At 59.3% G+C, this 55,933-nt stretch carries 52 protein-coding genes and 5 pseudogenes (1 of these 57 cut by a window edge); 26 read left to right on the forward strand and 31 right to left on the reverse strand.

The window, feature by feature from the left end; all coding sequences use genetic code 11:
- Nucleotides 1-760, reverse strand: a 760-nt coding sequence (locus PY650_RS22850) for a cache domain-containing protein (protein WP_285881853.1), incomplete at its 3' end; no start/stop codon positions are given.
- A 340-nt stretch (nucleotides 761-1,100) separates the two neighbouring features.
- On the opposite strand from PY650_RS22850, the gene PY650_RS22855 reads away from it, so the two are divergent.
- The 3 genes and pseudogenes from PY650_RS22855 to PY650_RS22865 all read left to right on the forward strand — a co-directional run bounded on the left by PY650_RS22855 (nucleotide 1,101) and on the right by PY650_RS22865 (nucleotide 2,685).
- Nucleotides 1,101-1,415, forward strand: a complete 315-nt coding sequence (locus tag PY650_RS22855) for a BufA1 family periplasmic bufferin-type metallophore (protein ID WP_285881854.1) — start codon at nucleotides 1,101-1,103, stop codon at nucleotides 1,413-1,415.
- 33 nt (nucleotides 1,416-1,448) lie between these two features.
- Nucleotides 1,449-2,003, forward strand: a pseudogene (locus tag PY650_RS22860) (MbnB/TglH/ChrH family RiPP precursor modification enzyme); the annotation flags it as partial.
- Nucleotides 2,004-2,127: 124 nt separating this feature from the next.
- The gene (locus PY650_RS22865; RefSeq protein ID WP_285881856.1) at nucleotides 2,128-2,685 is read left to right on the forward strand and encodes a DoxX family protein; all 558 of its coding nucleotides are present in this window, start codon (nucleotides 2,128-2,130) and stop codon (nucleotides 2,683-2,685) included.
- Nucleotides 2,686-2,736: 51 nt separating this feature from the next.
- Here PY650_RS22865 and PY650_RS22870 read toward each other — a convergent pair whose 3' ends face one another.
- Nucleotides 2,737-3,126, reverse strand: a complete 390-nt coding sequence (locus tag PY650_RS22870) for a hypothetical protein (RefSeq protein ID WP_285881857.1) — start codon at nucleotides 3,124-3,126, stop codon at nucleotides 2,737-2,739.
- Between the two features lie 448 nt (nucleotides 3,127-3,574).
- Here PY650_RS22870 and PY650_RS22875 point away from each other — a divergent pair, with 448 nt between their 5' ends.
- Nucleotides 3,575-4,144, forward strand: coding sequence for a hypothetical protein (locus PY650_RS22875; RefSeq protein WP_285881858.1), 570 nt, complete (start codon nucleotides 3,575-3,577; stop codon nucleotides 4,142-4,144).
- A gap of 50 nt (nucleotides 4,145-4,194) precedes the next feature.
- Here PY650_RS22875 and PY650_RS22880 read toward each other — a convergent pair whose 3' ends face one another.
- Together PY650_RS22880 and PY650_RS22885 are read right to left on the reverse strand one after the other, a co-directional pair.
- Entirely contained in the window at nucleotides 4,195-4,842 is a 648-nt protein-coding gene (locus PY650_RS22880) for a response regulator (RefSeq protein ID WP_285881859.1), read from the reverse strand.
- On the reverse strand, nucleotides 4,839-6,263 hold the full coding sequence (locus PY650_RS22885) for a sensor histidine kinase (RefSeq protein ID WP_285881860.1): 1,425 nt from the start codon (nucleotides 6,261-6,263) through the stop codon (nucleotides 4,839-4,841). The genes PY650_RS22880 and PY650_RS22885 overlap by 4 nt, the downstream gene beginning before the upstream one ends.
- A 357-nt stretch (nucleotides 6,264-6,620) precedes the next feature.
- Here PY650_RS22885 and PY650_RS22890 point away from each other — a divergent pair, with 357 nt between their 5' ends.
- The gene (locus PY650_RS22890) at nucleotides 6,621-7,409 is read left to right on the forward strand and encodes a hypothetical protein (protein ID WP_285881861.1); all 789 of its coding nucleotides are present in this window, start codon (nucleotides 6,621-6,623) and stop codon (nucleotides 7,407-7,409) included.
- 246 nt (nucleotides 7,410-7,655) lie between these two features.
- Here PY650_RS22890 and PY650_RS22895 read toward each other — a convergent pair whose 3' ends face one another.
- Nucleotides 7,656-7,892, reverse strand: a complete 237-nt coding sequence (locus PY650_RS22895; protein ID WP_285881862.1) for a type II toxin-antitoxin system RelE/ParE family toxin — start codon at nucleotides 7,890-7,892, stop codon at nucleotides 7,656-7,658.
- A 365-nt stretch (nucleotides 7,893-8,257) separates the two neighbouring features.
- Nucleotides 8,258-8,461, reverse strand: a complete 204-nt coding sequence (locus tag PY650_RS22900; protein WP_285881863.1) for a hypothetical protein — start codon at nucleotides 8,459-8,461, stop codon at nucleotides 8,258-8,260.
- A gap of 551 nt (nucleotides 8,462-9,012) precedes the next feature.
- Between PY650_RS22900 and PY650_RS22905 the strand changes: the two genes are divergently transcribed.
- Nucleotides 9,013-9,603 (forward strand): sterol desaturase family protein, encoded by a 591-nt coding sequence (locus PY650_RS22905; protein ID WP_285881864.1) that lies wholly within the window; start codon nucleotides 9,013-9,015, stop codon nucleotides 9,601-9,603.
- 68 nt (nucleotides 9,604-9,671) lie between these two features.
- Here PY650_RS22905 and hutC read toward each other — a convergent pair whose 3' ends face one another.
- A complete protein-coding gene (hutC, locus tag PY650_RS22910; protein ID WP_285881865.1) occupies nucleotides 9,672-10,427 on the reverse strand; it encodes a histidine utilization transcriptional repressor HutC in 756 nt (251 codons plus the stop codon).
- Nucleotides 10,428-10,621: 194 nt separating this feature from the next.
- Between hutC and PY650_RS22915 the strand changes: the two genes are divergently transcribed.
- The 6 genes from PY650_RS22915 (at nucleotide 10,622) to solA (ending at nucleotide 16,501) form a co-directional block, all read left to right on the forward strand.
- Nucleotides 10,622-11,467, forward strand: coding sequence for a transporter substrate-binding domain-containing protein (locus tag PY650_RS22915; RefSeq protein WP_285881866.1), 846 nt, complete (start codon nucleotides 10,622-10,624; stop codon nucleotides 11,465-11,467).
- 119 nt (nucleotides 11,468-11,586) lie between these two features.
- A complete protein-coding gene (locus PY650_RS22920) occupies nucleotides 11,587-12,309 on the forward strand; it encodes an ABC transporter permease (RefSeq protein ID WP_285881867.1) in 723 nt (240 codons plus the stop codon).
- Nucleotides 12,310-12,318: 9 nt separating this feature from the next.
- Entirely contained in the window at nucleotides 12,319-13,023 is a 705-nt protein-coding gene (locus PY650_RS22925; RefSeq protein WP_285881868.1) for an ABC transporter permease, read from the forward strand.
- A gap of 29 nt (nucleotides 13,024-13,052) precedes the next feature.
- Nucleotides 13,053-13,829, forward strand: a complete 777-nt coding sequence (locus PY650_RS22930; protein ID WP_285881870.1) for an ABC transporter ATP-binding protein — start codon at nucleotides 13,053-13,055, stop codon at nucleotides 13,827-13,829.
- Entirely contained in the window at nucleotides 13,826-15,322 is a 1,497-nt protein-coding gene (locus tag PY650_RS22935; protein ID WP_285881871.1) for an HAL/PAL/TAL family ammonia-lyase, read from the forward strand. Before PY650_RS22930 ends, PY650_RS22935 begins: the two co-directional genes overlap by 4 nt.
- Nucleotides 15,323-15,331: 9 nt before the next feature.
- Nucleotides 15,332-16,501, forward strand: coding sequence for an N-methyl-L-tryptophan oxidase (gene solA, locus PY650_RS22940; protein ID WP_285881872.1), 1,170 nt, complete (start codon nucleotides 15,332-15,334; stop codon nucleotides 16,499-16,501).
- A 26-nt stretch (nucleotides 16,502-16,527) separates the two neighbouring features.
- On the opposite strand, the gene PY650_RS22945 is transcribed toward solA, so the two are convergent.
- The 6 genes from PY650_RS22945 to PY650_RS22975 form a co-directional block, all read right to left on the reverse strand.
- A complete protein-coding gene (locus PY650_RS22945; protein ID WP_285881873.1) occupies nucleotides 16,528-17,301 on the reverse strand; it encodes a slipin family protein in 774 nt (257 codons plus the stop codon).
- A gap of 34 nt (nucleotides 17,302-17,335) precedes the next feature.
- Nucleotides 17,336-18,703, reverse strand: a complete 1,368-nt coding sequence (locus PY650_RS22950) for an NfeD family protein (protein WP_285881874.1) — start codon at nucleotides 18,701-18,703, stop codon at nucleotides 17,336-17,338.
- A 257-nt stretch (nucleotides 18,704-18,960) separates the two neighbouring features.
- Complete coding sequence (locus PY650_RS22955) at nucleotides 18,961-20,277, reverse strand: MFS transporter (protein ID WP_285881875.1); 1,317 nt, start codon at nucleotides 20,275-20,277, stop codon at nucleotides 18,961-18,963.
- Between the two features lie 464 nt (nucleotides 20,278-20,741).
- Nucleotides 20,742-21,782 carry a glycoside hydrolase family 25 protein gene (locus PY650_RS22965; protein ID WP_285881876.1) on the reverse strand — a complete coding sequence of 347 codons (1,041 nt, stop codon included), beginning with the start codon at nucleotides 21,780-21,782 and terminating at the stop codon, nucleotides 20,742-20,744.
- A gap of 184 nt (nucleotides 21,783-21,966) precedes the next feature.
- Nucleotides 21,967-22,272 carry a hypothetical protein gene (locus PY650_RS22970; protein ID WP_285881877.1) on the reverse strand — a complete coding sequence of 102 codons (306 nt, stop codon included), beginning with the start codon at nucleotides 22,270-22,272 and terminating at the stop codon, nucleotides 21,967-21,969.
- Nucleotides 22,273-22,278: 6 nt separating this feature from the next.
- Nucleotides 22,279-23,049: a DUF899 domain-containing protein gene (locus PY650_RS22975; protein WP_285881878.1), complete on the reverse strand. Its 771-nt coding sequence runs from the start codon at nucleotides 23,047-23,049 to the stop codon at nucleotides 22,279-22,281.
- Between the two features lie 121 nt (nucleotides 23,050-23,170).
- Here PY650_RS22975 and PY650_RS22980 point away from each other — a divergent pair, with 121 nt between their 5' ends.
- The 5 genes and pseudogenes from PY650_RS22980 to PY650_RS23000 form a co-directional block, all read left to right on the forward strand.
- Complete coding sequence (locus PY650_RS22980) at nucleotides 23,171-24,391, forward strand: helix-turn-helix domain-containing protein (RefSeq protein WP_285881879.1); 1,221 nt, start codon at nucleotides 23,171-23,173, stop codon at nucleotides 24,389-24,391.
- A 9-nt stretch (nucleotides 24,392-24,400) separates the two neighbouring features.
- A pseudogene (locus PY650_RS22985) lies at nucleotides 24,401-25,005 on the forward strand (NHL repeat-containing protein).
- On the forward strand, nucleotides 24,924-25,166 hold the full coding sequence (locus PY650_RS22990) for a zinc-binding dehydrogenase (protein ID WP_285881918.1): 243 nt from the start codon (nucleotides 24,924-24,926) through the stop codon (nucleotides 25,164-25,166). The pseudogene PY650_RS22985 and the gene PY650_RS22990 overlap by 82 nt, the downstream one beginning before the upstream one ends.
- Before the next feature lie 479 nt (nucleotides 25,167-25,645).
- Nucleotides 25,646-25,891, forward strand: coding sequence for a helix-turn-helix domain-containing protein (locus tag PY650_RS22995; RefSeq protein WP_285881880.1), 246 nt, complete (start codon nucleotides 25,646-25,648; stop codon nucleotides 25,889-25,891).
- A 246-nt stretch (nucleotides 25,892-26,137) separates the two neighbouring features.
- A pseudogene (locus PY650_RS23000) lies at nucleotides 26,138-26,554 on the forward strand (ISAzo13-like element transposase-related protein); the annotation flags it as partial.
- A 26-nt stretch (nucleotides 26,555-26,580) separates the two neighbouring features.
- Here the strand turns inward: PY650_RS23000 and PY650_RS37685 are convergent.
- Nucleotides 26,581-26,784 (reverse strand): annotated as a pseudogene (locus PY650_RS37685) (hypothetical protein); the annotation flags it as partial.
- Between the two features lie 220 nt (nucleotides 26,785-27,004).
- On the reverse strand, nucleotides 27,005-28,288 hold the full coding sequence (locus PY650_RS23010) for a cystathionine gamma-synthase family protein (RefSeq protein ID WP_285881881.1): 1,284 nt from the start codon (nucleotides 28,286-28,288) through the stop codon (nucleotides 27,005-27,007).
- 451 nt (nucleotides 28,289-28,739) lie between these two features.
- Between PY650_RS23010 and PY650_RS23015 the strand changes: the two are divergent.
- Nucleotides 28,740-29,380 (forward strand): annotated as a pseudogene (locus tag PY650_RS23015) (oligopeptide/dipeptide ABC transporter ATP-binding protein); the annotation flags it as partial.
- A gap of 117 nt (nucleotides 29,381-29,497) precedes the next feature.
- Nucleotides 29,498-30,418, forward strand: a complete 921-nt coding sequence (locus PY650_RS23020) for an alpha/beta hydrolase (RefSeq protein ID WP_285881882.1) — start codon at nucleotides 29,498-29,500, stop codon at nucleotides 30,416-30,418.
- Here the strand turns inward: PY650_RS23020 and PY650_RS23025 are convergent, their stop codons facing one another.
- The 10 genes from PY650_RS23025 to bcoG all read right to left on the reverse strand — a co-directional run bounded on the left by PY650_RS23025 (nucleotide 30,419) and on the right by bcoG (nucleotide 44,198).
- Nucleotides 30,419-32,422 (reverse strand): CocE/NonD family hydrolase, encoded by a 2,004-nt coding sequence (locus PY650_RS23025; protein WP_285881883.1) that lies wholly within the window; start codon nucleotides 32,420-32,422, stop codon nucleotides 30,419-30,421.
- An 81-nt stretch (nucleotides 32,423-32,503) separates the two neighbouring features.
- The gene (locus PY650_RS23030) at nucleotides 32,504-34,135 is read right to left on the reverse strand and encodes an ABC transporter ATP-binding protein (RefSeq protein WP_285881884.1); all 1,632 of its coding nucleotides are present in this window, start codon (nucleotides 34,133-34,135) and stop codon (nucleotides 32,504-32,506) included.
- The gene (locus tag PY650_RS23035) at nucleotides 34,128-34,955 is read right to left on the reverse strand and encodes an ABC transporter permease (protein ID WP_285881885.1); all 828 of its coding nucleotides are present in this window, start codon (nucleotides 34,953-34,955) and stop codon (nucleotides 34,128-34,130) included. The genes PY650_RS23030 and PY650_RS23035 overlap by 8 nt, the downstream gene beginning before the upstream one ends.
- Nucleotides 34,952-35,959, reverse strand: a complete 1,008-nt coding sequence (locus PY650_RS23040; RefSeq protein WP_285881886.1) for an ABC transporter permease — start codon at nucleotides 35,957-35,959, stop codon at nucleotides 34,952-34,954. The genes PY650_RS23035 and PY650_RS23040 overlap by 4 nt, the downstream gene beginning before the upstream one ends.
- 97 nt (nucleotides 35,960-36,056) lie before the next feature.
- Entirely contained in the window at nucleotides 36,057-37,646 is a 1,590-nt protein-coding gene (locus PY650_RS23045; RefSeq protein WP_285881887.1) for an ABC transporter substrate-binding protein, read from the reverse strand.
- A gap of 127 nt (nucleotides 37,647-37,773) precedes the next feature.
- A complete protein-coding gene (locus PY650_RS23050) occupies nucleotides 37,774-38,556 on the reverse strand; it encodes a carnitinyl-CoA dehydratase (RefSeq protein WP_285881888.1) in 783 nt (260 codons plus the stop codon).
- A 6-nt stretch (nucleotides 38,557-38,562) separates the two neighbouring features.
- Complete coding sequence (locus PY650_RS23055) at nucleotides 38,563-40,620, reverse strand: acetate--CoA ligase family protein (protein WP_285881889.1); 2,058 nt, start codon at nucleotides 40,618-40,620, stop codon at nucleotides 38,563-38,565.
- 5 nt (nucleotides 40,621-40,625) lie between these two features.
- Nucleotides 40,626-41,786: an acyl-CoA dehydrogenase family protein gene (locus tag PY650_RS23060; protein ID WP_285881890.1), complete on the reverse strand. Its 1,161-nt coding sequence runs from the start codon at nucleotides 41,784-41,786 to the stop codon at nucleotides 40,626-40,628.
- Between the two features lie 11 nt (nucleotides 41,787-41,797).
- Nucleotides 41,798-43,288, reverse strand: coding sequence for a carnitine 3-dehydrogenase (locus tag PY650_RS23065; protein ID WP_285881891.1), 1,491 nt, complete (start codon nucleotides 43,286-43,288; stop codon nucleotides 41,798-41,800).
- A 7-nt stretch (nucleotides 43,289-43,295) separates the two neighbouring features.
- Entirely contained in the window at nucleotides 43,296-44,198 is a 903-nt protein-coding gene (gene bcoG, locus PY650_RS23070) for a 3-dehydrocarnitine:acetyl-CoA trimethylamine transferase BcoG (RefSeq protein WP_285881892.1), read from the reverse strand.
- 98 nt (nucleotides 44,199-44,296) lie between these two features.
- Here bcoG and PY650_RS23075 point away from each other — a divergent pair, with 98 nt between their 5' ends.
- Nucleotides 44,297-45,295, forward strand: coding sequence for a GlxA family transcriptional regulator (locus tag PY650_RS23075; protein ID WP_285881893.1), 999 nt, complete (start codon nucleotides 44,297-44,299; stop codon nucleotides 45,293-45,295).
- Here PY650_RS23075 and PY650_RS23080 read toward each other — a convergent pair.
- Nucleotides 45,276-46,145: a LysR substrate-binding domain-containing protein gene (locus tag PY650_RS23080; protein ID WP_285881894.1), complete on the reverse strand. Its 870-nt coding sequence runs from the start codon at nucleotides 46,143-46,145 to the stop codon at nucleotides 45,276-45,278. The genes PY650_RS23075 and PY650_RS23080 overlap by 20 nt on opposite strands.
- Nucleotides 46,146-46,258: 113 nt before the next feature.
- Between PY650_RS23080 and PY650_RS23085 the strand changes: the two genes are divergently transcribed.
- Together PY650_RS23085 and PY650_RS23090 are read left to right on the forward strand one after the other, a co-directional pair.
- Nucleotides 46,259-47,176, forward strand: coding sequence for a DMT family transporter (locus PY650_RS23085; RefSeq protein WP_285881895.1), 918 nt, complete (start codon nucleotides 46,259-46,261; stop codon nucleotides 47,174-47,176).
- A gap of 208 nt (nucleotides 47,177-47,384) precedes the next feature.
- The gene (locus PY650_RS23090; RefSeq protein ID WP_285881897.1) at nucleotides 47,385-48,464 is read left to right on the forward strand and encodes a nucleotidyltransferase family protein; all 1,080 of its coding nucleotides are present in this window, start codon (nucleotides 47,385-47,387) and stop codon (nucleotides 48,462-48,464) included.
- Nucleotides 48,465-48,706: 242 nt separating this feature from the next.
- On the opposite strand, the gene PY650_RS23095 is transcribed toward PY650_RS23090, so the two are convergent.
- The gene (locus PY650_RS23095; RefSeq protein WP_285881899.1) at nucleotides 48,707-48,907 is read right to left on the reverse strand and encodes a hypothetical protein; all 201 of its coding nucleotides are present in this window, start codon (nucleotides 48,905-48,907) and stop codon (nucleotides 48,707-48,709) included.
- Between the two features lie 165 nt (nucleotides 48,908-49,072).
- On the opposite strand from PY650_RS23095, the gene PY650_RS23100 reads away from it, so the two are divergent.
- Nucleotides 49,073-49,213: a hypothetical protein gene (locus tag PY650_RS23100; protein WP_285881900.1), complete on the forward strand. Its 141-nt coding sequence runs from the start codon at nucleotides 49,073-49,075 to the stop codon at nucleotides 49,211-49,213.
- A gap of 24 nt (nucleotides 49,214-49,237) precedes the next feature.
- Here PY650_RS23100 and PY650_RS23105 read toward each other — a convergent pair whose 3' ends face one another.
- From PY650_RS23105 to paoA, 3 genes are read right to left on the reverse strand one after another with little or no spacing between them, the layout of a single operon-like run.
- Entirely contained in the window at nucleotides 49,238-51,427 is a 2,190-nt protein-coding gene (locus PY650_RS23105; RefSeq protein ID WP_285881902.1) for a xanthine dehydrogenase family protein molybdopterin-binding subunit, read from the reverse strand.
- 9 nt (nucleotides 51,428-51,436) lie between these two features.
- Nucleotides 51,437-52,387: an FAD binding domain-containing protein gene (locus tag PY650_RS23110; protein WP_285881903.1), complete on the reverse strand. Its 951-nt coding sequence runs from the start codon at nucleotides 52,385-52,387 to the stop codon at nucleotides 51,437-51,439.
- Nucleotides 52,384-53,046, reverse strand: a complete 663-nt coding sequence (gene paoA, locus PY650_RS23115) for an aldehyde dehydrogenase iron-sulfur subunit PaoA (RefSeq protein WP_285881904.1) — start codon at nucleotides 53,044-53,046, stop codon at nucleotides 52,384-52,386. Before paoA ends, PY650_RS23110 begins: the two co-directional genes overlap by 4 nt.
- Before the next feature lie 271 nt (nucleotides 53,047-53,317).
- Here paoA and PY650_RS23120 point away from each other — a divergent pair, with 271 nt between their 5' ends.
- From PY650_RS23120 to PY650_RS23130, 3 genes are read left to right on the forward strand one after another with little or no spacing between them, the layout of a single operon-like run.
- Nucleotides 53,318-53,623: a putative quinol monooxygenase gene (locus tag PY650_RS23120; protein WP_285881905.1), complete on the forward strand. Its 306-nt coding sequence runs from the start codon at nucleotides 53,318-53,320 to the stop codon at nucleotides 53,621-53,623.
- A 50-nt stretch (nucleotides 53,624-53,673) separates the two neighbouring features.
- Nucleotides 53,674-53,988, forward strand: coding sequence for an EthD family reductase (locus PY650_RS23125; RefSeq protein ID WP_285881906.1), 315 nt, complete (start codon nucleotides 53,674-53,676; stop codon nucleotides 53,986-53,988).
- A 32-nt stretch (nucleotides 53,989-54,020) separates the two neighbouring features.
- On the forward strand, nucleotides 54,021-54,878 hold the full coding sequence (locus PY650_RS23130) for a sigma-70 family RNA polymerase sigma factor (RefSeq protein ID WP_285881907.1): 858 nt from the start codon (nucleotides 54,021-54,023) through the stop codon (nucleotides 54,876-54,878).
- A gap of 32 nt (nucleotides 54,879-54,910) precedes the next feature.
- Here PY650_RS23130 and PY650_RS23135 read toward each other — a convergent pair whose 3' ends face one another.
- Nucleotides 54,911-55,933 carry the 3' portion of a type 2 periplasmic-binding domain-containing protein gene (locus PY650_RS23135; protein ID WP_285881908.1) on the reverse strand. The gene runs 105 nt beyond the window's last position, so 1,023 of the gene's 1,128 nt are visible here — the last part of the coding sequence; the start codon falls outside the window, past its right edge; it ends in the stop codon at nucleotides 54,911-54,913.

The raw sequence follows: 55,933 nt of genomic DNA on the forward strand, positions 1-55,933 counted from the left end.
GCGCCAGGGTAGCCTTGGCCATCAGGCCGATTTCATTGCCCATGCCGACATGCGGGATTGCCACCTTCACGTCTTCGTCGGCAACGGCCTTCAATGCGGCGTGAACGTCGGTCAGGGGTTTCGAGATGCCACGGATCACAACGAAGGCGCCGGCGAGTGCGACGACGAAGAGGACGAGGCTCGACCACAAGGCCGTCCAAATCTTCGCATGGACCTGAGCATCGAGGTCGTCCATATAGACGCCGGTCACGACGACGACCTTCCAAGGGTCGAAGGCGCGGGCATAGGCGGTCTTGCGGAACGTGGCGTCCGCCGGTTCGCCTGGCTTGTTGGCGTAATAGTCGATGAGGCCGCCGCCCTGTTGGCCGAGCTTGATGAATTCCTCGCGATAGTAGTGGCCCGTCTGGTCGGGCTGTCCCTTTTGGTTCTTGCCGACCTTCGACGCGTCGTAATGGAAGACCAGGTTGATGTCGTAGTCGTAACCGAAAAGGTAGCCGTCCGGCGTATATCTGATGTTGGTGACGGCGGCATAGGCTTGGGCCTTCGCCTGTTCTTCGGTCAGTTTGCCGGCCTGTTCCTGGTCATAGTAGAATTTCAGAACGGACATGCCGGACTCGACCTGCGTGCGAAGCATCTCGTATCGCTCGTTGTAGATGGAGTCGACCGACGAGCGGATTTGCAAATAGGTAGCCGCCGCGAAGGCGATCATAAGCCCGGTAACGAGCAATATAAGCTGGCTTGAAATCTTCAGATTTTTCATTGCGCCCCGCAACAGGATGGATCAGTGAACCCCGGTGCGGTTTGATCCCGCCTGTGCGATCGCCAGGTGAAACCCGACGGATCTACTGCTGCTGAAAATGACATGCGGCTACCGGTAGAATTAAAAATGACTTTATTTCTCTAAAAAAACTTTAATTGATCAATCTTATTCAGCAACGGTCCTGCGATTGCGCTCGGCGGCGGCTGCGACGCCAGATTTGGCCGACGCGTCGGCGATCACGCCTTCGTGACAATCTCCACTGTAACGAAACTCGCTTTGGAAACGAGTACTTGACGCGCCCCGCTGACAGGGGTGTCAACGAACCCAAGGGAGATAGTTCATGTTGAAAACTACTGTGAGTTCTGTCCTGCTCGCCGGCGCGGTGACGACCGCGCTTGCGTCCATCGCCGCCGCAGCGCCGCTGACGAAGGCTGAAGTCAGTGCAGCGACCGCGGCCCACAAGGAGAAGTGCTACGGTGTTGCTCTGAAGGGCCAGAACGATTGCGCCGCCGGTCCGGGAACCACCTGCCAAGGTACGTCGACTGTCGATTTCCAGGGCAATTCCTGGAAGTTCGTTCAGGGCGGCACCTGTGCCTCGCTCGACATCCCGGGTGGCCGTCATGGCTCGCTGACGCCGCTTAAGCGCGACCTCTAATCCAGGCAGCCACTGGAAAGCGGAGAAGACAAGATGAACGCCCACAATCGAGCCGTCGCTCCTGTCGTAAAAGCGGGTGCTGAGCTCCGCTTTCCTTTTTATCCTGTTTGCGGCTTGGCCGGCACGAGCTTCAAGCCGGAACATCTGCCGGCCATTCTTAGTGAGACCGGCCCGCAAGGATTTTTCGAAATCCATGCGGAAAACTACATGGGCGCGGGCGGCCCTCCTCATCATGCGCTCGAGCTTGTGCGTCGTGACCACCCGATCTCGCTTCAGGGCGTTTGCATGTCGCTCGGCGGGCCGCAGCCCCTGAACAAGGACCACCTTCGCCGGTTTCGCGAACTGGTCAACAGATACGAACCGGCGCTTGTGTCGGAGCACCTGGCGTGGTCGACCCATGAAAACACCTTTCTGAATGATCTGCTGCCTTTGCCGTATACGAGCACCACGCTCGCCCAAGTCTGCGATCACATAGACGAAATGCAGACGACGATTGGACGTCCCATCTTGCTGGAGAATCCATCAACCTATGTGCTCTTCGCCGAATCCTGCATGAGCGAAGCCGCATTCCTCCTCTGTCTTGCCGAAGGCGATACTCTCGGGGCAGCCGCGGCTGCGGCGCTTTACGTCAATCCGGCGTTCGATCTTGCGGACATGGTCGCGCAGATGGTCGAAGCTGGCGCTTTTGCCGAGATCTACATGGAGAATTGTGATGTCGAAAACGCTTGAAGCGCTGGCTGTGACCAGGCCCGTCGCGCCACTTGTTCTATTGGTCGAGAAAGCAAGCTGGCTGGTCCAGATGGTCGCTCAGCCGTCCTTTGCGCAACTCGTTTTGCGTGTCGGGCTGGCCGTGCCCTTTTGGCGCTCCGGCATTCTCAAATGGGACGGGTTCCTGCAGTTGAGCGACACGGCCGTCGAGCTCTTTACCGATGAGTTCATGCTGCATCTTCCGGGTGGCCCATATGCCTATCCGGCGCCTGCGGTGATGGCATTCCTTTCGGGCTCCGCTGAGGTTGTGTTTTCGACGCTGCTGGTGTTCGGCCTTGCCACGCGCTTTGCCGCGGCAGGTCTTCTCGCCATGACGGGCATCGTCGAACTGACCGTTCCCGACGGATGGCCCGTTCATATCACCTGGGCGGCGATGGCACTCGGCATTATGGCTTGGGGGCCGGGACGTTTGTCGTTGGATTATCTCGCTCGGCGGGTTCTCGGGATGGACACGCCGTTCAGAAGCCCTTCGCCCGTAACGCCAGCAGAAGATCAAGCCTAGGGTCCAAAGACTGCCGTGAACGAGCGGCAGTCTTCCTCCGCGCAATGGTCTTTACAAGGAGGCGTTTCCGAAATGGCCTTCATTGATCTTTGTCGGCTGAGACGCTGCAGTTGGACGCCTTCTGGCCAACCACACATCGCCTGCTCGCGGCGCCGGCGGACATTGTTGCAACTCGATTACAAAAAGCGTTACGGTTTCCGCTAGCACCTTCTCCGCGTCGCTAAAGGGCAGTGCCGAACCTGCCTCTCTTGCATGGCCGTATATTTCAGCGCAGGCGATAACGCGGTCCGCGTAATAACTGCATTCAGCTGTCGGGTCGACAAAGTCCAGCAACACCCGGATATTCATCGCTACCTGAAGGACGAAAGCGGCGGCTGAGAAATCGACGACCGCACCCGGTGGTCTCGTTTGATCCAGATATTTTTTCCACTGCGTTTGCATTTTGACGTCTTTCGCGTTCGGCTGTCTCGAGATGAAACGGAAGGGATGGTGGCAGTCTCCACGGCACCTATGACCGATTGTCCCTTTGCCGCAGGCAATCGAACCACCAATAACCGAGTGCGACGAAAGACATTCATCTGCACTCCTCCGTCCGGCGAATCCATTGCTCCCCAAGCAGTACTACGCGCAGGACGAACGTACTTTCAATCTTGCCGTTCGCAATTGGGCTTCAGTCCGCTCGCCCTTGCGACCTTTGTCCGATAGAGACGCTGGACCAACGTCTTAGCCAGTATTGCAAAGGTCCAAGATTTGCGTTTTAGCCAAGACAAAGGTTGACGGTTCGGTTGCAAAAGCGATCTGATATCGTCGCGGAGTAGCTGTTTCGAATACCGTGAAGGAACGGTTCTTCTGCAATCTGGTGTATTTATGGGCGTGTAGGAAGCCAGCCATGTCTTTACGCGAAAAGTCGATCGCCGTTCTTCTCGGTGCCTCCTTTGCGCTGGTGCTTGTGGCGACGCCTTATACCGTTGAGATTCGCGGGTCCTCTGTCGGAATTGTTGCGCAAACTGCCGATGCAAAAGGCGGCGGCAACGGTAACGGCGGGGGCAACGGTGGCGGCAACGGTAACGGCGGAGGTAATGGCAACGGCGGGGGCAACGGTAACGGCGGAGGTAATGGCAACGGCGGTGGCAACGGTAACGGTGGCAGTAACGGCAACGGCAGTGGCAATAGCGGCAACGGCAGTGGCAATAGCGGCAACGGCAACGGCAATAGCGGAAATGGCAGCGGCAACGGCAACGGCAAAGGAGCCAACGGAAAAAGCGCCACACAGTCGCAAACCGACTCTAACGGCTCGACCGATACGCATGACGGGTCGATGGAAGTACACCACGACGACGGCATCAGTGAAGCAATACAAAATGGTCGCTATGTCATGAAGGATTCGAAGGGTCGCACCATCATCAATCGGGGCGCGACCAGCGCCGATCACCTGCGGCTGCAGTCCCTCCTTCACTAGGTTCAATAGATTAGTGTGACCTTCGTGCGCTTAAATAATCGTCCCGCGCTCTAACCACGATTTTCAAGCGCATCGCGAAAAGCCATTGCGGCCTCTGTTCGGTTTGCAACACCCAGTTTCGTGAAGATCTGGGTCATATGATGCTTGATGGTCTTCTCGTGGAGATCAAGCTTCAGACCGATCTGCTTATTGCTCAGTCCGGCTGCAACGAACTGAAGCACCTCGCTTTCCCTGTCTGTCAGGTCGCGAAGAAGGTCGGCTTTTTGCACGGAGCCGTTGCCGTCGCCAGAGATCAAGCGGGCGGAAAGAGTGGGGGCGACATAGCTTTCTCCCGAGGCCACCGTGCGCAGGATGTCGGCCAACGCTCTCGAGCCTACGCCCTTAAGAACATAGCCCTTTGCTCCGTTTTTGAGAGCTGTCGTCACATCGTCGCTTGCTTCGGAGACCGTCAGCATGACGATTTTCTGACCGGGCACGCGCTCGAGGATCAGTGGAAGTGCATTCAGCCCCCCACCGGGCATGGAGATATCCAGCAATAAAACGTCCGGACGCGCTTCCTCGGATATGCGGACCGCATCTTCCTTCGTGCTGCCTTGGCCAACGATTGCAAAGCCATCGATCTCGGCGAGGCTGCGAACGACCCCCTCCCGGAACAAGGGATGGTCGTCGATCACCGCTAGACTGATTGCTGTCGTCATGTCTGCTCCATTTCCATTGCGTTCAGCGACATTTGAACGATCGTTCCCTCGTTGGAAGATTTTAAGTCGAAAGTGCCGCCAAGACTTTCCACCCTCTCTCTGAGGCCTGCCAAACCAAGGCTGCTCGCAGGTATATATGCCGGATCGAAGCCGGGCCCTTTGTCCGATACCGCGATCGTGATCTGCCCGTCTTCGATGGTCTGCCTCACTTGCTGTGCCGCGCCTTCACCATGACGATAACCGTTATTCAGCGCTTCCTGCACGAAGCGGTATACACAAATCTTGGCGGATGTCGAAAGCTCTTGCGTCGTGCCGCAATAGGATAGGCCGACCTTGACACCGGTTCGTTGCTCATGGGCGCGGACCGCGCGTTCTAACAATTCGGAGAGGTTTGCGGCCTCGATGTGCGGCAGCACCAGCCCGCTGCAGATGCTTCTGATGTCTGCCATTGCATCCTCCAGGCTTGCTTTGATTGCGGCAAGCGACTGCTCGCGGTCATGCGCCGGTGTCGCTGGGTTCACCAAAGCCGGACTGTCCAATCTTAAGGACGCATAGGCTACGAGCTGGGCTGGTCCGTCATGCAAATCGGCGCCAATTCGCCTAAGATAGCTCTCGTTGAGGGCGGTGGCGCGTTGTGAAGCGCGTTGTACGCGAGCGTGCAGAATATCGTTCTGCCGCAAAAGCGCCGACAGCTCGCCGATGCGGGCTTTGAGCGCGCTGCGCTGGCTCTCAATCGTCCTGCTTCCGCGAAGGACGATAAGGGACAGAAGGAGAAAGAATGTCAGGGTGAACAGCGCGACGGCCACCCAGCTTCTGAAACGCGCCTCGTTCAGGCTGCGTTCGAAGTCATACGCCACTTCGTAGAATTCAGAAACGGCCACCACCTTTCCCGACCAGGGCTGGAGGACCGGATTGTAGATCTCCAGGAGCGGTTTGCCGCTATTGCGCTCAGCGACGCTTTCCACATCGTCGAGCTGATTGAATTGCGCCACCATCGTGCCGGCAAATGCCGTCTTCAGGTCATTGTTGAGCGGAAACTTCTTCCCCATGAGGTTCTTGTCGTTGGAATAAAGAATGGTGCCGTCGCTGCGCCAGAGCCGAAAGGACATGAGGCGGCTGCCGAGCGCACCCTCCCCAAGTGTCTCGTCGAGCGCGCGCGTCACGGTATCGTCCAGAAATTCGGTCGTTTGCATGTCCGGAAGCAGAGGCGCAATGACGCTGTCGACATAAAGCGCGGTGCTGGCTGCAGAGTTGCGCGTGACAGTCTCCTCGATGAGGTCGGTGACGAAGGCGCCGACGAGGAGCATCGCGCAAGCGGAAACGAAGCCGCCGAACAGCAGAAATTGTTTCGCCAGAGATTGGGAATTCCAGCTGGCGATCAAACGGGCAGGCGACAGCATTGATTTGAGGTTCGACTGCATCTGTTGCTACTTTCAGCGATGACCACCTTCGGCATACCTATTGCAGCCGGGCAGCACGTCAAATGACGGGAGGTTCGCCTTGCCGGCAAGTTGCGGCATCGACGCCCCCGAGCGCCTGTGAAAACTATCGGACTTTTGGCCATCGGCAATAAGCCTAAGGTCCCATCACAGGCAGCATTGGTCCCGCACCGGTAGAAACTTTTATTTCCGGCAATATTGTGGAGATCAGCGCGGTTGCTCGTTGCTTGTCCCGCGTCGCAGTTGCGTGGGACGAGCGACGTGGTTGTTGTTGCTCGTCCCGCGTCAAGGTGGCGTGGCAGCGGAAGAGCACGACCAGAAATGAAAGGAAAGAAGCGCATGAAATTCGGTTCAGTCTTCGGAACGACCATGGTCGCCTTGACGCTTGCTGTAGTCCCGGCGGGTGGTCCTGCGATCGGTCTCGCAAGCATCGCATATGCCAAGGGCGGCAATGGCAATGGCGGCGGCGGCGGCAATGGCGGCGGCAATGGACATGGCGACGGCAATGGCGGAAGCCATGGCAGCGAAAGTTCCAGCCATGACAAGTCCGACGACGGACAATCAAATGATCGGGCAAGTGATCGGGCAAGTGATCGAGCGAGTGATCGGGCAAGCGATCGGGCGAGTGCGCGGGCAACCGACGCGGCAAGCGATGATGATGGAGATGCGGGGGACGCCAAGCACGCGGTTCATTCCCTTCATTCTCATTCCTTGAAGTCTTCGATTGCACACGAGAAGCTTGAAAAGCACGCTTCAACCAAGGTCAAATCGGAGACTGCGGAGCTTGGTAGCCTCAATTCGCTCAAGCGCAATTATCACGCCTATATGAATTCGAATGATCCGAAGATGGCGGCCATCAGAGCCTATGTCATGGATTACGCCGAGTTCGAACTCAAGAATGGGGTCAATGCTGTTCCGACGGACCCGGCCCTTAGCGACGAAGCCTTGCGCTCGGCCCTGGCTCAGGCGTCGAAGACCGGTGTCGTAACCGACAAAATGCTGGCCGAAGCCAAAGATATCCTGGGCGTCGGTCCGGCCGTCGGAAAGATAGATCAGGTTCGCGATGCTCTGGAAAGATCCGCCGTTCAAACCAAACCATCGGACGAAGCAACAGAGCCAGCTGATTGATGGGTCGTTAGACATTAACCCGCAATTATCTAGGGGCCGCCCAAGCTCCGAATGCGGAATTGAGATTGGGTCTCTTGAAGCGAAAATGCCCGCACAAGGCGGGCAAATCCGTCCCTAGGGTCGGCATGCTGCTATCGCAGCACTTCCACTCCCTTGCGTTCGACAATATCCAGAATCTTGATGGCGGTGACGCTTTGCCTCTTCGTTGCCTGTTCCCATGCGGCAATCGGGGTCATCGGCAAGCATTTAGACATCACATAGCTTTCGAAGGGCTTCCTTCTCTTTCTTCCTGACATTCTCAGTTTCGTTCGTCGCGAAGCCGTTAACGAAAATCAGCCTGTCTGCGTGGCGATGGCCAACGACAGTCCGATCGCTTCCACGCTTACCGCGCCCTGGGCCTGCCACTCGCTTCTTGAAAGCCGCCCAATCTGGCGTCGACCAATCCAGCTTCGATCTCCTTGGCGGCGTCGCACAACATGGCATTCGTCACACTGTATTGCGCGGCTCAATCTTCGAACTCCAAATGCGTCCACATCGACGGCAGGTATACGGGCGGCACCTGATGCAGAAAACAGACGTGAGGATCGGACTGATCGACGTAAGAATAAGCATCAGAATCTCAAGCGGATAACGATCCTCTCCATGCACGAGAAGACACTCTTTAGCCGCGGGCGACAGAGCAACCCTCATTCGGGTCAATCGAACCGAGGACAAGCAACGAGGCATGGGAGTTCGCAAGGAGGCACGTCCAGAAGGGTTCGACGAACCATGCCGACGATGATTTCAGCTACGACGGCCTTAAGGGCTTGCAGGAGCTCAAGCGTGTCATTCGGGGGACGGCAAGCCAATTACTCCGCTGCCGTCAAAGCCTCGTAATCGCGCGCGGCACTTTCGATCGCGTTGAGTGAATTCAATATCGAAATCATATCGCAGGCCTCCGCCCACTGCATTTGCCTTAAAGCAGCACCGCCCAATTCAGCCGTGCACATGGTGAGGCGATCGACAATCTTCCACTTCGCCTCGCCATCCAATCGCAAATTATACCTTCGCATAAACAGCCCCTCCGATCGGGGGTGACCCTAAACATAAGAAACTAATTTTGAAAGCACTAAATCAGTAATTTTGAAGGCGCTAAATCAGGCGGTGGAAATGCGACCATACCCGCGCGGCTTGACATCATGACGAACCCTGTTCGGATCGCCGGTCGCTTCTGTGGATTGCGGCGATCCAGCCAGCGACAACGCGTCCTATCGTTTTAATCGGCGGGCTGGCTTAACCTCCTTCAATTCTCCTGGTTTAGGCGGCGCGGCGTGTTGCCCGGATTGCCGACATCGCACGACTTGGTGGCATGTTCACTTGCATGTCATTTTCTTGAGAGACATCTTATCCGGCATGCTTCTATGCCGCCTCGCAATTAGCCGGCTTTGAGCAGGTTATCTCGCAACAGAAATGGAGCGGGATGCGGTTTTCATGATGTGAATATTAACGTGCTTTGGCTTCTTTGCGTTTTCTCAAGCGACGATGATAGAGGGCATATGATTGGTTTGCGCCTATACAAGAATTTCATTACGAATCTTCACAGCGAATGCAGCGAGCAAGCTATATGAGGCGGCCATTCTCGCGAAAACCAAATGCAATCGCTTATTATACTGATTTTGTCGTCTACCCGATCACCGTTGTCGGGCTGAGCGCGGCCTATTTCACTTGGGGCTATGATCGCGAACCATTGGTCTGGCTCGGTGCGATCGTGATCGGCGCAGCCGCATGGACATTGGTCGAGTACCTGATCCACCGCTTCGTGCTGCACCATGTCGCCTATGTGCGCGACATGCATGTCCAACATCACCACGCGCCAACCGAACTGATCGACACGCCGATCTGGCTCAGCCTGTTTTTCATGGTCGCGGGCGTATTATTGCCATCATGGTGGGCCTTTGGCTTCGGTGTGGCGTCAGGCTTTACTGTCGGTATGACGTTTGGCTATCTCACTTATGGCACGATGCATCACGCCATGCATCACTGGCGCATTCCCCATGATACCTATCTCTACCGCGCCAAGCGCTGGCACGCGCAGCATCATGCGTCCACCGACGAGGGAAATTATGGCGTTTCGTCGCTTTTCTGGGACCATGTGTTTGGAACGGTGCTGCCGGATCCGGCTGCAAAGGGCAGGCAAAGGCGGGGTGGCGGCTGAGTGCGTTTGCCTCAAAACACTCATCGCTTAAGCGCATGATCTTCCATATACAAGTTAATGGATTATTTTCACTCCTCGAACATCTTTCCGCTGCGCGCTTCAAGCCTGTAGCGGTGTCCGGGATAGACGAGACGGGCGATGGAAACCACCTGCCGCGCCGACCAGGTGCGCCGGCGGATCGTCAGGCACGGCTCGGTCTTCAGGACGGTCAGCAGCTTGCATTCCCAAGGCTGCGGCATCGCCGCCTCGACGATGTGCTCGGAGCCGCTGAGTGGGGCTGCTGCCGTCAGATAGGCGTTTGGCGTCAGCGTCGTGAAGTCCTGATCGAGATATTCAGGTGCCGCTTCCGGATGAACGAAGCGGTCCTCGATCTGCACCGGAACGCCGTTTTCACTATGGACGATCAGCGAGTGGAAAACCGCCCCGCCGATTTCTAGCTCCAGCGCGTCGGCAACCTCTGGAGAGGCCGTTTCCCGGGCCAGAACGACGACAGAGGCCTCGTGAACATGGCCACGTTCGGCAATCTCGTCGGCGATGTTGCGAACTTCGAACAGCGCCGAATAGCCCTTGCGTTCGGCGACGAAGGAGCCAACGCCCTGGATACGCACGAGTTCCCCTTCGTTGGCGAGTTCTCGCAGCGCGCGGTTGGCGGTCATCTTGCTGACGCCAAGTTCGACGACCAGCTCGTTTTCCGAGGGGACGCGATGCTTCGGCGGCCATTCGCCGCTATGGATCCGATCCAGAATCATCTGCTTCACGCCGGCGTATAGTGGGCCGGTGTCGCTTTCGGCCAGCTCCCGTTTCCGATCGGTACCGCGTTTCATTGCCTAATCCTTGTGCAGCCAGGAATTTCGCCTGTAATTCGACTTGGGACTTGCATATCACAAAATATCACATATGGTACCCTATACAACTACCCAATTGACCTGACCAGCATATGCCGGTCGGTGACGGGCAAGCCGGCGGAGACTGGCATCAAACAAAGATTGGCTATTTCGATCTCAAGAGGAGAACTTCGATGAAGATTAGGCATGCGCTTCTTTCCAGCGCCCTGGCGCTTTGCGTTCTTACCGGTCCCGCAGCTCAGGCGAAGGACTGGAAGACGGTTACCATTACGCTCGAAGGCGCCTATGCGCCATGGAATCTGACCAATTCCGACGGCACGCTCGGCGGCTTCGAACCGGAGCTGGCCAAGGTTCTGTGCGAGCGGGCAAAGGTCGACTGCAAGCTCGTGGCGTCCGACTGGGACGGCATGATTCCCGCTCTGAACGCAGGCAAGTTCGACGTGATCATGGATGCGTTGTCGATCACCGACGAGCGCAAGCAGGTCATCGACTTCACCGTTCCCTATGCCGCGACCCCGGCCGCCTTCGCGACTGCAAAGGATAGCCCGCTGGCCAAGGCGGCCGGCACCGGCGCGACTATCAAGATGACACCCGGTCAGACCGGCGTTAAGGAGATCGACGCGCTGAAGGAAGCCTTCAAGGGCAAGACGATCGGCATCCAGGCCGCTACCGTCTACGCGAAGTTCATCTACGACAACTTCGGCGACGTCGCCACGATCCGCGAATACAAGACCGGCGCCGACCGCGACCTCGATCTGCAGAACGGCCGTATCGATCTCGGCTTCGACGATGCCGTCTATTTCCAGACGGCCTTCGATGCTGCCAACGGTGCGCTCACCTTTACCGGCCCGCAAATTGCCGGCCCGATCTGGGGCGTCGGCGAAGGGCTTGGTGTGCGCAAGTCCGATACGGATCTGCGCGATATGTTCAGCACGGCCATCAAATCGGCACTGGCCGACGGCACCGTGAAGAACCTCTCCATGAAGTGGTTCAAGACGGACGTCTCCCCGCAGGAATAATTCTTGGCCGGCGCCTCCCTATCGCGGAGGCGCCGGCTCTCGGCTTCAATGCCGCTTCCTGCATGTTATGATTTTGAGCAATCAGAAAGACTGACCGCTCGATACGGGGAACGAAGGTGATGGCCACATTGCAATTGATCGGTTTCGGCTCGACCGGCTGGGGCACGCTGCTTTTGCTCGGGGCGCTGATGACGCTATGCGTCACGGCTGTCGCACTGGCAATCGGCGCCGTCTTCGGCGCCATTGTCGCGGCCGCGAAGCTTTCCGGCAATCTCATTCTGAAGACGCTTGGAAACGTCTATACAACCGTTTTCCGCGGCGTGCCGGAGCTGCTTATCATTTATCTTATCTATTTCGGCGGGTCGAGCGCGATCACCAGCATCGGCAAGTCCTTTGGCTATGAGGGTTTTTTGGGCATGCCGTCCTTTGCGGCTGGCGCGCTTGCGGTTGGCATCATCTCGGGCGCCTATCAGGCCGAAGTGTTCCGCGGCGCTTATCTTGCGATCTCCAAGGGCGAGCTCGAAGCTGCCTTGGCGATTGGAATGCACGGGGCCTTGAGATTTCGGCGCATCATCATGCCGCAGGTGCTGCGCTTCGCCATTCCCGGCATGGGCAATGTCTGGCAGTTGAGCCTCAAGGATTCGGCTCTGATCTCGATCACCGGCCTTGTAGAGCTGATGCGGGCCAGCCAGGTCGCCGCCGGCTCGACACGGCAATATTTTTTATTCTTCGTCGTCGGTGGCGCGCTCTATCTTATCCTGACGAGCCTATCGGATCGCGTCTTCAACGGCGCCGAGCGGCGCGCCAATCGCAGCATGCCCTCCGCGATGGGCCAGGCCTGAGGATCGATCATGGATTTCGCTTTTCTCGCACAGACCATGGCCACGCTGCTTGAAGCTCTGCCGACGACACTCGCGCTGTTCTTCCTGTCGATCGCCATCGGCGGCCTGCTCGCAGTCCTGATCGTCTGGATGCGGGTGGGCGGCAATCCGATCCTTTCCGCCTTCGCCAAGGGCTACATCTTCGTCTTCCGCGGATCGCCACTGCTCATCCAGATGTTCCTCATCTTCTACGGGCTCGCCCAATTCGGGTTCATCCGCTATGGGCCTCTTTGGCCGCTCTTGCGCGAACCTTTCGTTTGTGCGGTGCTGTCGTTGGCGCTCTGCACCGGAGGTTATACTGCCGAGATCTTCCGCGGTGGCATTCGCGCGGTCTCGCCACGCGAAATCGAAGCGGCGCGGTCGATTGGCATGTCCGGTTTCCTGCTGGTGCGCCGCGTCCTGGCGCCGATCGCCTTTCGCCATGCACTCCCTGCCTATTCGACCGAAATCGTGTTGATGATGAAGTCGACGGCGCTTGCAAGTCTTGTCACCGTCTGGGAGGTGACCGGTGTCGCCCAGCGGCTGATCTCGCATACCTACCGCACGATGGAAGTCTTCCTCTGCGCGGCCGCCATCTATCTCATCTTGAATTTCATCATTCTGCAGGCGCTCGGCTTGCTGGAATATCATCTGTCCCGCCATCGTCGCGCCGTTCCGGCGGCGCTGAAGGCGTAAAACTGGCCTAGATCTGGATTGGAGCGAACATGCCCGGCGTCACCCGACTTTCGGTCCGCAATATCCGCAAGAGCTTCGGCACGCACGAGGTTCTGCGCGGCATTTCCCTGGAGGCGCAGGACGGCGACGTCATTTCGCTGCTTGGCGCCTCGGGCTCGGGAAAATCGACCTTTCTGCGCTGCATCAATCTGCTGGAGATTGCCAATGAAGGCGAAATCTGGGTCGACGGCGAGCAGATCCGGATGGTGCATAAGGGCGGCAAAGCCAAGCCAGCGAGCCAGAAGCAGGTGGATCATATCCGCGCCGAGCTCGGCATGGTGTTCCAGTCCTTCAATCTCTGGTCTCACATGACGATCCTGCAGAACGTTATCGAGGGGCCGGTGCACGTGCTGAAGCGGCCGCGGGCCGAATGCATCGCCGAAGCTGAAGCTTTGCTGGAAAAGGTCGGCATTGTCGACAAGCGCCATGCCTATCCGGCGCTCCTGTCCGGCGGTCAGCAGCAGCGCGCGGCGATCGCGCGATCACTTGCCATGAAGCCGAAAGTCATGCTCTTCGACGAGCCGACTTCGGCGCTCGATCCCGAGCTTGTCGGCGAAGTGCTGCGCGTCATGCGTTCGCTGGCGGAAGAAGGCATGACCATGCTCGTCGTCACCCATGAGATGAGTTTTGCCCGCAATGTCTCCAACCGCGTCGTCTTCATGCGCGAGGGCCTCATCGAAAGCAGCGGCCCGCCGCAGGAGATGTTTGGCGGCGGCGCCTCGCCGGCCTTCCGCCAGTTCATCGGACATTTCGGAAACCCGACATGACAATTACGCTTCGAACGGTGCTTGGCTGGCGGGATATCGCGAGCGTAGCGGACGGCGCGCCTCTGTCGCTTGCACCTCCCGTCCGGGAACGCATCGCCTATGCGAGCCGTATCGTCGAACGCATCGTCGAAACCGGCGTGCGGGCCTATGGCGTCAATACCGGCGTCGGCGCGCTGTCGGATACCGTGGTCGACCGTCAGTCCCAGAGCCGCTTGTCGCGCAATATCATCCTCAGCCATGCCTGCGGCGTCGGATTGCTGCTGGCGCCGCGTGAGGTGCGCGCCATTATCGCAGCTGAGATTGCCAATTTCGCCCATGGCCATTCCGGCGTGCGGCTGGAGATCGTCAATCATCTCGCGGCCTTTCTCGACAAGGATTGCATTCCCGACGTGCCTTCGAGAGGTTCGGCAGGTTATCTGACACATAACGCCCATATCGCGCTGGTGCTGATCGGTGAGGGGAGCGCCAGGGTTGCCGGCAAAGCCATGTCCGGTCGCGAGGCGCTCGCAGCGATTGGCCTTGAACCAGTGGTGCTCGGCGCCAAGGAAGGATTGAGCCTCGTCAACGGCACGGCCTGCGCCACCGGTCTTTCCAGCGTGGCGTTGGGCCGCGCCGAGCGCTTGCTTGCGTGGGCCGATGCGATCGCGGCGCTGACTTTGGAGGCGGCCGGTTGCCAAGTTTCGGCATTCGACGAGCCCGTGCTGGCGCTGCGCCCTTCCAAGGGCATCGCCTTAGTCGGCGCATCGCTCCGCTCCCGGCTCAAGGGTAGCGGCCTTGTTGCCGCGGCTTTGGGCCGACGCACGCAGGACGCCCTCAGCCTGCGCGCCATTCCGCATGCCCATGGCGCTGCCCGGGATGTCTTCGATACTTCCGCTGCTGTTGTCGATCGGGAGCTTGCCTCCGTCACCGACAATCCGGTCGTTTCCGGTACGCCGGAGAACCCGGTGGTCTCGTCTGAAGCCCATGCGGTTGCCCCGGCGCTCGGCCAAGCCGCCGACAGCCTTGCGATCGCGATTGCTCAGATCGCGGCGATGAGCGAAAGGCGCATGGATCGGCTGGTCAATCCGCTCGTCAGCGGTCTGCCGCCCTTTCTCGCCAGCGACGCCGGCAGCAATTCCGGTTTCATGATCGCGCAATATACGGCCGCGGCACTTGCCAACGAGAACCGTCGCCTGGCGGCGCCCGCCAGCACGGACGGCGGACTGACCTCCGGCCTGCAAGAGGACTTCCTGGCGCATCCGACGGCGGCAGCAAACAAGCTGCTCGCGCTGATCGACAATGCTGAATATATCCTGGCGATCGAATTGATGGCGGCGGCGCAGGCGCATGATTTCCTCGGTGCTTCCGGAACCCGTGCAGAGGGCACGGATGCCATCTACAGGATGGTGCGCAACCGTATTGGCCACTATGGCGACGACCGGCCCTTAAGCGGCGACATGGAAGCCCTGCGCAACCTGATCCGCGAGACGCTACCTCCCGAGCTTACAAAATAGGATATCTTCATGACCGCTCAGTTCGATGTTGCCGTCATTGGCCTCGGCGCCATGGGGAGTGCGGCAATTTCCTTTCTTGCGGCGCGTGGCGTCAAGGCGATCGGCATCGAGGCTCACTTTCCCGCCCATGCCTTGAGTTCGTCGCATGGCGACAGCCGGCTGATCCGCCTCGGCTACTTCGAGGACCCGTCCTATGTGCCGCTGCTGCACCGCGCCTATGAAAACTGGCGGGCGCTGGAAGGGCGGCTGCGCGCCGACGTCCTGATGATCACCGGTGTCCTGCAGATCGGCAAGCCCGACAGCAAGATCGTCAGCGGCACCAGGGCCTCCTGCGAACTGCATCGTCTGCCCTATGAGGAGCTGGATCGGAAGGCGATGGCGGCGCGTTATCCAGCTTTCGCACTGGACGAGGGCGAGATCGCGCTACTTGATCCGCAAGGCGGCTACCTCCGCCCGGAAACAGCGGTCATGGGCTATCTGAAGCTGGCGGCGGCAGATGGCGCGGTCCTCTATTTCGGCGAGAAGGTGACGGCAATCGAGCCCGATGATGCCGGCGTGACGATTTCGTCTGACCTCGGCCGCTATCGTGCCAGGAAAGTGATTGTCTCGACCGGCTCGTGGATCGCCGAATTGGTGCCGCAGTTGAAGGAGCATGCCAATCCGATCCGGCAGGTCGTCGCCTGGTATCAACCGCGTGACGGCTTTGCGACGCAGCCACATCGCATGCCCGCTTTTCTCCGTGACGAAGGCGAGGACGGCTCCTATTTCGGTTTTCCTGCGATCGGTGTCGACGGCGTCAAGATCGGCCGCCACGCACATTTCATGGAACCGATCGATCCGAACTGGCCGAATCCGCCCGTCAACGACAGGGATACGGCATTGTTGGACGGCTTCATCGCAAAGCGCCTTCCAGCCGCCGCGGGCGTTCGCGTCAATGCTATTACCTGTCGTTATACGATGTTGCCGAGTGAGGATTTCCTGATCGATCGCATGCCCGGCGAGCCGCGTGTCGTCGTCGCCTCTCCGTGTTCCGGCCATGGTTTCAAGTTCACGAGCGTCATCGGAGAAATTCTTGCCGATCTCGCGATGGAGGGCGGCACACGGCTGCCGATTTCGGCCTTTTCCTTCGAGGCGATGGGGAATTTCCTTGCGTCGCGAAAGATCCAGGCTCGCGGTTAATCATTGCGGGTCGGATCGCCGCACGGCTATTGCGATGGTTTGTCCGTCTTGGCGAGCAGGAGATTGGCAAATTCTATCGGGAAGGGGAACAGGATCGTCGAGGTCTTTTCACTGGCGATGACGTTCAACGTGCCCAAATAGCGAAGTTGCATCGCCTCCGGTTGCTTGGCCAGGATTTCGGCCGCTTCGACCAGCTTCGCCGCCGCCTGCTGCTCGCCGTCGGCATTGATGATTTTGGCGCGCCGCTCGCGTTCCGCCTCCGCCTGCCGGGCAATCGCCCGGATCATGGATTCATTGATATCGACATGCTTGATCTCGACATTGGCGACCTTGATGCCCCAGGCATCGGTCTGGGAATCGAGGATTTCCTGAATGTCGTTGTTGAGTTTGTCGCGCTCCGCCAGCATTTCGTCGAGGTCGTGCTTGCCGAGTACCGAACGCAGCGTCGTCTGGGCGAGCTGGCTTGTCGCCATCATGAAGTCCTCGACCTGGATCGTCGATTTTTCGGGCTCGATGACCCGGAAATAGATGACTGCGCTGACGCGGACCGAGACGTTGTCATGGGAAATAACGTCCTGGCCGGGCACATCGAGCACCCGCGTGCGCAGGTCGACGCGTATCATCTGCTGCACATAGGGGAGGAGCAGGAACAAGCCTGGGCCCTTTACGCCGGTGAAGCGGCCAAGCGTGAACACCACGCCGCGCTCGTATTCCCGCAGGATCTTGATGGCAGATGCGATGACGAGCAGCAAAATAAGGACGATCACCAGGTAGAAGGCGAGATCTGCAAATATGCCCATGACTTTCCTCCTGCTTTCCAAAGTCGCCAGTTTGCTAAGCGCTGCGCTTCACCTCGAGCGTCAGACCGTTGCGGGCGATCACTTTGACGGCGTCACCGGCGGCAAGCGGTTCGGGCGAGACTGCCTTCCAGCGTTCGCCACGCGCAAAGATGTAACCCGAACCACCTGCCCAGCTTTCGACCTTGCCTGAAATGCCGATCATCTGTTCGGTGCCGGTGCTGACTTTGTGCCAGCGCGACAGGATCGCGAGCCGGGCGACGATGAGACTGAATGCGAGGGCTGCGATGGCGATACCGGCGAGGACACCCCACGATACCTCGAAACCGGGGACGTCGGTGTTGAAGAGAATGGCCGCGCCAAGCACCAGCGCAATCCCACCACCGACGCCGAGGACGCCAGAGGTTGGCGAATGGGCCTCGACGACGGTCAGCCCCACGCCGAGGGCAATCAATCCGACGCCGGTATAACTCACCGGCAGCAATGCCAGAGCGTAGAGACCGAGCAGCAGGCAGATGGCGCCGATCGTGCCTGGGACAAAAGTGCCCGGAGTGAGAAATTCGAAGATTATTCCGTAGATGCCGACCATCATGAGGATGAGCGCGATGTTCGGATCGGTGATCACCGAAAGCAGGCGCGTTCGCCAGTCCGGCTCGAATTCTTGAATGGATAGGCCGGTGGTATCGAGACGGACATCGGCTTGGCCGATCCGAACGATGCGACCCTGCGCTTGGGCCAAGAGGTCCTCGACGGTGGTGGCCGTGAAGTCGATGACGTGCTCGTGGACGGCTGCTGTCGACGAGAGGCTCGCGGCCTCCCGCACCGCCCGTTCCGCCCAATCGGCGTTGCGATTACGCAATTCGGCAAGCCCGCGAATATAGGCCACGGCATCGTTGACAGCTTTCGCCTCGATGGCGTTATGGGGGGCTTGTGCCTGCGTGTTGTCTGGCTTGCCTGGAGTTCCTCCTGGAGCCCCTTGGTCGGGTTCAGTGCCGCCGCCGAAGGGGCCGCCGCTAATCATGATCGGAGTAGCCGCGCCCAGATTGGTACCCGGCGCCATCGCGGCAATGTGGCTTGCGTAAAGAATATAGGTGCCGGCACTGGCAGCCCGCGCGCCGCTAGGGGCCACAAATCCAGCCACAGGCACCGGCGAGGCGAGGATGGCGCGGATGATGTCTCGCATCGACGTATCGAGACCACCGGGTGTATCCATCTCTAGCACGACCATGCTCGCGCCTTGTTCGGCGGCGCGTTGAAGGCCACGCCTCACATAGTCTGATGTTGCTGGGCCGATGGCGCCATTGACCTTCAGGACCAAGGCAACGCGCTCTGCTCCCCATGCCGGCGGGCAAGCCAGGCTGAAAGCGGACGCCAGAGCCAGCATCAAAGCGAGGATTGGCGGCATTCGTCGCCAAAGCTTCAAACACTGCGCTATCCTTCGCCGAGCGTTCATCTTGATGAATATATGGCGCAGGCGCCAAACGGTAAGGTGGCAATCGCTCCTACCGATTTCTATTGTGTTGAAAGCAGCTCAATAAACTTTAGGCGTCGCGCCTGCGTGCGAAGTTTGCGCGATGGTGGGGCGTTTCAAAGGAAGCGTCACGGCTTATCGGCCGCCGGCAGGAAATCGTGCCGGCGGCCGATAAGCAGATGGTGGGCTAGTCAGATTTTCGGGGATGTCGCGGCTCCAACTTGGCTTTGCCTGGCGATCCGTTCCCTGCGCGATATCTGCTGTTCCACGACGAACACCAGCAGGCCGCCGACAGCCAGGCATGCGGCCAAGAAGAACAGCGGCGCGATCGTGCTTCCAGTCGCGTCCTTGATCCAGGGTACGACGTTCTGGGCAACGAAACCGCCGAGATTGCCAACGGAGTTAATCGCTGCGAGGCCTGCTGCGGCGCCAGCACCTTTAAGGAATCGCGAGGGCAAGCTCCAGAAGACCGGCTGGCCGGCAAAGATACCGGCCGCAGCGACGCACAGGAACGCAAACTGCAGCGTGTGGTCAGGGATCAGGGCGGAAAGCAGAAGCGTTATTGCCCCGACAAAAGCCGGGATGACGATATAGGGGGTCTTGGACTTCGCCGACTTGGCCATGGCGGGAACGACATAGAGGGATATCGCGACCAGGAGCCAGGGGATGATATTCAGAAAACCGTTCTCGGTGTTGCTGACGCCAAAGCTCTTTACGATCGTCGGCAGCCAGTAGCTGAGGCCATAGGCCGAAAGCGGAAAGGCGACATAGCAGAGCGCCATCAGCAGCACACGCGGGTCGACGAGCGCCCTGAAACCATTATCGGCATTCTTGTCCATGCCGGCATTTTCAAAGGTGAGCCTGTCCTGCAGCCAGCGCTTCTCCTCGTCGGAGAGGAAATGCGCCTGCGCCGGACGATCCGATAGATAGAACAGTGTCACAACGCCCAATATGATGGCCGGAATGCCCGTTGCCAGGAACACCCATTGCCAGCCGGAAATATTGTAGAGCCCGTCGAGATCGAGCAGAGTGCCACCAAGCGGCGCGCCGACGGCGTTGGCAAACGCACTGAAGATCATGAACAGCCCGACCATCGTCCCGCGATAGGCCGACGGGAACCAGAGTGTGAGAAGGTAGAGAACGCCGGGGAAGAAGCCTGCCTCGCAAGCGCCGAGCAGGAAGCGCAGGATGTAGAACATCGTTGCATTCTGCGTGTAGGCAAGCAGTGTCGTCACGATACCCCAGGACACGAGAATTCTGGCGAACCATTTGCTGGCGCCAAATTTCTCCAGCATCAGATTGCTCGGCACTTCGAAGATGAAGTACCCGATGAAAAAGAGGGATGCGCCGAGGCCGTAGGCATATTCGCTCATCCCGAGCGCATCGACCATCTGTAGCTTGGCGAAGCTGACATTCTGACGATCGATGTAGGCGACCAGATACAAGAGCCCCAGAAAGGGCATCAGGCGCCAGGTGATTTTCGAAATGAGCTGTTTTTCGTCGACCATGGCCGTTTCTCCTAAAATTTTTTGGATTTTTTGAGCATCCAAGAATGAGCGAAGCTGGCTTCGCTTCTTATTATTTCGCTTTCTAGATGTCGCGGGCAGGGGAGCAAGGCAATACGTGTTTGATAAGTTCGTTACTGACGGCAATATCGTCCCGCGGCGGTTGCTCCGACCTAGCCTTTAAACTCACCGAGACATCTGATCACTTCCCTTAAGGCCTCTCGTTAGATGTTTGTCCCGCGGCAGGACGATCCCGAGCTGCCCGACAGGGCGGGGTCTGACGGGGGAGGTTGCGAGGCTCGCGCGATCACGCTTGAGGCCAGTTCGGGCAACAGCGACCACCCTAGTCCGGCACCGACCGGTTCGTTGATCGCCTCAAAGATATCGGCAACACGCCCGAAGAGGCGCGTGCCGAACATCAAAAATCTTGGTTCTGGAACTAGCGCGACGTCGGCGCGTCCGTCGGCTCAATTCGAACGCGACGCAACCCAGTTGTGCCACTCTTCCTCGCTGCCATGGAAAGCATTGAGGTCGATCCGGCCTTCGACGCCGTGCGAGAGACCGGAACCGGAATATTGCCAGAAGAGCCATTTGCGTCCCGGATAGACCTTGGAGGGGTGGGCGGCGACCGAGCGCAGCCAAAATGGATAGTCGGCAAACTCGCCCGTCAAGTTATCGCGGTAGAAATCCGGAGAGGTATAGATGATCGGACGTTGGCCATAATATTTTTCCAGCCTGTCCATGAAAACCTTCATTTTTTCAAGGACATGCTCGCGTGAAGGCCGTCTTTTGCAGCTGGATTCGCCATTCCATTCGACATCTATCACCGGCGGCAGGGCGCCTGCCTCCCTTGGAACGTTGCGGATGAACCAGTCGGCCTGTTCGCCGGCGGTTCGGCACCAGTAGAAGAAGTGATAGGCTCCTCTTTTCAGCCCCGCCTCCCTGGCTCGGCGCCAGTTCTTCTGGAACATTGGATCGAGGTGATCGCCGCCGTCAGTCGCTTTCAAATAGACGAAGTTCGCGCCTTGCGCCTGCAGCTTCTCCCAATCGATCTCACCCTGCCAGCGCGAAACGTCGACGCCATGCACGGCGAGCTTTCTCGGTGAAGAACCGCCGAAGTTAATGGGTTTGGCGTCACGGAAATGACGGCTGTAGATTTGCATGCGTGTTTGCGGAGCAGCGGCGACCGCAGGGTTGGCAGGCATCAGCAACGCGACCGGTTTTTCAGCCGGGATCGGTATGTCGTCGGTCCTTTCGGTCGGGAAGAATGCCTGCGGCTCGGGTGCCGGCTCTGTCGTAACCAATGCTTCCTGTTGCCGGCTAACCTTGACAGCAACAGTGGTGTGGCCCACGTCAGCGGAAGGCACGGGGCCGCTCGATCGGGAAATGGAATTGGTCGTTTCCTGCGACGGTGGCCCGGCCGGGATGTCTTGCGGGCCGGAACTGGCGACGCAAGCCGACAAGATCAGGGAAACAAGAAAGATTGCTGAAACAGCCGCTGGACGCATGTGAACCCGTACGCAAAACAACAGTCGACGACCGAATCCATGTCGTCGGAAAACCACCGACATGAGTTGCTAACGGAGAATTACCAAAAAAGATTGAATCCAATCTTTACAGTTCAGCGACAAACATCGCTGTAAGGAGAGGGCGCCACATCGAGTTGATTGCCATCGGTCTCGCGCCCACCGGTCAGGACCGGTGAACGCCATTGCCTTGCGGGGACAGAAGCTTCAGCCAGGGAGCGGAATGAAACAGGCTCATGATGAGGTACATGGGGACCATTCCGCTGAGCGGTGAAGCCCCGCCTCCGGCAGAGCAGATCATATCCGCGCCGCCTGCTGTGGCCGAAAGCAGCGCCATGACAGAAAATGTCGGTGTCGCGGCCAGTGATAGCCAACGGGATATGCCCATGGCAGCAGCGTTGCCGCTTGGGTCGCGGGCAGAGCCGCTGCTTGCCGGTGAGGCCTCATTTGGGCTGTTGGATTTAAGGGACATCGAGCGTCAGCCCCGGCCATATTTGTCGTGGTGGCGCCACCAGAAACCGGTCTCGTTACGCCCTTTGGGAGCGCGGTCGAGCCATTGGAACATGCCCCACAGGCCGTCGAGCCCGCGCGCATAACAGGAATAGGTGTGGTAGACGACGCCGTCGTCGAGCACGAAGGCACTGACGCCCGGTCTGTCACGCGTAAATGTGGCGGCGTCGGTTCCCGTCATGGCTGCCATTTCCGTGACCGGTCCCTCGGCCTTGCCTGCGAGACGTTGAGGCAAGGGCGCTTCGCGGCGATAGTTGTATTCTATACCGCCTTCGTGCTGCTGCTCCTCGGTGAACAGCACGCTGAAGTCACGGTTGAAATCACTGCCGAACGATGATGCCCAGGGAAAGGTCCAGCCCATCCGCTGTTTGAACGCCTGCAGCTTTGCGAGCGGCGCGCGCGATATCGCCTGGAAGGCGACGTCATGGTTTTCGAGATGGACGACGAAGCCATTGAACCCATCCGCGATCGAGGAACAGGAAGGGCAACCAGCCGTATAGTCGGGGCCGAACATGAAGTGGTAGACGAGGAGCTGCGACCGCCCCTTGAAGAGATCGGCCAGATGGGCGCCTCCCTCGTCAGTCTCGAACAGATAATCCTTGTCGATCCGGACCCATGGCAGCGCCTGACGGCGCAGTGCCAACTCGTCGCTGCGACGGGTCAATTCCTTTTCATCCTCAAGCAGGTCGAGCCTCGCGGCCAACCACTCTTGCCGCGTCGCGGTCAAATGTGCCGTCATCGTCCTTCTCCTTTGACTGTCAGCCGTCGTATCGCACAAGATGCGACGTGTTGTTTGGTGGCCGTCGTAAGATACGCCCGCCTATCGAAACGAGGGGAGTTACAAGTTTGACGGGATTTCGATGGACTCGATGATCACCGCCGCGGCCCGGGCACTGGCGGCGGGTGATCCCCTCGGCGCCTTGAAGCGTATCGCCCTACGTGACGACGCGCCCGCATTAGCCCTCAGAGGCATCGCAATGGCACAGCTCGGCGATCTCGTCCGGGCAAAGGCGCTTCTGAAGAACGCTGCGCGCGCGTTCGGTCCGAAAGAGGCCATGGCTCGCGCGCGCTGTATCGTTGCTGAAGCCGAGATAGCACTTGTCTCGCGCGATCTTGGCTGGCCCGCCAAGGCGCTCGCCTCTGCGCGGGCAACGCTTGAGGCGCATGGCGACCGGATGAATGCCGCGCATGCGCGCAATCTCGAGGTGAGGCGGCTGCTCTTGATTGGCCATCTTGATGAGGCCGAACGGATGCTTGTCGAGCTCGATCCTGCCCTGCTCCCTCCTGTTTCAATGGCCGCTTACGAGCTGGTGGTTGCCGGGATCGCCGTTCGGCGCCTGCAGACGAAGGGAGCGCGCGCTGCACTTGCCCGAGCCGAAGAGGCTGCGCGCGCGGCAAACATCCCCGCGCTGATGGCAGAGGTCGAAAGCGCTGCCCTTGTCCTGAATACGCCGGCTGCGCGCCTGATCCGTCGCGGCGAGGAACAACCGCTCCTGCTTGAAGAGGTGGAGACGCTTTTAGCATCAGGGGAACTCGTCGTGGACGCGTGCCGAAACGTAGTGCGGGACGCAGGAGCCGTCGTTTCGCTTGCCACGCGCCCGGTGTTGTTCGCGCTTGCACGTGCGCTGGGTGAGGCCTGGCCAGCAGACGTGCCGAGGAATATCCTCCTCGCCCGCGCCTTCCGGGCGAAACACGCCGATGAATCGCACCGTGCGCGCCTTAGGGTAGAAATGGGGCGGCTTCGCGCAGAGTTGCGGACACTGGCGGAGGTCAAGGCGACGAAGGGAGGCTTTGCGCTGGTGCCACGCCGCGGGCACAAGGTCGTGGTGTTGGCGCCGCCTGTCGAAGAGCAACATGCAGCCGTGCTCGCCTTCCTTGCCGACGGCGAGTCTTGGTCAAGCTCGGCTCTTGCGATTGCGCTCGGGGCCAGCCCGCGTACGGTGCAGCGGGCGCTTGAACAGCTTGCCGCAGCAGGCAAGGTACAGTCGTTGGGCCTGGGCAGGGCGCGCCGCTGGATGACCCCACCCGTACTTGGATTCCCGACGATCTTGTTACTCCCTGGTCCGCTGCCGAACGAGTAGGTTGAGAACATGAAACGATCCGCTGCCGAAATCCTCCGAGAGTATGGGCCCTTTCCGGGCGCCGACCAGATACATGGCGTCACCTTCGACGGACGGCATGTCTGGTTTGCGTCAGGAGACCGGCTGGACGCCTTTCGATCCGGCAACCGGGAAGACGTTACGCTCGATTGATGTCGGCGCATGCTGGAACGGCCTTCGACGGTCACTATCTCTTCCAGATCGCCAAGGATCGCATCCAGAAAATCGATCCGGCGACCGGCCGCATACTTGCGACGATCCCGGCACCAGGTAACGCCGGCAACTCGGGGCTCGCATGGACCGAAGGAACGCTCTGGGTGGGCCAGCATCGTGGCCGGAAAATCCATCAGATCGATCCGCAGACAGGGGCGATCCTTCGCACGATCGAATCCAACCGCGTGGTTACCGCGGTCACCTGGGTCGACCGTGAGCTTTGGCACGGCACCTTGGAAGGTGACGGAAGCGATGCGGCACGCTGGTCCAATTCGGTAAGGCGTCGGGTGAGATCGCTCCCATCGACCCCTATGAACTTGGTTCGCGAGGGCTGCACCTCACATGGCCAATGCTGCAGCATTACGTTGCAACGCCGGAGCTGACTGCGGAGGCAGCCGCCGACCTGTTTTCTGCCATCCGATCAGGCGTCCTGCAGATTGAACCTTCCCACATTTATTCTTTCGATGATGTTGTCCAAGCTCATCACGATCTGGAAGAGCGACGCACGACAGGTTCAGCCATCCTTCGCGTTACGCAAATGTGAAGGGATCGATCGGCACCGAAAAATCATGTGTGCGAGGCTCTCGGTGCCGGGATCTCAGCAACGAAGCCGTTAAACTGTTTGGCGATGCCTCCAGGAAGTTTCGGCTCGGACGAATCGCGAATGGATATGGTTCGAAAAGGCAAGCCAGCCGGGCGTCTTCACCCATCAATTTGTTCTTCCTTCCCATCGTATTCACAGATATCCCGGGAACGATAAGCCGAGCGCCCGCTTCTCCGCTGGCGTTAGCGCGCGCTGAAAAATCCGTTAACTATCCGTTGTTTGCGCGTCAGTCGTAGGATGTTAGCCATGGCATCTATGAACGGGGTTTCAGCGCGGCCATAAGCCTGGCCGGCACCATGCGACGATTTGCGCTTGTTCATATTACATTGCTGAAATAAAAGGTTATCGGCGCGTTAACAGGCGCCTGTCCCAAGACTCATAAAAGACTTCGTTAGAATCTATGCGAGAAGGAGACGATAATGTCCATTTCACTCAATAATTTCAATGAGGTTCCACCGCAAGCCGGGCACCCGGACGATGTCGCGGCGCGTGTGAAGGCAGCCCGTGAAACCGTGGGCTACAGCATTGAAGATCTGGCGGTGACCTGTGGTCTCGCCAATGAGGAAATCATAAGCATCGAGGATGGCGCAGATATCGATCCGGCTAAACTGAAGCGGATCGCCACTGCACTTCAGCTTCCGGCGTCGGCATTTTTGGCGGTTTAATTTTTAAAAGGAATCTGGTCGGCCTTGCCCGCAGGCAAGAGCCGACCAGCGGGGGCGTCAATTTTCTCATTGGCGAGCACCTTGGCGGTGACGTTCTCCTATTGCGCATTGCTCTTCTCTATGGATAGGCGCTGTCGATAAATAACTGAATCGCGTCTTTGGGCGTTGGTAGGCGTTGGGGCTACCTTTCGGTCTGGAACCCTTAGAATCGCGGCGTGATTGACGAGGCTGCCATAGAACGGCTTTATCCGGTCGGTTCTGGACGGGCGTGGAAGGCGGCGCCTTGGAGCCGCCGAAGCGTTGACGGCTGGCCGCGACGGTGTGGCGGCGATCTCACGGATCGCGGGTCTGGCGCGTAGCACGATCACGCGCAGTTTAGCGCAACTGCGCGGCGACGCACTGCCGGAGGCAGCTTCAGATCGGATTCGTCGCGATGGAGATCGGCGGTCATTGGCCGCCACGGATGCGACGCTTTTGGCCGATCTCAAGGACCTGATCGAGCCTGCCACGTGTGGCGATCCGAAAGCACCACTGCTGTGGACGGCGAAGAGCCTGCGCGATCTGGCGAGCGGCCATCGCATGGGCCACGACGTGGTGGCCGATCTGTTACGGCAGACGGGCTACACCCTGCGGGCTGACCGCAAGACCCGCAAGGGAACAGCGCCAGCGCAAACCCGCCTGTCGAAATGTTAGGGCGCCAAACCAACCCCATATCGAGCTCCGACGTCCCAGAACCAGTCCTGGTCAAGATCCAACTCGCGAGAGATCTCTATGAGAGCTGCTCCCGCGCGATCAAAAATCGCGTAGCAGATTTCCGTATCATCGTGGCGTGCATGATAGGCAATCCCATCTGCCTCCGCAGGATGGCCGCGAGCGTCCGCCACGCGTTGAGATGGACGACGATTTCGACCTCGAAGAACCTAGTACCGATCCTTCGCTTCAAGTAATTCCCTCTCTGGTGGCAGTTGCCACCGAACCATTCGCGGAGCGCTGTCCCGCCTGTGGGGATTGAAACAATATGTGGATGTCCGCTCGTGGACACCCAGTCCTCGCGGCGATGCGGACGCACTGGGACTAAAGCCCACTGGCGCAGAGATGGCACTTAGACCGCAGTCAAGCAGTCTGCAGCGCCAATTCCAAGTCGGCGATCAAATCGTCTGGATGCTCGATGCCAATCGAAAGGCGGATCGTCGATTCCAGAACGCCGATGCGCTGGCGGACATCGGCGGGAACGCCGGAATGTGTCATTGAGGCCGGGTGGCTCGCGAGCGATTCCGTCCCTCCGAGGCTGACCGCAAGCTTGAAGACTTGCAGCGCGTTCAGGAATTTGAACGAGGCGGGCTGACCGCCGCGTATGTCGAAGGAGAAAGTGGAACCTGCGCCAGTGCACTGCGCGAGGAAGGTCCGGCCGGAAGGTGATTCCGGATCGTTATAGGGCAGGTAGTGGACCTTCTCGACCTTCGGGTGGTCACGCAGAAAGTCGGCGACCGCACGGCCGTTGGCGTTTGCCCTTTCCATGCGGATCTGGAGTGTTTCCAGCGAGCGGCCGAGCATCCAGCAGGAATGCGGATCAAGCTGGGTACCGATTGCACCACGCAGGGCCTTGACCTGTTTGATTAACGACTTGCGGCCGAGTACGGCACCGGCGATCAGATCGGAATGACCGCCGACATATTTTGTCAATGAATAAAGCGAGATATCGGCGCCGTGCTCGATCGGCCGCTGGAAAACCGGTCCGAGCAGGGTGTTGTCGCAGACGATGATTGGCACATGTCCCTGCTTTTCGCCGATTGTATCGGCCACGCTTCGGATCATCGCGATATCGACTAAACTGTTGGTCGGATTGGCAGGCGTCTCGATCAGGATGACAGAGATCCGGCCCTTGGCCATTGCCTCCTCGGACGCCCTGCGCACCGAGCTTTCGCTGACGCCGTCGGCAAACCCGACGGCGGTGACGCCGAGGTTGAGGAACGTCTTGGCCAGCAATGTTTCCGTGCCCCCATAGAGAGGCTGCGAATGCAGGATCGCATCTCCCGGCCTGACGAAAGTGAGCAGGCTCGTGGCAATCGCCGACATGCCAGAAGAAAACACGACACCGCTTTCTGTCCGTTCGTAAATAGCGAGCCTGTCCTCGACAATCTCGCTATTTGGATGATTGAAACGCGAATAGACGAGCCCGGCCCCCTTTCCCGCAGGCGGCTCGCGGCGGCCGGAAACATAATCGAAGAAATCACGGCCGTCCTCGGCTGAATTGAACACGAAGGTGGATGTGAGAAACACCGGCGGCTTGACCGCCCCTTCGGAGAGTTCGGGATCGTAGCCGTAATTCAGCATCTGTGTTTCGGGATGCAGTGCATGATTGCCGATATGGGTTTTGGAAGGATGCGGAGCGGTCATGATTGTCTCCAGTATCGGGGCTGCTGCCGATACAACAAAATACATCAAAATCGCGTCGGCAGCTTGATTTCCGAAGGATTGGGCGATGCAGGGATGTTGGGCCGATCGGCGCCGTCCTTTCCGCTTTCTCGACCGCGTCCAGCTGAAGGGCGATGTCGAGGCAGGGCATGGGACGCCTACTATGGAACCATTCGAAGTCGCCGCAGTTCGTCGAAAGCGGATAAGGAGCCGTTGATAAGTTGTCGCATCGATGAGGGCTTGCTTGGGCTGGTTGTATAATACCAGTCGCCGTGGAATTGGTGTCGATGGATGTTGATGGTGTCCATCTGGGCAAAGGTGATCTTGATGCCGGCGGCATAGGCGTTGATGACGGACGCCCATCGGGTTCGGCGTGGCCTGCGGTGCCGGCCTTCCAATGTTCCTGGGCGTATCGACATCGCTCAACTTGCCGCGCCGCAAGGTGCAGATGATCTTCCAGGACCCCTTTGCCAGCCTCAATCCGCGCATGACGATCGGCCTGCCGTCGCCGAACCCTATCTCGAACATAAGATGGGGACTGCCAAATAAGCACGCGACAAGGTCGCCGACCTCCTGGTGAAGGTCGGCGTCTTGCCGGACATGGCGATGCGCTATCCGCACGAGTTTTCGGGTGGGCAGCGTCAGCGCATCTGCATTGCGCGGGCGCTCACCCTCGATCCCAAGGTGATCGTCGCCGACGAGAGTGTTTCCGCCCTCGACGTTTCGATCAAGGCGCAGGTCATTAACTGCTGCGCTACCTGCAGCAAAGCCTGAACCTCGCCTTCCTGTTCATTTCCCATGACATGGCCCTCGTCGAGCGGGTCAGCCATCGGGTCGCAGTCATGTACCTCGGAAATCGTCGAGATTGGACCGCGCCAGGCGATGTTCGAGAACCCGCAGCACCCCTATACAAAGAAGCTGATGTCGGCGGTGCCGGTGCCTGATCCGGCGCGGCGGAAATTAAAGCACGGCATAGCTGCCGACGAGCTCAAAAGCCCGATCCGGCCTCCGGACCACAAGACGCAGCCGCTAAGATACGTGGAGATCTCGCCCGGCCACCAGGTTAAACTCTGACGGACGGAGTTTTGGCGCGCTTTTGTCGCCATCGCAGCCTTGCAGGCCGTCCCTGGATAAGCGGCCCGCCCCGATGCTGTTATGGTGGGACTACAAGCCCTATCTTGAGGATATTCCATGAGTTCTTCCCCTCAACCACGACCGACCGAGGCGGGCATCCTGCAATTCATCGAAATCTGCGATTCCTTTTATCCGCCTGATGCCGTGACGGCATCCATTAAGCAGCAGCGGCAGTGGTATGATGCGCTTTGCGGCCGCTTCGATCGCCCATTGCCCGATGGTATGCGCACGCAGGATGACGTCGTGATGGGGAAAATCCCCGTCAGGCACTATCAGCCGGCGACGATCCGAACCCCGACATGCCTGCTCTATCTTCACGGCGGCGGCTTCGTGGTCGGCTCGCTTGAGAGCCATCACGCAATTTGTGCTGAGATCGCCGACCATGTCGGGGCCGCGTTGACATCCGTCGATTATCGCCTTGCGCCCGAGCATCGCTTTCCGGCGCAGACGGATGATTGCTTTGCCGTACTGCGGCAACTGCTTGGGCAAGGGAAGACCGTTGTGCTGATCGGTGACAGCGCCGGTGGCAACCTGGCGGCGGGTCTCGCCGTTCGGGCGGGCAACGAGCGGCTTTCCGGTATTGTCGGACAGATCTTGATCTACCCGGCGCTCGGCGGCGACCTCGTTTCCGGTTCCTATGAGGAGATGGCGAATGCGCCGGGGCTGACGACCGAAGACGTCGGCTATTATCGCAGCGTGTTAAAGGCGCCGGCGGGCGACGCGGTTGCCGAACCGCTTGCCTCATCGTCTTTTGCCGGTCTTCCGCCAGCCTTTATAACGGTCGCACATTTCGATCCGCTACGCGACGACGGCCGCAACTATGCGGCAAGGCTTGCCGAGGCGGGCGTCGAGGTCTGGTTTCGTGAAGAGCCACAGATGGTGCATGCCTGGCTGCGCGCGCGGCACATGAGCGACGGCGCGCGTGCCGGTTTCCGCGCCATATGCGACGCAGCCAGCCATTTTGCCGGATCGAGCTGATCACATCAGATCGCGTCGAATACGCTTTTCCTCGAAGATTTTCTTGAAAATCTGCGTCTCGCCTTCGAAGGCGATAACGGATGCGCGGATGATCCAATCGGTTGGCGTGCACGAAATCGCGGCCGTCGATACGGTGCGCACGAACCATCCCGGCCGTTGCATATCACAGGTCCAGGTCGCCGTCCCGCTCATCGACAGGGGATCGTCGGGCGCAATGGACCAGACCTCTTGGCGAAGCTGGCGCGTGGAAAGACCGGTGCCTGGGTGTTCGAAAAGGCCGGTGTCCTCACAGATTTCATAAAGCGTCTTGTTGGAAAAGAGGTCACGCACGACCTGCCGCTTTGTCGAGGCCGGGGCATGTTCGATATATTTGGGCAGCGGGTCTGGATTGTCCGGCTGCTTGATATCAATGGCCTCGTGGGCGCCAAGCTTTGGCAGACCGAAACCAATGGAGGCGATGTCGATCGTCAGCCCTGGATTTTGAGGCGGCGGCAGGATCATCGGCCAGTATGCCGTCGAAAGCGAAAGGCCGATGCGATGACCTTTGCGGAACCGATAGCCGCAGGCATCGAGCGTCAGCCTGACTGTGGTGCGCTCGCCCTTGTTCAGCGGCTTCGGCTCGGCATTGCCTTCGCGATGGGCAAGATTGAGCACGCCGAAGGAGACGCGCGTCGCCGTGCCGTCGGGGTGGAGATCGACAAGTCTGGCGCATAGATTGGCCGTCTCGGCGTCGCAGCGTAGGGCGAGGGTGATGACCGGACGGCCGAGATAATCGTGATCGGCGGAAAGCGGCGCGGTCTGGAAGCTCAGCGAGCCGGCATCATCGATGCGCTGGTCGATCGCCATTTCGGCATCCGGTTTCAGCGTGAAATATTCGCCGGAAGTTGTCCCCGTATCGAGGGGCGAGCGCAGATAGACGGCATGTTCCGGCGCATGCGGGATCGGCAAACCCTCCATCAGCCTACCGAACTGCTCGACATAGAAACATTGCATCTCCGGCTTCTGCCAATCCTGCTTGGCAATCCAGAAGCCGGGTTCGAACTCACGGCGCGGCGCAGGCTTCACCGCGTCGAGAATATAGGCGCGCAGCTGCGGCACGCTCTCTGCGCCATTTGGCACATCGCGCAGCCAGCGGTTCCACCAGGCGATCGCCTCGCCGTGGAAATCGGCGCGGGGTTTCGGCCAGGCAAAATGCGGATATTTGTGGACCCACGGGCCGACCAGCGCTTTCGCCTTATCGCCGAGACCTTCGACGGCCATTAGAGGCGTGTTGCGATAGCCATCCGCCCAACCGGCAATGACAAGGGCTGGGATTTCGACATCGGCAAAATTCTCGCAGATCGAACCATGTCGCCAGAAGTCGTCGCGGCGCTGGTGCAGGAGCCATTCCTCCATGAAGAACGGCTCGCCCTCCAGGCGTTGCAGCCACATATCCTTCCAGCGATCGCCGACGATCTCCGGGTCGGGAGAGCGTGATTGGTAACCGAGCATGGTGGCGGCCCAGGAGAGTTGCGCCGACAGATGGCAGCCATTCTTGTAGTGGATATCGTCATTATAGCGGTCGACCGTCGAAGCGATCGATATCACCGCCTTGAGCGCGGACGGACGCAAAGCTGCGACCTGCAAGCTGTTGAAGCCGCCCCAGGAAATGCCCATCATGCCGACGGAGCCATTCGACCAGGGTTGCGCCGCGATCCAGGCGATTAGCTCGCAGGCATTGGCAAGTTCGAGCTCGGTATATTCGCCGTCGATGACGCCGTCGGATTCGCCCGAGCCGCGAATATCGACGCGCACGCCGGCGATGCCTGCGGCGGCAAACACCGGGTAAGTCGATTCATCGCGAGGGCTTGTTCCGTCACGCTTGCGGTAAGGCAGGAATTCGAACACCGCCGGCACCGGATCGTTTTGCGCACCGTCGGGCATCCAGATACGCGCCGCAAGCCGCGTGCCGTCCTTGAGCGTGATCCAATGGTTTTCGATGACAGTGAAGCTGCGGTCGGTCATGACGGGCTCATTGCGATGTTGCGGGGATGATGATCGTAGTGTGCAGAATGGTCAAACGTTAGGTGATCAAAGATCGCAACATCAATTTCCCGCGCTTTCCATCCTTCTCGTTGTCAGCACCCGCTCCAGCCAACCGATCTCCATTTCCGGCACTGATTTCAGCAGCAGATCCGTGTAGTCGTCGAATGGAGGCGAAAGCACCTTGGATTTCGGCCCGAAGCGCACGAGCTTGCCGCGATGCATGACTGCGACACTGTCGGCGATCGCGCGCACGGTGGCGATGTCGTGTGTGATGAAGATATAAGAGAGCTGCGATTCCTCCTGGAGCCGCATGAGCAGCTTCAATATGCCTTCGGCGACGAGAGGATCCAGCGCCGAGGTGGGCTCGTCGCAAAGGATGAGCTCCGGTTTGGCCGCAAGCGCGCGCGCAATCGCGACACGCTGCTTTTGGCCTCCGGAAAGCTCGGCCGGATAACGGTCGATGAAGCCATTTCCCATCTCGATCTCGCCGAGCAGCTCCTTGACGCGCGCCGTCTTTGCCGCTCCGCGCAGTCCATAATAGAAGGTTAGCGGACGACCGATGATATCGCGAATGGTCTGGCGGGGGTTCATGGCGGTATCGGCCATTTGGTAGATCAGTTGGATGCGCCGCAGTTCGCTGCGTGAACGGTTTTTTAAGGCTGGAGTGAGCGGTTTGTTGTCGAAAGAAATCCTGCCAGCGTTGGGCGGGAGCAATCCGGTGATAACGCGGGCCAGCGTTGATTTTCCGGAGCCGGATTCACCCACAATTGCAAGTGTCTGACCTTTTGGTACATGTAGAGAAACGTCGTGCAACACCTTGAAGCCGTTCGAATATTCGGCACTGATATTCTCAACCTTCAGAAGGGTGTCGGATTGATCTTCCGCCTCTTGCCGTGCCGTCTGGCGGACATTGACGAGGGCGCGGGTATAGTCTTGCCGAGGCGCCTCGATGATCTGCTTAACCGGGCCGTATTCAACTTGTTTGCCGTGCCGCAGCACCATGATGTCGTCAGAGATCTGCGCGACAACGGCAAGGTCGTGTGTGATGTAGAGGGCTGCCGTATGGGTCTCCTCGATGGCATGTTTGATCGCCGCGAGCACGTCGATCTGCGTTGTGACATCGAGCGCGGTGGTCGGTTCGTCGAAGACGATCAGTTCGGGATTGGAGCAGAGCGCCATCGCCGTCATCGCTCGTTGTAGCTGGCCACCGGAGACTTGGTGCGGAAAACGCTCGCCGAAGGTCTCTGGATTGGGCAGGCCGAGAACCCGGAAGAGGTAAAGCGCTCGCTTCCTCGCCTGGTCCTTCGTCATCAGCCCGTGCTTGATGGACGCTTCGATCACCTGTTCGCCCAGCCTGTGGGCCGGATTGAAGGCGGCTGCCGCCGATTGCGCGACATAGCAAACGCGCGCCCCGCGAATCCTGCGGATGCCTGATTTTCCCATCGGAAGAATATCGACACCGTCGAGCTGCACCGTGCCACCGGTGATTTCGGCACCGCCGCGGCCATAGGCAAGCGCCGAAAGTCCGATGGTCGATTTGCCGGCGCCGGACTCGCCGATCAGGCCGAGCACCTTGCCCTTTTTAAGATCGAAGGAGACGCCGTTGACGATCGTGACCCGCTTCGGCGGCTCGCCGGGCGGATAACTGGTCGCTTCGATCTTGAGATCGCGAACGGAAAGAAGCTCAGGCATCGCCACGTCCTCCCTTAAGGCTGGAGGTGCGCTTCAGGAGCCAGTCGACCACCAGATTGACACAGACTGCGAGCGCCGCAATTGCGGCGCCCGGCACAAGAGCTGCGGAAATACCGAAGATGATACCATCCTTGTTGTCTTTGACCATGCCGCCCCAATCGGCTGACGGCGGCTGTATGCCGAGCCCGAGGAAGGAGAGCGTCGACAGGAACAGGATCGAAAAGGCAAAACGCAGGCCGAACTCCGCCAGCAATGGCGAGAGCGTGTTCGGCAGGATTTCGCGGAAGATGATCCAGACCCTGCCTTCGCCGCGGAGCTTGGCGGCTTCCACGAACTCCATGACCGCCACATCCAACGCGACGGCCCGGCCAAGGCGATAAACGCGTGTGGAATCAAGGATCGCCATGACAAGGATGAGAACCACGAGATTTTGCGGCAGCACCGCCAGCACCACGAGCGCGAAGATCAAGGTCGGGATGGACATCATCAGGTCATTGAAACGCGAAAAGACCGTGTCGATCAGACCGCGCGAGACGGCGGCAGTGAAACTCAGGATGATGCCGAGCGAAAACGAAATGATCGTGGCCGCCAGCGCCACGAACAGCGTGGTGCGCGCGCCGTAGATCAGCCGCGAAAGGATGTCGCGGCCAAGATTGTCGAGACCGAAGAAGTACTGCGCATCGGCTGGCTGCCAGACATTGCCGACGACTTCGGTTTCGCCAAAAGGCGCAATCAGAGGGGCAAAGATCGCGCAAATGAAGGCCAGCGCAATGCCAATGATGCCGACCCAGGCGGTGATGGGGATGTCTCTCAATCTCATCGCGGATGCCTCAGGCGCGGGTTGGCGACGATCGCAAGGATATCGGCAACCATGTTGAGCAGGATGTAGACGGCGGCGAAGATCAGTCCGCAAGCCTGGACCACCGGCATGTCGCGGACGGTGACGGCATCGACCATGTACTGGCCCATGCCCGGATAGACGAAGACCACTTCGACGACCACGACGCCGACGATGAGATAGGCAAGGTTCAGCGCCACGACGTTGATGATCGGCGCCAGCGCGTTGGGGGCGGCATGCTTGACGATAGCACGGAAGGCGCTAAGGCCCTTCAGTTCCGCTGTTTCCATATAGGCGGACGACATCACCGAGAGGATCGCGGCCCTTGTCATGCGCATCATATGGGCGAGAACGACGAGCACCAAGGTTGCGGTCGGCAGGGCTATGGCCTTTAGCCGGTCAATGAAATTCATGCCGTCATAAACGGTCGCTGGAAACGTCGCGATCCCGAATTTCACGGCAAAAAACAGGATGAGCAGGTAACCGACGAAAAATTCTGGTAACGAGATCGCCGCGAGCGAGATCACATTGATGATCTTGTCAGGCAAGCGGTTTCGGAAATGCACGGCCAGCATACCGAGCCCGACGGCGAGCGGCACCGAGATCACCGCCGCACAGGCGGCGAGGAAAAGCGAATTGCCGAGACGTTTGCCGATCTGCTCGCTGACGGAATTCTTGCTGGCCCAGGATGTACCGAAATCGCCCCGAACCGCATTCCCGAGCCATTCGACGTAGCGTGTGGTCACCGGCCGGTTGAGGCCGAGCTCGGTGCGAATATTGGCGACAGCCTGCGGTGTCGCCGACTGGCCGAGATAGGTCGTCGCGAAATCGCCCGGCAGGGCTTCGAGACCGCCGAAGATGAGGACCGAGACCGCAAAAAGCAGCACGAGGCTGAGCAGGCAGCGCTCGATCATCAGGGACAGCAGCGGAAAACGCTGTTTGAACCGCAATCCCGGCATGACTGTGCTGGGTGGTATGTTGGACATGGCTGATGCCTCGCGCTGAAACGTCAGGAGGACCGCGGAGGCTTTCCGCAGTCCCGGTTGCGTTAAAGATGAGGGCGTTTGCGCCCTGCCTCGAGCATCAGGACTCCAGCCAGACGCGGGTGGCGACGTAGCCGTTCGACATGTCGTTGCCGATGTCATGAACATAGCCCTTCACCTGCTTGGTGGAGGCGTTCACGAAGTCGTTGAACATCGGCAGGATGACGCCGCCTTCGTCGCGGACCATCATCGCCATGGCGCGGTAAAGCTCCTTGCGCTTGGCCTCGTCCAGCTCGGAGCGGGCCTGAAGCAGAAGCTTGTCGAAGTCCGGACGCTTGAAGCGAGTGTCGTTCCAGTCCGCCGTCGAGAGGTAGGCGGTGGAATACATCTGATCCTGCGTCGGCCGGCCGCCCCAGTAGGAGGTGGAGAAGGGCTGGACATTCCACACGTTGGTCCAGTAGCCGTCGCCCGGCTCGCGCTTGACCTCGATGTTGATCCCGGCCTTCTTGCAGCTTTCCTGATAGAGGACGGCGGCGTCGACCGCGCCCGGGAAGGCCACTTCCGAGGTACGCAGCAGTACCGAGCCGTCGTGGCCGGACTTCTTGTAGTGGAAGGCGGCCTTGTCGGGATCGTAGACACGCTGCTCGATGCCTTCGGGGAAGAGGGCATAGGTGCTGTTGATCGGGAAGTCGTTGCCGACCTTGCCGTAGCCGCCGAGGATCTTCTTGACCATGGTTTCGCGGTCCATGGCATATTTCAGCGCCAGGCGAAGGTCGTTATTGTCGAACGGCGCGGTGTTGCAATGCATGATGAAGACGTAGTGCCCGCGGCCGGCGGTCGACAGGATTTCGACATTGGGCGCACGCTTTAATAGGTCCACGGTCTTCGGATCGACGCGGTTGATGTAGTGCACCTGACCTGACGACAGCGCGGCAATACGTGCGGTCGCATCGTTCATACCGATGATTTCGACTGAATCGACGAAACCGCGATCGGTGCGCCAATCGTCCTTATTCCTCTCGAACATCGCGCGCACGCCGGGCTCGAAACTGACGAGCTTGTAGGGGCCAGTACCGATCGAGGCGAGAGGATCGTCTTTGCCGCCGTTCGGCTGGATGACGAGATGGTAGTCGGAGAGCAGCAACGGCATGTCGGCGTTGCCTTCGGTCAGGGTCAGGACGAGATTGTCACCGTCGGCCTTGATCTCCTTGATCGATTTCATGACGCCGAGTGCGCCAGATTCCGACTTGCTGTCAGTGTGGCGGTTCAGTGTGGCAACGACGTCGTCGATGGTCAGATCCTTGCCGTTGTGGAACTTGACGCCCTTGCGGATTTTGAAGGTCCACGTGGCGGCATCCTTCGACGGCTCCCAGGATTCGGCAAGTGCGGGTACGGCTGCACCGGTCAGAGGATGGGATTCGACCAGCATGTCGCCCCAGCAGCGGCCGACGCAGAACATGAACTGCGACAGGAATTTCGCCGGGTCCTTGGAATCGGTGGCGGCGCCGCCTTCGAGACCAAGCTTCAGATGGCCGCCGCGTTTCGGCTCGGCTGCCATCGCGCTTTCGGTGAAAAGCTGGTCGGCAAGGGCCAATGTCATGCCGGCCGCCATGGCGCGCCCCATGAATTCGCGGCGGCTCAGTCCGCCCGAGGTCACACGGCTTGCCAAATGTTTCGTATAGTCTTTCATTCCCCTGTTCCTTCTTCTTGATGTGTTGACAGAACTCTCGGGCAAGGCTTCGGGAGGCGGTTCCTCTCCGCCGGAAACTTGATTGCCCGCGATCATGCGGGAAAATGATGCGGTTGCCGCCGCCTTGTCACTTTCCTTTCCAGATTGGGGTTCGCTTCTGCGCGAAAGCCCTTGCGCCTTCCAACTGATCCTCGCTCGAATAGAGGGCATCGACGGTCGCAAACTGCCGTTTGGTGATCTTGTTCATGGCAGTCTGAAACGTCGTTCCCTCCGCTTCGCGCACGATTTCCTTGATGGCCGCATAGACAAGTGGCGGGCCGCTTTCGAGAAGGCGGGCAAGTTCCCATGCCCGGCCCATCAATCGGTCCGCAGCGACGATTTCGTTGATGAAGCCCCAACGATGGGCCTCGGCTACATCGAGCCAGCGGCCGGTCAGGAGCATGTCCATGGCGATGTGGTAAGGGATGCGCTTTGGCAATTTTATCGACGCAGCGTCCGCGACTGTCCCCGAGCGGATTTCGGGAAGGGCGAAGGTCGCATGCTCGGCGGCGATAATGAGATCGGCGCAGAGCGCGATCTCCAGGCCGCCGCCGCAACAGATTCCGTTGACGGCGCAAATCACTGGTTTGTTGAGATCGCGCAGTTCCTGCAAACCGCCGAACCCGCCGACGCCATAGTCGCCGTCGACCGCGTCGCCGGCGGCAGCCGCCTTCAGATCCCAGCCGGCAGAAAAGAACTTTTCGCCGGCACCCGAAATGATCGCGACGCGCAGATCGGGATCGTCACGGAAATCGCGAAAGATCAGGCCCATCTCGCGGCTGGTCGCAAGGTCGATGGCATTCGCCTTCGGCCGGTCGATGATAACCTCGAAGATACCGTTGTCGCGCCTGATGCGGATGGGGCTTTGCAACTTCTGCTACCTCCTTTTCCGGATGAGGGCGTCTGCGGCGACGACGCCACGATTATCGGGCAGTACCATCAATGGATTAATGTCCAGTTCCTCAAGCTGCGCGGCATTCATTACGACATATTCTGCCGCTGATACGACGGCATCAACAACTGTATCGAGGTTGCTCCTCGCCCCGCCACGATAGCCTTCGATCAATTTCCTGACCTTCAGCCGTGAAATGGCTTCGAGGGCGTCCGCCTTTGTCACCGGAAGAGTTAAAATGACAGAATCTTCAAGTAATTCCACCAGGATTCCGCCCGCGCCGATCGTCAATGCCAATCCAAGGACAGGATCGCGCACGGCGCCGACGATCAGCTCGGCGACTGGGCGTTCGACCATCCGTTCGACCAGGTATCCGGAGGCGATGGGAGCCATCCGCTGCGCCGCGCTTCGCACCGCCTCCACATCCCGGAGGTTGAGCGCAACGGCTCCGACCTCAGATTTATGTGCGACGCCCAACGCCTTCAAGGCGACAGGAAAGCCGATGCGTCGCGCCTGATCTGCGGCGCCGTCCGGACTGGATGCCGTTTCGCCCAATGGAACGATGAGACCGGCAGCAGATAGCTCCGCTTTGGCCGCCGCTTCACTCAAGGTCTCGATCTCGCCTGCGGCCAAGGGAATATCGAGGAGCGGCAGCGGCGCCCGAGCATGCCATGAAAAGCCAATTCGACTTGCAACTTCGGCCGCGGCGATCGCATCGCTGATGCCGCACAGAGGCACTATGCCATTCTGCATGAGCTCAACGGCGATCGCTTCCGGCATGTTCTCCGGCAGCGTCGCCAGTATCCCGGCATGGGCGCCGGTCAGCTTTGCCGATCTGACGACTGCGGCGATCGTCGTCATCCAGTCGGCCGCATCGCAACGATCGTCTCGCGGAAAATCGAGGACGATCAGATTGAGTGCATAGTCGCCTTCGAACATGGCGGTGAAGGCTTCCGATTGGCGGGAAAGATCGCCCCAAACGAAGGTGTGGTAGTCGAGAGGATTAGACAGCGTGACCATCTCGCCGAGGCTGCGCCGCAAGGCCGGCAATTGCTCCGGTTTCAGGGCGCGGAAATCCACAGCCCTGCCGATCGCAGCGTCGGCCATCAGCGAGGCTTCGCCGCCGGAACAGCTCATCGAAGAAATTGCGTTGCTTGTCAGCGGGCCGGTCACGTGCAGCAGTTTCAGGGTTTCGACGAGTTCGGGCAGCGTCGCGACCCGGCCGATACCGAGACGAGCAAGAACCGCATCGGCAACCGCATCGCTGCCGGCCAGGGATGCTGTATGCGACACGGCCGCGCGCTGCGCCTGGTCGGATTTGCCGACTTTCAGAGCGACGACGGGTTTGCGCAGTTCTCTCGCACGCATGGCAAGCTTTTGCAGTGTCTGGACGTTGCCGAACCCCTCTATATGCAGGCCGATCGCCGTAACGCGGGGATCTTCCAGGACGGCGAGGGCGAGATCCGACAGTCCGATCTGTGCCTGGTTGCCTGCCGTCATCAAATAGCTGATGGGCAAGCCGCGCTTTTGCATGGAAAGATTGATGGCGATGTTGGAGGATTGCGTCAAAATCGCCACGCCGCGTTCGACGCGCACCATTCCATGTTGGTCAGGCCAGAGAAGGGCGCCATCCAGTCCGTTGATCACGCCATAACAATTCGGCCCGATGATCGGCATGTCGCCGGCCGCATCGACCAAGGCGGCCTGCAGTGCGATGCCATCGGCCAGTTCGCCGGCCGCTTCGCTGAAGCCGGACGCGTAGCAGACGGCACCACCAGCGCCCTTGGCTGAGAGTGCGCGAACGATATCGACGGTCAGCATCCGGTTGACGCCGACGAAGGCGGCATCAGGTGGGGCGGGCAGCTCTTGCACCGATCGATAGCAGTGGCGTCCGGAAACGGTATCCATCGTTGGATGAACGGGCCAGATGTCACCAGCAAAACCCATCAGATCGCATTGTTCGATGACCCGGCGCGCCTCGCGACCGCCGAAGACGGCGATCGTTTGTGGTCTGATCAGGCGATCGAGCGGGCGTTGCGTCATCCCGATTAGGCTCCGAATGGCCGCAGCAGGTCACGGCTGATGATATGCCGCTGGATTTCCGAGGTTCCGTCCCAGATGCGCTCGACACGCGCATCGCGCCAGAAACGAGCAAGCGGCAGGTCGTCCATCAGCCCCATACCGCCAAAGATCTGGATTGCCTCGTCCGTGACACGGGCAAGCATTTCGGAGGCGTAGAGCTTGGCCGATGCGATCTCGCGATTGGCGCTAAGGCCAGCGTCGAGCCGCCAGGCGGCCGATAACGTCAAAAGGTCGGCAGCGTCGATCTGCGTGATCATGTCGGCAAGCTTGAACGACACGCCCTGATTGGCGCCGATCGGCCGGCCGAACTGCTTGCGCTCGGCCGCATAGGGCAGCGCCAGGTCGAAGACGCGCCGAGCTCGCCCGACGCAGGTCGCCGCAACCGTCAGACGCGTGCCGTAAAGCCATTCATTGGCGATGTCGAAGCCGCGGTGCACCTCGCCAAGAACCTGGGATTTGGGCAGGCGGCAATCGGTGAAGTTCAGGATGACGTTGTGATAGCCGCGATGGGAAACCGAGTTATAGCCCTTGAGGATCTCGAACCCCGGCGTGCCGCGATCGACCAGAAAGGCCGTGATCTTCTTCTTCACGCCCTTTAACGTTTCCTCCTCGCCAGTGGCGGCAAAGACGATGACGAAATCGGCGACATCGGCATGAGAGATGAAATGCTTGCTGCCGTTCAGAACGAAATCGTCGCCATCGCGGCGCGCTGCGCATTTCATGCCGCGCATGTCGGAGCCGGCGTCGGGTTCGGTGATGGCGAGCGCGTCAATCTTGTCGCCGCGTATCGCCGGCAGGAGATATCTGTCGCGTTGCTCGCCTTGGCAGGCCATCAGAATTCCGCAAGGACGGCCGAAAAACACGGTCAGTGCCATCGAACCGCGACCGAGTTCACGCTCCACAAGCGTGAACGTCACATGATCGAGGCCGGCGCCGCCGATTTCCTCGGGAAAGTTACAGGCATAGAAACCGAGGTCGATGCATTTGCGCCGGATCTGCTCGGCAAGGTCCGGCGACACGACGCCGGTGCGATCGACCTCGTTCTCGTGCGGATAGATCTCCGTCTCGACGAAATCGCGGACCGTCTTGACGATCATCTCCTGTTCTTCGCCAAGCCCGAAATTCATGACGCTTCCTCCTAGCGTTTTTGTCCGACATGACGCCCGACGCCATCCGGCACGGGCAGTTTTGCATGGGCCTCGGCGATCGGCCTTATTTTGCTCAGCACCTCCTCCGGTGCAGGAGCGGCTTTACCGGCCTTGGCGTCGACATGCAGCAGCATGTGCTCGGCGGTGGCGATTGCTTCGCCCGTCGCCGTTTCGTAGATCGTGTGGAATACCTGTAGCCGCTTATCGTCGGCGGAGAGAAGCTGGCAGGTTGAATGGATAGCATGGCCGAGCTTGGCCTCGCCGAGATGGCGAATATGCGTTTCGACCGTGTAATAGCTGTGACCGCGCTCCACATAGGCGAAGTCGACGCCGATCAGGCGCAGCAGTGCATCGGATGTATCGCCAAACACCTGCAGATAGCGGTGCTCGGTCATGTGACCATTATAGTCCACCCATGCCGGGCTTACTTTGGTTTCGATAAGCCGCAACGGCTTAGCGATATCCGTGAGCTTTTTGCTGCCGCTGGCGCGGGCCCACAGGCCCTCTTCGAAATCCTTGAGCAGCTTACCGGCGCCCCAGCCCTTGCCGCCGTGACCGCCCTTCAGCGTCTGCAGGATACCGACGAGATTTTCGTCGCGAATGCGCTCCAGCTCGCGGATCGACAACCCATCGGCCTGCTCATCCGACTGCTGGCCGATCTTTTCGACCAGCGCGTCGTCGAGGTCGACGACATCCATCAGTTTCGTCCAGTTCCATTTAAGGGCCGGGCCGAACTGGGCGAGGAAGTGCCGCATGCCCGCTTCACCGCCAGCAATACGGTAGGTCTGGAAGAGCCCCATCTGCGCCCAGCGCAGACCGAAGGAATAGCGAATGACGTCATCCAGCGTCTCGACGGTGCAGATGTCGTCCTTGATCAGCCAGAGCGCCTCGCGCCACAGGGCCTCCAGCAAGCGGTCGCCAACGAAGGCCTCGATCTCCTTGGCAATATGGACGCCCTTCATGCCGATCGGCGGCAGCCGTTCCATGGCGGCCTGGATCGTTTCCATGGAGGTTTTTTCGCCACCGACGATTTCCACGAGCGGCAGCAGATAGACGGGATTATAGGGATGGGCGACGAAGAGGCGTTCGGGATGGCGCATGTCGCGCTGCAGATCGGTCGGCAACAGGCCGGAGGTCGATGAGCCGATCAGCGCATCCGGCCTTGCCGCCTTATCGATCTCGGTCAGCACCTTGCGCTTGAGATCCAGCCGCTCGGGAACGCTCTCCTGGATCCAGTCGGCATCGGCAACGGCTTGCTCCAGCGTCTCACGGAAGGTGAGCTTGCCGCGCGGCGCAAGAGGTGCGCCGGTCAGCATCGCATAGGCTTTCTCCGCGTTCGCCAGCACTTCGCTAACGATGCGGGTTGCTTCCGGATGCGGATCGAAGACATCGACGTCGATGCCCGCCAGCAGAAAACGGGCGATCCATCCGCCGCCGATGACGCCGCCGCCGATGCAGGCTGCCTTGTTGATCCTGGTCATAGGAGCCTCAGCGCTTCGTCAGTTTCAGTTTCCTGCGGACATCCTCGGGGCCGATGATGCGCGCGCCCATGCCTTCGACGACCTTAACCGCCTTTTCGACGAGCTGGGCATTGGTGGCGAGCATGCCTTTACCGGCATAGAGATTGTCCTCGAGCCCGACCCGGACATTACCGCCGGCAAGGACGGCAGCAGCCGGGTAGGCCAAGGCGTTGCGTCCGATAGAAAAGGCCGAGAAGGTCCAGCTAGCGGGAACGTTGTTGACCATCGCCATGAAAGTGTTGAGGTCATCGGGCGCCCCCCAGGGGATGCCCATGCAGAGCTGGATGAGGATGGGATGCTCAATTAGACCCTCCTCGGCAAGCTGTTTGGCAAACCAGAGATGACCGGTATCGAAGGCTTCGATCTCGGGACGTACGCCGAGATCCGTCATCTTCTTCGCCATTGCCCGCAGCATCGACGGGGTATTGGTCATCACATAGTCGCCGAGAGAGAAGTTCATCGTGCCGCAATCGAGCGTGCAGATTTCCGGCAGGCATTCGGCAACGTGGCTGACGCGCTCGGAGGCGCCCGCCATGTCCGTGCCCTTGGTATTCAACGGCAACGGGCTTTCGACATTGCCGAAAATGAGGTCGCCGCCCATGCCGGCCGTCAGGTTGAGCACCACATCGACATCTGCGGAGCGGATCCGGTCCGTCACTTCCTTGTAGAGATCGTTTCGGCGACTGGCAGCGCCAGTCTCGGGATCGCGGACGTGACAATGGACGACGGCGGCGCCAGCCTTGGCGGCGTCGATCGCGGATTGCGCGATCTGCTTGGGAGTGATCGGAACATGGCTGGATTTCGAAACCGTATCGCCGGCGCCGGTGACAGCACAGGTGATGAAGACATCGCGGTTCATCGCAAGAGGCATTTTTGTTCTCCCTCGTATTGAGCACATTACGAGGCAAGTGGCATTTTCTTGCTTTGCATTTCCAGAAGTAATCCATACATTATCGGAAACATGAAAGGATGCCCGTGTTCACCTCGACCAATCGGCCTCTCGACATCGACCTGCTCGTGCTGCCGGAAACGAACCTCATCCTGATCGCATCGGTGATCGAGCCGTTGCGCGGCGCCAATCGCATTTGCGGGGCCGATATCTATCGCTGGCGCTTGTTTACGCCCGATGGCTCGCCGGTCGAAACGACGAGCCACATTCCGGTTCCGGCTTCAGGCAGCTTCCGGCCGGCAGGCGACTCCGCGCCGCTCTTCGTGCTTGCGAGTTATAATTGGCGCCGCAGCGCGACGCAGACGCTGAAGATGCAGCTGTCGCAGACGGCGCGCCATCGTTCGATGATGGCGGGCATCGAATCCGGCAGTTGGCTTCTTGCGGAAGCAAGCCTTCTCGACAATGTGTCTGCGGCGGTTCATTGGGAGGATTTTGAGGATTTCGCGCTGGCCTATCCGCAGGTTCGAGCCGTCAAGGACCGGTTCGTGATCGATGGCAAACGTATTACCACCGCCGGTTCGCTGCCGACCGTTGACCTGATGCTGGAGATCATCCGGCGGCGGCAGGGCTATTCGCTTGCCCTCGAAGTCAGCCGGCTTTTCATCTACGAGCCGGCAGCCGTCTACGGCGCAGTCGAGCTTTCGCCGTCGACCGCGGGCTTACGCATGCGCGACCCGCGCGTCGCACAGGCCGTACGGCTGATGGAGGAGAATATCGAGCAACCGCTGGTCCTGACGCGTTTGGCGCGGCGCGTCGGCGTCAGCGCCCGTCATCTCCAGGCGCTCTTTCAGGAAAGCATCGGCGCGCCTCCGCATGTCCACTATCTGGCTCTTCGGCTCAACGCCGCGCGTCGCAAGGTGATCGAGACGAAGGAGAGTTTCGCTGAGATCGCCGCGGCGACGGGCTTCAACTCAGCCTCGGCCTTTTCCCGCAGCTATCGGGGAAGCTTTTCGGAAAGTCCTTCAGGCACGCGGCAGCGCCTGCGCAGACGCTCTACGGCTAAAGCAGAGCCGACATAGGCTGGAAGGCTTCGCGCACCATTTCCGCCAGCTCCTGGATCGCTTCACTGGAATGATAAGGATTGCGGCGAAGCACGACGCGCGATGAATCGACCGGCGGAAAGCCGTCGTCGCTCGTCAGCTCCCGGCAGCCGTGTGGAATGTTGCTTCGGGACAGTGTCGTGACGGCGAGGCCCGCGGAGACGGCGTTTTTCAGGCCGGAACTGGTGTCGGCGATGAAGGCGATGCGATAGGGTCGCGCCTGTTGCTCCAGCGAACGCAGGGCAAAGTCCCGCGCCCATGTCGAGTTCCGGTATGTGGCAACCGGCAGCGGCGTCGCATCATGCAGGCGATGCACCAGCGAGGTCACCCAGACTGTTGGATCGATGCAGAGTACCTCGCCATTGGAATGGTTGCTCCAGTCGAAGACCACGGCTAGATCAAGGTCGTCCTTCTCCAATGCGGCAAGATTTCGAGCCGTGTAGTCGCACGAAACGGTTACCTCGACGGCAGGGTGCCGGACCGCGAAAGCGGCAAGGGCCGCCGGCAGGACGGTCTGGCTGTATTCTTCCGGAATTCCGATCCTGACAGGTCCATTCAACGGCTTGGTGCGGATCGTCGCCGCCGCCTCGTTCAAGAGATCGACGATCCGTTGTGCATAGGGAAGCAACTGATTTCCCGACCGGGTCAGCACGACCCCGCGCGCACTTCTTTCGAACAGCGCCTCGCCGACGATTTCCTCAAGGCGTTTGATCTGAGCGCTGACGGCCGATTGCGTGCGGCCTATGCGTTGTGCGGCAACGGAAAAATTCGACGTCTCGGTGATGATGAGAAACGTCCGGAGCAAATCGCTTTCGATGGGTTCGCGCATGGGCAAGCCACAAAAATTTCCGATGGCACATATCTCTACTATTCGTTTGTCTGATGTCAAATATCGGCGCACACAGTTGTCGTTCGTTTGGTGTTTCTTCCTGGTTCCATTCCATGACTTTCCAGTTTCCGGCCCGATCCGCTCTTGCCAGCGATTACGAGAGGGGCGTCATTCTCGTGGCTACGGCAATGCTTGCGTGGAGCTGCAGCGGCATCTACGCGCGCCTTCTGACCACGGACATATGGACGGCGATCGCCTGGCGGTCGCTGTTTGGCGGCATATTCCTGTTGGTTCCGAGTTTTTTCCTCGAAGGCGGGTTTTCGCGGCGCCAATGGAGCTCGATTTTTCATCCCGCCGGCCTGGCAATGCTTGCCTGCCAGACCATCAGCCAGGCCTGCTTTATCGGCGCTCTCTTTATGACCACGGTCGCGAACGTGACGATGATCTATGCGACGGCACCGTTCATCGCGGCGTTTCTGAGCTGGATCATGCTGAAGGAACGCGTGGCGAAAAGGACGTTGATGGCCGGCGGCATCTGCCTTATCGGCGTCGCCGTCATCGTCGCGTCTTCGATCGGCGGTGGTACGGGGGTCGGAGACCTGCTGGCGCTCGGGATGACGGTCACCTTCGCCCTCATCATCGTAATCCCGCGCATGGACCCGAGCATTCCGATCTTGCCGTCGTCTGTCGCCAGCGGGTTCCTCACATTCGTGGTCTTTGTACCTTTCGCCTCGACGAACTCTGTTGACGCTCATAATTGGTTGTTGTTGGCGGCTTTCGGCGCGACGAATTTCGCGCTCGCCTTCGTCCTTTTCCTGTTCGGTTCGAGAAAGATGCCCGCAGCCGATGCAGCCCTCATCAGCTCCATGGAAATCGTATTGACGCCTTTCTGGGTCTGGCTCTTCTTTTCGGAGATGCCGCCTATGGCCACCTTCGTTGGCGGTGCGATCATCTTTGCGACGATCGTCTGGCACACGGCCGTCGACCTCAGACACGGCCGTCGGGCTCGTGCGCCCGCCGGTAAGCTATAGTCATCGGCCCTCGTCTTGGCAAAGATGGTGGCTTGAGCCTCGCTTTCGCGAAAGCGGTGACAGCGACATGATCTCGAGCGATCCCCTGCCTCAGCTCAACTCCATCCAATGTCACTATTACCGGTCATTCTCAGGCGTTTCCTGCGATTTTGCTTGAGAGATTGGCGGCGTTATACTAGATTTGCAACATAGTATAACGGAGCTTCCAATGAACCGCCTCGATACGATGTACCAAACGATCCTGGCCGAACTTGGTCAACGGGTTTTCGATGCCAGCTTTGTTTCCGACTTTCCGGCCGACGGTCGATTTGTTGCCGTCACGGTGAAGGATCGCAAATATTGGTATTTCGATCAACCCGACGGGCAGGGCGGCCAAACCCGTCGCTATGCCGGTCCTGTTGATGATGCTGCGATCACTGAAAGGGTCACGCAATTCAAGGCGCTAAAAAATGATTTCACGTCACGCCGCAAGCTTGTCCGGACGCTTATCCGTGAAGGCGGACTTCCTAGACCTGAGAACAGGGCCGGGGACATCATTGAAGTTCTCGCCAATGCGGGTTTCTTCCGGCTGCGTGGCGTCCTCATCGGCACGGTCGCTTATCAATGCTATTCCGGCCTCCTCGGCGTCCGTCTGCCTTCCGCTTCCATGGTGACCGGTGACGCCGATCTCGCGCAAGATTTTGCAATCTCCAACGAAGTCCAAGACAGCCTTCCCCCTATTCTCGATCTGCTTCGATCGATAGACGAGACATTCCAGCCTATCCCGCATCGATCGGGCTCACCGCGATCGTCGGCCTTCAAGACGCAAGACGGATACCGCGTCGAATTCCTGACCGGGAATCGAGGATCGGATGATTATCTGGACAAGCCTGCCGAAATGCCCGCCCTTGGCGGTGCCTCGGCTGATCCGCTCCGGTTTCTCGATTTCCTGATCTATGAACCGGTGCGAACCGTCTTGCTACATCAGGCCGGGGTGTCAGTCCTCGTACCCGATCCGGCTCGATACGCCATTCATAAGCTGATCGTCGCCACGCGCCGGGTGAAGACGGACGACGGTTTTCTGAAGCAAAAGAAAGACCTCAACCAGGCGACAGCACTGATCGAGGCCATGACACAAGAGCGGAGGTTCAACGACGTAAAGGAAACCCTTCAAGAGGCGTTGGCGAGGGGACCCGCATGGCGAGACGCTATCACTGACGCGCTCTCCATGATCCCCGACGAAACGGCCGATCGGCTCGTGAAGGTCATCGATGAAAATGCAAAGGGGATAGGGAAGGGGGGCGGTTGAGCCCCTGGCGGCGGCGGCCGACCGAGAGGCCGAGATGCCGCATCAGATCGAAAGGGCGCCCGCGGTCCGCAAGGTCGTCGAGATCGGCGCCTGTCCCGCAGGCCCCGAGGCGGGAATGGGTTGATTGCGGTCCTGAGCTGGGATTTTTCGGACGAGACCGAATAGGAACGCTGGGTATCGCAGATCGTCGTCGAACTGGCGCGATCGCCAATGATGAGCTTCACCTCGAGCTGAAGCCAGCCTCACGAAATCTCGGCGCGGTCGATTATCAGGCATTGATTGCACGCCGACCACCACTGCGGCAACGAAACGGCGAGGGCGCCTTTGATCTGATCCGGACCGGCGATGCGGTGGCGAGCCGCAACATCCATGCCGCGATCTACGACGCGCTGCGTTACGGTTCGTTGCTCTGACCGCTCCGCCTTGCGCTTTGCGATAAACAAAAATCTTCGCTCTTAAGATGTATATATTCAGCTAACGTTCATTTAGCGAAAGGCAAATAGGCAACCGCCGCAACGCCTTGCGGCTGATTGAGGCTCGACCACCGATATAGCTCACGAGGCAGGTGGTCGGGCCTCTCAGATCTCCAAACGATACGGATAGGCGCAATGCGGCTGCTTCTCGCTTTAATTGACTGGATCTTGGAGCGGCGGCGTCAGCGAATGGAGCGGGAAGCCATCCAATATTCCGCCGATGATCGATGGGTTCTCCAGCAGATCGAAGAATTCGAGCGGGAATTGAAAGAATAAGCGCTGCCAGCAAGCCGAGCCATGTCACCCGATGGGCGGCAAGCCAGCGATGATCTTGTCCATCGTCAGCGGATAGTCTCTCACCCGAACGCCGCAGGCGTTATAGACGGCATTCGCCACGGCAGCTCCCACGCCACAGATACCGAGTTCACCGAGGCCTTTGGCGCGGATCGGCGATGATTGATCGTCGACTTCATCAAGGAATACCACATCGAGATCTGGTATGTCCGCATGCACCGGCACCTGATATTCCGCCAGATCATGGTTGACGAAATAGCCGTATCTTTTGTCGACGACGCATTCTTCCATTAAAGCGGCGCCTATTCCCATCGTCATGCCACCGAGGCATTGGCTACGGGCAGTCATCGGGTTGATGATGCGACCGGCAGCACAGACGCTCAGCATGCGCCGGACTCTGATTTCCCCGGTTGCGATATCGACGCCAACTTCGGCGAAATGGGCGCCGAAGGCGGCTTGAGCGAATTTCTTCTGCAGATCGCCGAATTCCGCCCTTTCTTCGGCCGTAATCCCCGCATCGCCGGCGATATCGGCCAAACGGATCGAGCGGCCTTGCGATATCACCGAGCCATCCGAGAAAGATACGTCTGAGGCGTTCAGTCCGGATCGGCGGACGATTTCGTCTCGAAGAGCGCTGCAAGTGTAGTAGACACCGGTGCTGGACGAATTCGCGCCGAAGGAGCCGCCGGAGCCGGCGGCTTCGGGGAAATCGCTATCGCCGAGCTTAACCCGGACCGAGTCAACCGGCAGCCCGAGCATCTCGGCACCGATCATTGCAAGGATGGTGTAGCTGCCGGTGCCAATGTCGGTCTGCTGGGTCTCTATGGTTAGGATGCCGTCGCGATCGATCGTGGCGCGGGCGCCTGAAGGCCGGACGGGATTATTGCGGATGGCAGCGGCAACCCCCATCCCGACGAGCCACTCGCCGTTTCGGACCTGCCCGGGTTTCGGGTTGCGCTTCGACCACCCGAAGCGCTCGGCGCCCGTCTGCATGCACTGGACCAGCTTTCGCGTCGAAAAAGGTCTGCTCGGTCCGACCTCGGGGTCGTATTGGATGTCGTTTCGAATGCGAAGTTCTACCGGGTCGATATCGAGCTTTTCGGCCAGTTCGTCCATCGCGCATTCCAGGGCCAGAAGCCCGGCTGCCTCGCCGGGGGCGCGCATGGCGGCGCCGATGGGCAGATCGAGCTTGCTCAACCGCGTTTCGATCCACCTGTTATCGCCGGGATAAAGCAACTTGGTCTGGGCGGCTGCGTTTTCGGGACCGTGACCGGGCTGATTGCCGCACCAGACCTGATGGCCGACCGCCGTCAAACGTCCGTCAGCACCAGCGCCGAGGCGCAAACGTTGAATTGTCGCTGCTCGGTGCGTTGTATGGTTGTAGATCTGCGGCCGGGTGAGAGCCACTTTGACTGGACGACCCAACTGTCTTGCCGCCATTGCTGCAAGGATAGGATCGGCATAGACGACCAATTTGGAGCCGAAGCCGCCGCCGATATAGGCAGACACCACCCGCACATTGTCCTGCGGTATGCCGAATGTATCGGCGATATCGGCCTGCGCCGAATGAATGATTTGGTGCGCCATATAGACGGTCAGCTTGTCGCCGTCCCATTTGGCGATGCTCGCGTGCGGCTCCATCATCGAGTGGCTTTGGTCTGGCGTCGTGTAGGTGACATCGACACTGGCGGCCGCCGTCGAAAACGCCTTCTGGAAATCGCCCATGTGGGTATCTGCCGCGCCCCTCGGCATGCTTGCTCTGTTCTTGATCGCGCCGAGGTCGAAAGCGCCTTTGTTCTTCGTGTATTCGATTTTGATCATGCGCGCGGCGGCCCTGGCCTGCTCGAAGGTTTCCGCGACCACGAATGCGACGGCCTGGTCATAGTGTTTGATATCCGCACCCTGAAGCTGGGGCGAGCCATCGTCGCCCTGCTTCGGGGCATTCTTGTATGTGAGGACCAGCAGGACGCCTGGAGCGCTCTCCGCCGCTTTCGTGTCGATCGACTGGATCGAGCCGGTTGCGATGCCGGCCCCGAGCATGAATCCATAGGCGGCGTTCGGGATTTCATCATTGTATTCATAGGCGTAGCGTGCCTGCCCCGAGACCTTAAGCGGGCCGTCGATACGCACATGCGGATGACCGACAACGGTCTCATTGTCGATCGGGTTTAGAGGGGCGGGGCTATTGAACAGCATGGCCAACTCCTAAAGCGTTCTCGAAGTCAGAACGGCCGCAACGGTGCGCTCCAACAGCGCGACCTTGAACCGGTTCTGCTCGGTCGGCCGCGCATCGGCGAGAACGGCATCCGTCAGGCGTTTAGGATCGCTTGGATGCGCCTTTTCGGCACTTTCCACGCGCCAGGGCTTCGGCGCTATTCCGCCGAAGGCAAATCGGGCGGACCCGTCCTGTTGGATAACTGCCGCGACCGATACCGTCGCAAACGCATAGGACGCACGGTCGCGGACCTTGCGATAGATATGCCGCCCGCCAAGCGGCTTCGGTAAGATCACCCATGTGATCATGTCGCCCTTTTGCAGGTCGGTTTCGACATGGGGCGTGTCACTCGGCAGCCGATGCAGCGTCGCTATCGGAATGTGCTTTGTTTTTCCATCGGCGCCAGCCACTTCGACGACCGCATCCAGGAGACGCATGGCTACCGCCATGTCCGAGGGATGCTGTGCGATGCAGGCATTGCTCACGCCGACGACAGCGAGATTACGGCTAAATCCACCAAGCGCCGAACAGCCGGAGCCCGGCACACGCTTGTTGCAGGGTTGGGCGGTGTCGTAGAAATAGGGACAGCGTGTTCTCTGCAGGAGATTTCCCGCCGTGGTCGCCTTATTGCGCAACTGGCCAGAGGCACCGGCAACAAGAGCACGCGAGAGGATAGGATAATGTTCCATCACTATGCGGTTGGCGGCAAGATCCGTGTTGCGCACCAACGCACCGATCCGCAACCCGCCCTCCGGCGTCGCCTCGATCGTGTCCAGGCCGAGATGGTTGACGTCAACAAGATGGGCCGGGGTTTCGATTTCCAGCTTCATGAGATCGAGAAGGTTCGTCCCGCCGGCGATAAACTTGGCGTTCTCGTGATGGGCGACCGCATCGGCGGCGGCGGCAGGCGTTGCGGCGCGTTCATAGGTGAACTGTCTCATATGCGGTCTCCCCTTTGAACATCGCGGATTGCGGCGACGATATTCGGATAGGCGGCACAGCGGCAGATATTGCCGCTCATGCGTTCGCGGACCTCATTGTCGGAGAAAGCCACGTTCTGGAGATCTTCGCTGACATGGCTTGGGATGCCCGCCTCGATTTCCTTCAGCATGGCGACGGCGGAACAGATTTGTCCGGGCGTGCAGTATCCGCATTGAAAGCCGTCATGAGCCACAAAGGCGGCCTGCATGGGATGCAGATGTTCGGGCGTGCCAAGGCCCTCGATAGTGGTGATTTCATCCCCCGCATGCATGACGGCAAGGGTGAGACAACTGTTGATGCGCCGGCCATTGACCATGACGGTACAGGCGCCGCATTGGCCATGGTCGCACCCCTTCTTGCTGCCGGTCAGATGAAGGTGATCGCGCAGCGCGTCGAGAAGCGTGGTTCGGGTATCAAGCGTCAAATCATGACGCGTGCCGTTGATGCTGATATCGAAATGCGCGGTCGGCACCGTTGGATCGACGATATTGGCAACCGCGGCTTCGGCATCGGACTTGTCAGTAAGCGGACCGATTGCCAAAACCGCGGCTGCTGCGACACTTGATTGGAGAACTTCTCGGCGGGTAATGCCGGTCCGACAGAGATCCTTGTCTTCCATGGCGAGCTCCTGCGGTGACGTCCGCAGGAGAGGCTAGGAGGTGACGCGGCAAATTCCATGCAAAATGAATCAAAACATCATCACGAAAACTTTAGTGCGGCAGTTCTGGCTTAATCTGTGCGGCCGTCTTGCAGCAGATGACGCGAGGTACTCGCTTAAGTTCATTGGACCAAATGCACGCGAGATAATTTCCTAAAAATTCTTCTAGGTGGCGATCCGTTTGCGCTCTTCGTGTCGTCATTGGAGTGTCCGACACAGAAGGAGATTTGCGATGTCCGACGAACCCGTCATTTTAATCAATATGCTGAAGGTCAAACCCGGCAAGCAGGATGCCCTGATCGCACTCTTGCAGCAGAATACCGAAACGGTGATCCGCACGCTCCACGGTTGGAAGACGACCCGGCTGATCGCGGCAAAGGACGGCGCCGGCGTCGTCATCTATTCCGAATGGGAGACCCCCGCAGCCGTCGAGGCGATGCGTAGCGATCCGCGCATGCAAGCTTATTTCCCGAAGATCATGGAGCTGGCGAGCTTGGACTCGATGGTGGGCTCGGCGGTGTTCGGCCAAACCCGGTGAGAGTGGGCACAAGTAAATTTACGTCAAACAAGCAACAAGGGAGAATTGCAATGGCTCGGATGGTCGTTATTTACCCGACACCGAAGAACGTCGAGGCATTTGATCGACATTACTTCGAAATCCACGTGCCTCTCGCCAAGAAGATTCCGGGGCTCAGGAAATACGAGGTCAACGACGGCCCCATCGCAACGCCGATAGGAACCTCTGCTATTCATCGTATCGGAACGCTTTATTTCGACGACCTTGCGGCAATCGAAAAGGCGTTTGCAAGCCCGGAGGGACAGGCGGCCGGGGCCGATCGCCGACTTTTCGCGCCTGACGACTCAGGCGTTCAAATGTTTCTCTTCGACAATAGGGAGGTTTGAACAGAAGGCAAAAGCGTCGTAGGTCTCGACACATGGACACGGACGAATTCGAAGATCTCCTGAAAGCGCTGCGGCCGCGCCTTCATCGCTATTGCGCGCGGATGACGGGATCGGCGGTCAACGGCGAGGATGTCGTGCAGGATACCCTCGTCAAGGCCCTTCACGCGCGAGCCCTGGGTGCTGAGGTGGACAATATCGAGGGCTGGCTGTTTCGCATCGCCCACAATGCGAGCCTCGATTTCCTGCGCCACCGGTCCGGAAAGACGGTCATTGCGCTTACCGAAGACGTCGAAGCGGCGCCCATGCCCGAGGCGGATATTGTCGCGATTAGCTTTCAGACATTTATGCGGCTGCCGGAACTTCAACGCTGCGCCGTGATCCTCAAGGACGTTCTGGGTCATTCGGTCGAGGAGATCGCAGGCGTTGCCGCGTGCTCTCCGGCAGCCGCGAAATCGGCACTGCAGCGCGGGCGAGCAGCGCTACGGCAACTCGCACAAGAGCCAGAAGACATCCGGCTGCCGCTGATATCTCACTCGGACCGGCAGAAGATCACCACTTATGTCGATCTTTTTCGCAGTGGCGATTTCGACACAATCCGCGCCATGCTCGCCGAAGACGTCAAGCTCGAACTGGTGAACCGGCTCCGACTGGAAGGCCACGACAAGGTTGGTGTTTATTTCACGCGCTATGGGCAAGAGACGAAATGGCGGTTTTTTCTCGGCGCGATTGAAGGACGGCCGGCCATGCTGGTCTTCGACAGCACCGGCTCGATGGAAAGACCCGCGCATTTTGTCCTGGTCGGCTGGTCGCAAAGCCGGATCACCGAGATCCGCGATTTCCTGTTTGCTCCCTATGTACTCGAAACCATAGATTGGGTGCGGTTAGGCTAAGCTCAGGAGCGCTCTTAAAAAGCTATGGCCACTTATTCGCGCTCACCTCGGACGCTCCAGTAGAAGACTTCAAGTTTGTGGCTCGGAGTCGCACCTTGGAACGTGTCGCTGAATGCCTTGTCGAGGATGGAGGGGTTGAACACGACCTTTTGCGAAAGAAACTCAAAAAAGCGGGCGACCAGCAATTGGCGCGCGGTATCCACCTTATCACTCGTGGTCATAGCTTTCGCGAAGATCGCGTAGCGATCATTCGTATAGGTCCTCGAGCCGTTGTCATACGCGCATCCCGGGATCGTCTTGACGTTTTCGGTAATGATTTCAAGATCACCCACAAAGTAGTGAAAGTCATCATGGCAGAAAGCCTGTGCCGCGGCCGTATATCCGGGGTAGGACTTAATCCTGCTTTCAGTATTCTGCCCACACAGGGGTTTTGGATCCGGTTTCGAGGGATCACCGCGTAGGTAATCGATGAGCGCCTCGTCGAATTTTGGGAGCTCATGCGCAACCAGGAGAGCATTGATTCCCTCCTTTTGCGCTGTCGTCCCCCCTACAAGACCAATGAGCGGCTTTTCGGGGGAAGAACAGATTTTGTCCGGCGGGTCCTCTCCCTTGCGCGTGATGTAGCTTATCCCGGTCAAAAAGAGCGGCGCAGAAACCATGAAGCCGTTCCGCCGTTCATTGGTGATCGTTGCCGGATCGCAGAGGATGTCAAACTTGACGCCAAGGTTGAGAAAGCGGGTGTCGTTTATCGGGAAAGTGACGTTATTCGTTGTGGCGTCTTTGCCCGCCGCGGTGGACGTATCTTTTGAAGCCTCACTGTCGCTCGCCTGGTCAATATCGTAGATGCCGATATCATTGAAGGTAAATTCACCTGGCTTCGCATCCAAAATCATTTCGGCAAGGGCGGCATCACATATTCGAACCATATAGCCCGTGTATCCGGCTCGTTCCAATGGACCGCGTGCCGCATCGGATGCTTTCTCGCCGGGCAGACTTGACCTGTAAGAAAAGGGCCGGGCATCGCTTCTAACTCCAATGCAAAGCAGCGTTTTTTC

Source organism: Martinezella calliandrae (genome assembly GCF_030272695.1).
Taxonomy (GTDB): Bacteria; Pseudomonadota; Alphaproteobacteria; order Rhizobiales; family Rhizobiaceae; genus Rhizobium; species Rhizobium calliandrae.

What these genes read in the sequence shown, in the direction of transcription:
- PY650_RS23065 (WP_285881891.1), bottom strand. Translation starts at nt 43,288, where the DNA reads ATGACCAGGATCAACAAGGCAGCCTGCATCGGCGGCGGCGTCATCGGC.
- PY650_RS22980 (WP_285881879.1), top strand. Translation starts at nt 23,171, where the DNA reads ATGGACTCGATGATCACCGCCGCGGCCCGGGCACTGGCGGCGGGTGAT.
- PY650_RS23010 (WP_285881881.1), bottom strand. Translation starts at nt 28,288, where the DNA reads ATGACCGCTCCGCATCCTTCCAAAACCCATATCGGCAATCATGCACTG.
- PY650_RS23040 (WP_285881886.1), bottom strand. Translation starts at nt 35,959, where the DNA reads ATGTCCAACATACCACCCAGCACAGTCATGCCGGGATTGCGGTTCAAA.
- bcoG (WP_285881892.1), bottom strand. Translation starts at nt 44,198, where the DNA reads ATGCCTCTTGCGATGAACCGCGATGTCTTCATCACCTGTGCTGTCACC.
- PY650_RS22905 (WP_285881864.1), top strand. Translation starts at nt 9,013, where the DNA reads ATGAGGCGGCCATTCTCGCGAAAACCAAATGCAATCGCTTATTATACT.
- solA (WP_285881872.1), top strand. Translation starts at nt 15,332, where the DNA reads ATGACCGCTCAGTTCGATGTTGCCGTCATTGGCCTCGGCGCCATGGGG.
- PY650_RS23110 (WP_285881903.1), bottom strand. Translation starts at nt 52,387, where the DNA reads ATGAGACAGTTCACCTATGAACGCGCCGCAACGCCTGCCGCCGCCGCC.
- PY650_RS23120 (WP_285881905.1), top strand. Translation starts at nt 53,318, where the DNA reads ATGTCCGACGAACCCGTCATTTTAATCAATATGCTGAAGGTCAAACCC.
- PY650_RS23085 (WP_285881895.1), top strand. Translation starts at nt 46,259, where the DNA reads ATGACTTTCCAGTTTCCGGCCCGATCCGCTCTTGCCAGCGATTACGAG.
- PY650_RS22885 (WP_285881860.1), bottom strand. Translation starts at nt 6,263, where the DNA reads ATGCAGTCGAACCTCAAATCAATGCTGTCGCCTGCCCGTTTGATCGCC.
- PY650_RS22995 (WP_285881880.1), top strand. Translation starts at nt 25,646, where the DNA reads ATGTCCATTTCACTCAATAATTTCAATGAGGTTCCACCGCAAGCCGGG.
- PY650_RS22935 (WP_285881871.1), top strand. Translation starts at nt 13,826, where the DNA reads ATGACAATTACGCTTCGAACGGTGCTTGGCTGGCGGGATATCGCGAGC.
- PY650_RS23025 (WP_285881883.1), bottom strand. Translation starts at nt 32,422, where the DNA reads ATGACCGACCGCAGCTTCACTGTCATCGAAAACCATTGGATCACGCTC.
- PY650_RS22880 (WP_285881859.1), bottom strand. Translation starts at nt 4,842, where the DNA reads ATGACGACAGCAATCAGTCTAGCGGTGATCGACGACCATCCCTTGTTC.
- PY650_RS22945 (WP_285881873.1), bottom strand. Translation starts at nt 17,301, where the DNA reads ATGGGCATATTTGCAGATCTCGCCTTCTACCTGGTGATCGTCCTTATT.
- PY650_RS23055 (WP_285881889.1), bottom strand. Translation starts at nt 40,620, where the DNA reads ATGACGCAACGCCCGCTCGATCGCCTGATCAGACCACAAACGATCGCC.
- PY650_RS22890 (WP_285881861.1), top strand. Translation starts at nt 6,621, where the DNA reads ATGAAATTCGGTTCAGTCTTCGGAACGACCATGGTCGCCTTGACGCTT.
- PY650_RS23130 (WP_285881907.1), top strand. Translation starts at nt 54,021, where the DNA reads ATGGACACGGACGAATTCGAAGATCTCCTGAAAGCGCTGCGGCCGCGC.
- PY650_RS22855 (WP_285881854.1), top strand. Translation starts at nt 1,101, where the DNA reads ATGTTGAAAACTACTGTGAGTTCTGTCCTGCTCGCCGGCGCGGTGACG.
- PY650_RS22955 (WP_285881875.1), bottom strand. Translation starts at nt 20,277, where the DNA reads ATGGTCGACGAAAAACAGCTCATTTCGAAAATCACCTGGCGCCTGATG.
- PY650_RS23020 (WP_285881882.1), top strand. Translation starts at nt 29,498, where the DNA reads ATGAGTTCTTCCCCTCAACCACGACCGACCGAGGCGGGCATCCTGCAA.
- PY650_RS23125 (WP_285881906.1), top strand. Translation starts at nt 53,674, where the DNA reads ATGGCTCGGATGGTCGTTATTTACCCGACACCGAAGAACGTCGAGGCA.
- PY650_RS22920 (WP_285881867.1), top strand. Translation starts at nt 11,587, where the DNA reads ATGGCCACATTGCAATTGATCGGTTTCGGCTCGACCGGCTGGGGCACG.
- PY650_RS22915 (WP_285881866.1), top strand. Translation starts at nt 10,622, where the DNA reads ATGAAGATTAGGCATGCGCTTCTTTCCAGCGCCCTGGCGCTTTGCGTT.
- PY650_RS22925 (WP_285881868.1), top strand. Translation starts at nt 12,319, where the DNA reads ATGGATTTCGCTTTTCTCGCACAGACCATGGCCACGCTGCTTGAAGCT.
- PY650_RS23030 (WP_285881884.1), bottom strand. Translation starts at nt 34,135, where the DNA reads ATGCCTGAGCTTCTTTCCGTTCGCGATCTCAAGATCGAAGCGACCAGT.
- PY650_RS23080 (WP_285881894.1), bottom strand. Translation starts at nt 46,145, where the DNA reads ATGCGCGAACCCATCGAAAGCGATTTGCTCCGGACGTTTCTCATCATC.
- PY650_RS22965 (WP_285881876.1), bottom strand. Translation starts at nt 21,782, where the DNA reads ATGCGTCCAGCGGCTGTTTCAGCAATCTTTCTTGTTTCCCTGATCTTG.
- PY650_RS23105 (WP_285881902.1), bottom strand. Translation starts at nt 51,427, where the DNA reads ATGCTGTTCAATAGCCCCGCCCCTCTAAACCCGATCGACAATGAGACC.
- hutC (WP_285881865.1), bottom strand. Translation starts at nt 10,427, where the DNA reads ATGAAACGCGGTACCGATCGGAAACGGGAGCTGGCCGAAAGCGACACC.
- PY650_RS23060 (WP_285881890.1), bottom strand. Translation starts at nt 41,786, where the DNA reads ATGAATTTCGGGCTTGGCGAAGAACAGGAGATGATCGTCAAGACGGTC.
- PY650_RS22895 (WP_285881862.1), bottom strand. Translation starts at nt 7,892, where the DNA reads ATGCCATGTTGTGCGACGCCGCCAAGGAGATCGAAGCTGGATTGGTCG.
- PY650_RS22930 (WP_285881870.1), top strand. Translation starts at nt 13,053, where the DNA reads ATGCCCGGCGTCACCCGACTTTCGGTCCGCAATATCCGCAAGAGCTTC.
- paoA (WP_285881904.1), bottom strand. Translation starts at nt 53,046, where the DNA reads ATGGAAGACAAGGATCTCTGTCGGACCGGCATTACCCGCCGAGAAGTT.
- PY650_RS22875 (WP_285881858.1), top strand. Translation starts at nt 3,575, where the DNA reads ATGTCTTTACGCGAAAAGTCGATCGCCGTTCTTCTCGGTGCCTCCTTT.
- PY650_RS23045 (WP_285881887.1), bottom strand. Translation starts at nt 37,646, where the DNA reads ATGAAAGACTATACGAAACATTTGGCAAGCCGTGTGACCTCGGGCGGA.
- PY650_RS23090 (WP_285881897.1), top strand. Translation starts at nt 47,385, where the DNA reads ATGAACCGCCTCGATACGATGTACCAAACGATCCTGGCCGAACTTGGT.
- PY650_RS23035 (WP_285881885.1), bottom strand. Translation starts at nt 34,955, where the DNA reads ATGAGATTGAGAGACATCCCCATCACCGCCTGGGTCGGCATCATTGGC.
- PY650_RS22970 (WP_285881877.1), bottom strand. Translation starts at nt 22,272, where the DNA reads ATGTCCCTTAAATCCAACAGCCCAAATGAGGCCTCACCGGCAAGCAGC.
- PY650_RS22950 (WP_285881874.1), bottom strand. Translation starts at nt 18,703, where the DNA reads ATGCCGCCAATCCTCGCTTTGATGCTGGCTCTGGCGTCCGCTTTCAGC.
- PY650_RS23100 (WP_285881900.1), top strand. Translation starts at nt 49,073, where the DNA reads ATGCGGCTGCTTCTCGCTTTAATTGACTGGATCTTGGAGCGGCGGCGT.
- PY650_RS23075 (WP_285881893.1), top strand. Translation starts at nt 44,297, where the DNA reads ATGCCCGTGTTCACCTCGACCAATCGGCCTCTCGACATCGACCTGCTC.
- PY650_RS22975 (WP_285881878.1), bottom strand. Translation starts at nt 23,049, where the DNA reads ATGACGGCACATTTGACCGCGACGCGGCAAGAGTGGTTGGCCGCGAGG.
- PY650_RS22870 (WP_285881857.1), bottom strand. Translation starts at nt 3,126, where the DNA reads ATGCAAACGCAGTGGAAAAAATATCTGGATCAAACGAGACCACCGGGT.
- PY650_RS22900 (WP_285881863.1), bottom strand. Translation starts at nt 8,461, where the DNA reads ATGCGAAGGTATAATTTGCGATTGGATGGCGAGGCGAAGTGGAAGATT.
- PY650_RS22865 (WP_285881856.1), top strand. Translation starts at nt 2,128, where the DNA reads ATGTCGAAAACGCTTGAAGCGCTGGCTGTGACCAGGCCCGTCGCGCCA.